A 57,671-nucleotide genomic window follows, 5' to 3' on the forward strand; every position below is an offset into this window, starting at 1 on the left:
TGGATGCGGTCGGAGACGTCCAGCCCCAGCGACTTCCGGGTCTCCTGGAGTTCCCGGACGAGGTCGCGGGCCCAGCCCTCGGCCTCCAGTTCCTCGGTGACCACCGAGTCCAGCACGACCAGGCCCGCATTGCCGGGCAGGGCCGCGGTGGACTCCGGCTCGGCCGCGACCAGGCGCTGGGTGTACTCCTCGGGCAGCAGCGTGATCCCGGCGGCGCTGACCACGCCGTCGGCGCTCTCGGTCCAGTCACCGGCCTTGACCGCCTTGATGACCCGCTGCACGTCCTTGCCCAGGCGCGGGCCCGCCGCCCGCGCGTTGACGGCCAGCTCGAACCGGCCGTGCACGGCCACGTCGGTGGTCAGATCGACCTTCTTGACGTTCACCTCGTCGGCCACGATGTCGGCGTAGGGCGCCAGCCGCTCGGCATCGGGGGCGGCGATGGTGACCTCGGCCAGCGGCAGCCGCACCCGCAGGTTCTTCGCCTTGCGCAGGCTCAGCACCGTCGAGCACACCGTGCGCACCTCGTCCATGGTCGACACCAGCTCCGGGTCGGCGGGCAGGTCGGCGGCGGCGGGCCAGTCGGCCAGGTGCACCGAGCGCCCACCGGTCAACCCGCGCCAGATCACCTCGCTGATCAACGGCAGCAACGGTGCGGCCAGCCGGGTCGCGACCTCGAGGACGGTGTGCAGAGTGTCCACCGCGTCGCGGTCCTCGCTCCAGAACCGGCTGCGCGAGCGCCGCACATACCAGTTGGTCAGCGCGTCGGCGAACGTGCGCAATTCCTCACACGCCCCGGCGATGTCGTAGACCTCGAGCGCCTCGGTCATCCCGTCGCGCGTTTGCGCCAGCTTCGCCAGGATGTAGCGGTCGAGCACGTGCGTGGAATCCGTGCGCCATTCGCCCGGCTTCGAGGCGTACAGCTGCAGGAAGGTCCACGCGTTCCACAACGGCCGCAGCGCGTGGCTGACGCCTTCCCGGATTCCGCGTTCGGTGACGATGAGATTTCCACCGCGCAGGATCGGCGAACTCATCAGGAACCACCGCATGGCATCGGAGCCGTCGCGGTCGAACACCTCGTTGACGTCCGGGTAGTTGCCCTTGGACTTGCTCATCTTCAGCCCGTCGTCACCGAGCACGATGCCGTGCGCGGCAACGGTTTTGAACGCCGGGCTGTCGAACAACGCGGTGGCGAGCACGTGCAGGGTGTAGAACCAGCCGCGGGTCTGCCCGTTGTATTCGACGATGAAATCGCCCGGGAAATGGGAGTCGAACCACTCCTTGTTCTCGAACGGGTAATGCACCTGGGCGTAGGGCATCGAACCCGATTCGAACCAGCAGTCCAGCACCTCCGGCACCCGGCGCATCATCGACCGTCCGGTCGGATCGTCCGGGTTCGGCCGGGTCAGCTGATCGATGGCCGGACGGTGCAGGTCGGTCGGGCGCACGCCGAAATCGCGCTCGAGCTCGTCCAGCGAGCCGTACACGTCCACCCGCGGGTAGGCCGGATCGTCGGAGACCCAGACCGGGATCGGGCTGCCCCAGTAGCGGTTACGGCTGATGTTCCAGTCGCGCGCGCCCTCGAGCCACTTGCCGAACTGGCCGTCGCGGATGTGCTCGGGCACCCAGGTGATCTGCTTGTTCAGCTCCACCATCCGGTCGCGGAACTTGGTGACCGCGACGAACCAGGAGGGCACCGCCATGTAGATCAGCGGCTGGCCCGAGCGCCAGCTGTGCGGGTAGGAGTGCTCGATGGTCTCGTGCCGCAACAGCTTTCCGGCGGCCTTGAGATCCTTGATGATCACCGGGTTGGCGTCGAAGACCATCAGGCCCTCGTACGGCGGCACCATCGAGGTGAACCGGCCACCCGGGTCCAGCGGCTGCACCAGCTCGATGTCGTTGGCCGAGCAGACCTCCATGTCCTCCTCACCGAAGGCGGGGGCCATGTGCACGACGCCGGTGCCGGAGTCGGTGGTGACGTAGTCGGCGGCGAGCACCCGGTGCGCGTTCGGATGGCCGAGGAAGAAGTCGAACGGCGGGCGGTAGGACAACCCGACCAGCGCCGCGCCCTCGAACTCGGCGAGCACGGTGGCGTCCTCGCCGAACTCCCGGCTGTAGTGCGAAACCCGTTCGGCCGCCAGCACATACCGCGTGCCGTCGGCGGCGCGCAGGTGCACGTAGCGCACGTCGGGGTGCACCGCGATCGCCAGGTTGGACGGCAGCGTCCACGGCGTGGTGGTCCAGATCAGCGCGTTCGCGCCGTCCAGCTCGCGCAGCGGATGCTCGCCGGGCACGCTCAGCACCATGTCCACCGTGACGGCGGGGTCCTGGCGCATCTTGTACGCGTCGTCGAGGCGGGTCTCCTGGTTCGACAGCGGCGTCTGCTCGTACCAGCTGTAGGGCAGCACCCGGAAACCCTGGTAGATCAGGCCCTTGTCGTAGAGCGACTTGAACGCCCACATCACCGACTCCATGAAGTCGAGATCGAGCGTCTTGTAATCGTTGTCGAAATCGACCCAGCGGGCCTGCCGGGTGACGTAGTCGCGCCATTCCCCGGTGTAGCGCAGCACCGACGACTTACAGGCGGCGTTGAATTCGGCCAGCCCCATCGCGTCGATCTGTGATTTGTCCGTGATACCGAGCTGCTTTTCCGCTTCGATTTCCGCGGGCAGGCCGTGACAATCCCAGCCGAAGCGCCGGTCGACGCGCTTGCCGCGCATCGTCTGGAAACGCGGGATCACATCCTTGACGTATCCGGTGAGCAAATGCCCGTAATGCGGCAGCCCGTTGGCGAACGGCGGGCCGTCGTAGAAGACGAACTCCGCTGCGCCGGAACGGTTCTCGATGCTGGCACGGAAGGTGTCGTCGGCCGCCCATGCCTCGAGCACGCGGCGCTCCAGATCGGGGAACGCCGCCCCGGAACCCGCGCCGTAGTCGACGCGGGGGTATGCGCTGTTGCTGTCGTCCGCCATCGCGGATGCGTCTCCTCGTGCCACCGCGCCGCAGGGCGCGTGTCTGTGTGGGCACGGGGACGACCTCGGCGCCCGGTGCGCCGAAACCGCGGTACCACCCCGTTTGTCCGGCGTCGGACGCACCGGACCTCTCGTTGCGAGCTGTGACGGGCTCACCCGTTCGGTTCTACTGAGCGCCGCCGCGGGCGGTGGCGCCGTTCTTCCGAAGGCTCCCCGGTGATGGCCGGATCGTCGCCGTCTCTCTCGATTCTAGCCAGCGCGGTCAACTCGATATCGCGCCGGTCCGCCTAGCGTCTGGCGTGCCGCCCCGGCGGCGGTGGCGACTCGCTTTCGGGTCTTCGCAGCGCGCTCACCAGCAGCAGCACCGCCCCGATGACGCAGACCACGATGCAGCCCCACGCCCAGATCACCGACCCGGTGGTCAGCGCGGTCACCAGCAGTGCGAAGCCGATCGCGGCGAGGACGAGCGTCACGACGAGCATGCGGACCCCTCAGGTATCCCAGGCGCGTGCCTGCGCCGACCGCCACCCCCGTACCGAGGGCGCTACTTGCCGCCCTTGGCGAAGGAGGCGGGGGCCAGGTTGGTGCCGGTGCCGCTGTCGGCGAAGGCGTCGCCGCCGTCCACCGGAACCGCCGAACCGCGGTTCTCCAGCTCCTCGAGCTGGGACTCCAGGTAGGACTTCAGCCGCACGCGGTACTCGCGCTCGAAGGTCTTGAGCTGCTCGATCCGGCTCTCCAGCACGCTGCGCTGCTGGGTGATGGTCGCCATGATCTCGGTGTGCTTGCGCTCGGCGTCGGCCTGCAGCGCCTCGGCCTTCTCCTTGGCCTGGCGCAGCTGGTTGTCCGAGCGGGTCTGCGCGTCCGACAGCATCGCGTCGGCCTTCTGGCGGGCGTCGGCGATCATCGCCTCCGAGCGGGTCCTGGCGTCGGTGACGAGTCGCTCGGAGTTCGCTCGCGCGTTGGAGAGCAGGTTCTCGGCCTCGGACTTGGCGTCGCTGGTGAGGCGGTCGGCCATCTCCTGGGCCAGGCTCAGCACCTTGGCGGCCTGCAGGTTGGCGTCGGCCGAGGTGTCCTTGGCCGGGGCGGCGGCGACGGGCGCGGGCGGCGCGGCGGGCACCGGCGGCTTGATGGGCTCCGGCTGCGGCTGGGGCTGCGGGACCGGGGCCTTCACCGTCGCGGGACCGGCCGGGCGGTTCTTCTTGGCGTCCGCCAGCTCGGCGTCCAGCTCGGCGACCCGCTGCCGCAGATCGGCGTTCTCCTCGATCAGACGCGAGAGCTCCTGTTCGACCAGGTCGAGGAAGGCGTCGACCTCGTCCTCGTTGTAGCCGCGCTTCCCGATCGGCGGTTTGCTGAACGCGACGTTGTGCACATCGGCTGGGGTCAGCGGCATGGAAGGATCCCTTCACGCGTCTTTTGGAGATCTAGCAGATCTAGCAAGGTATCTTGGCCCATTCTGTCACACCGGAGCTACCGGTTGGCCGAGCCTGCTGACGATCGACATCAGGATGAAGACGATGAATAGCAGGACCATTATCGACAGATCCAGGCGAATTCCTCCCAGAGACACCGGTGGTATCAAGCGCCTCAGGAGTTTCACCGGAGGGTCGGTGATCGTGAAGATCACCTCGAGGACGACGACGACGACGCCGGTCGGCCGCCAGTCCCTGGCGAAGCTACGGATGAACTCGACGATCACCCGGCTGATCAGCAACAGCCAGAAGATGAACAGTACGAAGTACAGCACCGCGAACAAGGCCACCATGCCACTCTGCCCGAAAATCGGCGTCGCGCAAAATGACCACACCGCCGGAGACCGGACACGCTCACCACTCCCCCCGGATCACAGGACTATTTCTGGTTGTAGAAGCCCGTTTCGGCGATCCTGCGGCGCTCCTCGGCCGAGACGTCCACATCGGCCGGTGAGAGCAGGAACACCTTGGTGGCCACCTTGTCGAACGAGCCACGCAGCGCGAACGCCAGGCCCGCGGCGAAGTCGACCAGCCGCTTGGCGTCGGCGTTGCTCAGCTCGACCAGGTCCATGATCACCGGGTTGCCCTCGCGGAACCGCTCGCCGATGATCCTGGCCTCGCTGTAGTCCCGCGGGCGCAACGTCGTGATCTTGGACAACGGACCTCCGTCCTCGAAGATCCCCGGCCTGCGAGCCACCACCGGCTCGGGGCGCATCCGCTCCTCGAGCCTGCGCTCCTCGGCCTCGGGATCGACGGCGAGCGCACCCCTGGTGGCTCCCCGCAACATCGGCGCGCCACCACCGGCACGGAACCGGCCCGAGGAGGGCGCGGCATCGATGCGGGTGGGGCGCCGCGGCGCCTCGTAGCGGTCCTCGCCGTAGGCGTCCTCCGGGTAGTCGTCGCGGCGGGCGACGGGGTAGCCGGACTTGTAGGACTTGTAGGCGGGCTCCGGGTAGTCGGCGTCCTCGTCGAACCGGTCGGCACCGAACCGGTCGGGGCCGAAGCGCTCGGCGCCGAACCGCTCGGGTCCGAAACGGTCGGCGCTGTAACGATCTTCGCCGTAGCGATCGGCGCCGTAGCCGGCGCGCTCGGAGTACGGACGGGGTCCGCGCGCGCCACCGCGCTCGCTCGCGCGGGGTGCGCGGTCGTCGACGTAGTCGTCTTCGTAATCCTCGAGCGGAACCATGCCGAAGTACGCCTTGAACTTGTGCAGCGTGCTCATCTGGTCGACCTTCCTTCGGCCCCGGTGGCGGCCGGGTGTTGAAGTCTTGCTCAGCCCCTCGTCCGTCCCAATCTTATGTGTCATATGTGACTGATGAGGTTTCTTTGCTAGCCCGAGGTTATCGGTCGCGCACCCATCAAGGCGGTACCGACACGCACACACGTGGAACCGTGTGCGATCGCGGATTCCAGATCCCCGGACATTCCTGCGGAAAGCTCCCGCGCACCGGGGTGGCGCGCCAGGATCCGCGTGTGCAAGGTCTCGAGAAGGGCGAACGCGCTATCGGGCTCGGCGTCCAGCGGCGGAATGGCCATCAGGCCCGCGAGCTGCAGTCCTTCCGCGGCGGCGATCCGGTCGGCCAGCGCGTCCAGCTCGGCGGGCACGACGCCGCCCCGGGCCGGATCGGCGTCCAGGCTCACCTGCACCAGCACCCGCACCGGTTCGGCGCGCTCGCCCGCGGCCAGCGCGGCGCACGCACCCCTGTCAAGAGCCGTTGCCAGACGTTCGCTGTCCACCGAATGCACGGTGTGCGCCCACCGGGCGACCACCTTCGCCTTGTTGCGCTGCAACCGGCCGATCATGTGCCAGGCGATACCGTCGAGTCCGCTCAGTTCGGCCACCTTCGCCGAGGCCTCCTGCTCGCGTGACTCGCCGAACTCGCGCAGTCCGAGGTCGTAGAGGATCGCCACGTCACGGGCCGGGAAGAACTTCGTCACCGGCAGCATCCGGACCGAGTCCGGCGCGCGACCGCTCGCTCGGCAGGCCGCCTCGATGCGCGCCAGCAGCGCGTCCAGATTCGCCGACAGCTCCGCGGCGCGCGCGGCGACCGCGTCGGCGACCGGCGTCCCCGCCGCTCCACTCACACCCTGCACCTTTCCCCAACCTCCCGGCTCGACGTCGTGGATACCCCGGCCGCCGCGGTTCACACGCCCGCGCGGGTGTCCATCCAGATGACCCCGGCCAGCCTGCCCGTGGGAGCGCCGCGTCGGTGACTGAACAACGTCTTGTCCTCGATGGTGCAGCGCGGATCGACCGCGACCGCGCCGACGCCCGCCTCGGTGAGCTGCCTGCGGATGCCCGCGCGCAGGTCGAGGCCGGGGGTGCCGCGCACGGTGGTGGTGGCGCTGCCGGGCAGATGGGCCTCGACGTCGTCGCGCATGGCGGCGGGCACCTCGTAGTGGCGGCCGGAGGCGGCCGGGCCGAGGAAGGCGCCGATCCGCTCGGGCCGGGCGCCCTGGGCGATCATCACCTCGAGCACCCGCGGGACGATGCCGATGCGGGCGCCGATGCGGCCCGCGTGCACGGCCGCGATGACGCCTGCCTCGTCGTCGGAGAGCAGGATCGGCACACAGTCGGCGCTCAGCACCACCAGCGCCAGATCGGGCACGGTGGTCACCAGCGCGTCGGTGGCGGGCACCGGCTCGTCGCGCGGACCGTCGACCACCTCGACGTTGCGGCCGTGGATCTGCTCCATCCACACCAGTCGCTCGGGGGCCAGGCCGATCCCCTCGGCCAGCCGGACGCGGTTGCGCCGGACGGCGGCCGGATCGTCGCCCACGTGGTCGCCGAGATTGAACGAGTCGTAGGGCGGCGCCGAGAAGCCGCCCGCCCGCGTGGTGGTGACCCGGCGGACGGTGAGCGTGGAGGCAACTGTCATGCGTCCGAGCGTAATAGCACCGCGCGAGTGCGGCGGCGCGCTGCCGCGGCACCCGATGAATCATGCTGGTCGGTCGCATGATTCGGCCGCGGGCACGCCACCGGCGCCGGTGCCCGCACCGCGGCCGCGGCGTCAGCGACGCATGAAATCGGGCACGTCGACGTCGTCGTCGGGATCGGGGTCCTGGATATGGGAGCGGCTGTTGTGCGCGACGGTCGGCTCGGCCAGGCGGGCCCGCTCGCTGTCGCGATAGTTCGGCACCGCGCCCCGGGTGGAGCCGGTCGAGGCGTTCGCCGACGACGCGCTCTCGGTGGCCCGCGACGGGGGCAGCTCGCTGCCGCGGTTGCTGATCTCCCCCGCACGTCCCGCGCCGATGGTGCCACCCCGGGTGTGCGACGGCGTGTCGAAGGTGCGCCGGGCCGGCCCGCCCCCGTCGAAGCCGGCCGCGATGACGGTCACCCGCACCTCGTCACCGAGCGAATCGTCGATGACGGTGCCGAAGATGATGTTCGCCTCGATGTGCGCGGCCTCCTGCACCAGCGAGGCCGCCTCGTTGATCTCGAACAGGCCCAGATCCGAACCGCCCGCGATCGACAGCAGCACGCCATGCGCGCCGTCCATCGACGCCTCGAGCAGCGGCGAGTTGATCGCCGCCTCGGCGGCCTTGACCGAACGCCCCTCCCCGCGCGCCGAGCCGATGCCCATCAGGGCGCTGCCCGCGCCCGACATCACGCTCTTGACGTCGGCGAAGTCGACGTTGATCAGGCCGGGCGTGGTGATCAGGTCGGTGATGCCCTGCACACCGTTGAGCAGCACCTCGTCGGCGGAACGGAAGGCGTCCATCAGGCTCACCGCGGCGTCGCCGAGCTGGAGCAGGCGGTCGTTGGGGATGACGATGAGCGTGTCGCAGGACTCGCGCAGCATGTTGATGCCGACCTCGGCCTGGTTGCCGCGGCGCTTGCCCTCGAACGAGAACGGCCGGGTGACCACGCCGATGGTCAGCGCGCCGAGCTTGCGCGCGATGCTGGCGACCACCGGCGCACCGCCGGTGCCCGTGCCGCCGCCCTCGCCCGCGGTGACGAAGACCATGTCGGCGCCCTTGAGCACCTCTTCGATCTCGTCCTTGTGGTCCTCGGCCGCCTTGCGGCCGACCTCGGGATCGGCGCCGGCGCCGAGACCGCGGGTGAGCTCACGGCCGACGTCGAGCTTGACGTCGGCATCGCTCATCAGCAGCGCCTGCGCGTCGGTGTTGACCGCGATGAACTCGACTCCCTTGAGTCCCTGTTCGATCATCCGGTTGACGGCATTCACGCCGCCGCCGCCGATACCGACGACCTTGATCACTGCAAGGTAGTTGTGCGGGGGCGTCATGGGCTCTCGCCTTCCTTCGATCCAAGCCTGTCATTTCGGAAAACCCTGAACCTCAACCATAGGGTTAGCGTTATGTCAAGTATCCGACTGCTGCGGAACGCTATTCGCCGCCGCCGCGATCCCGGCGCAGGCGCGCCGAAACGAGGAACAGAATCTTGCACGATCCCACTCACCGCGGGCGGGGCACCCCGTAGGGTTGGACGGTTGCTCACCGCGGGACGATCCGGCCGCAGCAACCGGACCGGTGGCACACCACCCCCGAAAACCGGCCGGGCGCACGAGGTGTCGATCACTTCACCGTGACCAGATTCGGACTCGAAACGTCGAACACCGTGCCCTCTCGCGTCAACAGCGGCAACACCACCGCCGCCTTGCGTTCGGCATCGTCCGCTCCGCCCCACACTACCGTGCGGCCGTCCTTCAGTTTCAAGGAGATGTCCGAAATCGACCGCGCGACAACCTCGCCCACCTGGATCTTCAACGCGGGCGGCACGGCGTTCACGACGGTGACCGCGGCCCTGGTCAGCGGATCGGCGCTGCCTGGGTGGTCGGCGACGAGCTTGGGCAGGCCGGGCGGAGGCGGCTCGATCGCGAATTCGACGGCCTCGCCGTCGAGCAGATGCGAACCCTGCGGGGTGTCGAAGTACAGCACCGCCTCCCGCTCGACCACCGTGACCCGCAACGTCTGCGGATACACGCGCTTGATCCGCACCGAGGCCACCTTGGGAAGCGCGGCCACCCGCCGGGCCATCGCGTCGGTGTCGACCCGCAGCAGGGACCGGCCCTCGGGGACCTGCAACTGGGCCATGACCTCGTCCTCGGGCACCGCGCGCAGTCCTTCCACGTCCACCGTGCGCACCGAGAGCACCGGGCTGAACCACGCCACCGCGAGCAGCACGGTCAACAGGCTCACCGCGAGCAGGGCCCACAGCCGTACCCGGCGCAGCCCGCCCGGGCCGAGCAGTTCCCCCGCCGCGCGCACGCTCACCGCCCGTGCTGGGGCCGCGCCCGTAGGCCGTCGAGGATCTGGCTGCCGAGCATCGTGACGTCGCCCGCGCCCATGGTGATGACCACGTCGCCCGGCAGCGCGAGCCCGGCCACCTGACGGCCGACCCGCGACATGTCGGGCTGGTAGTGCACCGGCGCGGTGACCGCCTGGGCCACCAGCGCGCCGTTCACCCCGGGCATCGCCTTCTCCCGTGCGCCGTACACGTCGAGCACCACGACCTCGTCGGCCAGGCTCAGCGCGGCGCCGAATTCGGCGGCGAAGGTGGCGGTGCGGCTGTAGAGGTGCGGCTGGAAGACCACGATCACCCGGCCCTGCCGGGAGCGGGCCCCGTCGCGAGCCTCCTGCTCGACCAGCGCGGCGGCGGCGCCGAGCACCGCCCGCACCTCGGTGGGATGGTGGGCGTAGTCGTCGAAGACCCGCACGCCGTTCTCCCGGCCGACGAACTGGAACCGGCGATGCACGCCGCCGAAGCCCTCCAGCCCCTGGATGATCTCGTCCAGGTCGGCGCCCGCGGCGCGGGCGGCCAGCAGCGCGGCCAGCGCGTTGAGCGCCATGTGCCTGCCCGGCACCGACAACCGCAGCGTGCGCGGGGCGGGTTCGTCGCCGAGCTGGAACTGGGCGACCCCACCCACGTCGCGCGGCTCCCAGCTGTGCAGGCGCACCCCGACCGGGACCGGCGCGTCGGCGAGTTCGCCGGAGCCGTAACCGAGTACCCGCACACCGCGCTCGGCCAGCCGCGCGCCGACCCGTTCGGCCAGCGCCCGCGAACCCGGATCGTCCAGGCACACCACCAGCAGTCCGCCCGCGGCGAGCCGGTCGGCGAAATCGTCGAACACCTGGGTGTAGGCGGCGTCGGAGCCGAAGAAGTCCAGGTGGTCGGACTCGATGTTGGTGACCACGGCGACGTCCGGGTCGTACTGCAGCAGCGAGCCGTCGCTCTCGTCGGCCTCGGCCACGAAGATCTCGCCGGTGCCGTGGTGGGCGTTGGTGCCCGCCTCGTTCAGCTCACCGCCGACCGCGAAGGACGGGTCGAAACCGCAGTGCTGCAAGGCCACGATGAGCATCGAGGTGGTGGAGGTCTTGCCGTGCGTGCCCGACACCAGCAGGGTGCGGTGCCCGCGCATCAGCGAGGCCAGCACCGCCGGACGCAGCAGCACCGGGATGTCGCGGCGCTGCGCCTCCACCAGTTCCGGATTCGTCTTGGGGATCGCCGCGTAGGTGGTGACCACCGCGGTCGGACCGCCGGGCAGCAGGTCGAGCGCGCCCGCGTCGTGGCCGATGCGGACCTGCGCGCCGCGGGCCCGCAGCGCCAGCACGCCGCGGCTCTCCTTCGCGTCGGAGCCGGAGACCTCGCCGCCGCGCGACAACAGGATCCGCGCGATGCCGGACATACCGGCACCGCCGATGCCGACCATGTGCACGCGCCGCAGCTCCGGCGGCAGCGCCGACCGCTGCTCGGTGCCCGCGGCGATGTCGTTCATCGCGCCACCCGCACGGCGATGCGCGCCACCTCGTCGGCGGCGTCGCGGTGTCCCGCACCGGCGGCGGCGCGGCCCATCTCGGTCAGCCGGGTTCGGTCCAGCAGCAGCGGTATCACCTCGTCGATCACGTATTTCGGGGTCAGTTCCGAGTCGGGGACAATTCTGCCACCGCCCTGCGCGACGATCGGACGGGCGTTGAACTCCTGCTCGCCGTTGCCGTGCGGCAGCGGCACGTAGAACGCGGGCAGGCCGACCGCCGAGACCTCGGCCACCGTCATCGCTCCCGAGCGGCACACCACCGCGTCGGCGGCGGCGTAGGCCAGATCCATCCGCGACAGGTACGGCACCGCGACATAGCGTGCCGTACCACCGGTTTCGGGCACGTCCAGGGTGTTCTTCGGGCCGTGCGCGTGCAGCACCGAGATCCCCGCCGCCGCCAGCTGCGGCGCGGCTCCCGCGATCGCCTCGTTCAGGCTGCGCGCGCCCTGCGAGCCGCCGAACACCAGCAGCACCGGGCCCGCATCGGGCAGCCCGAAGTGCGCACGGGCCTCGGCGCGCAGCGCGGTCCGGTCCAGCGCGGTGATGGATTCGCGCACCGGGATGCCCACCACCTCGGCACCGGGCAACCCCGAATCCGGCACCGCGGCCAGCACCGCGCGCGCCACCCTGGCGCCGATCTTGTTGGCGATGCCCGCCTTCGCGTTGGCCTCGTGCACGATCACCGGCACCGCGCGGCGACGGCGCAGCACACCGCGGCCCGCCGCCAGGTAGGCCGGCAGCGCGACGTAGCCGCCGAAACCGATGATCACGTCGGCCTGCACGGCGTCGATCACCGCGCGGGTGCGCCGCACCGAGGCGCGCACCCGGGCGGGCAGCCGCAGCAGGTCGGCGGTCGGCTTGCGCGGCAACGGCACCGGCGGGATCAGCTCGAGCGGATACCCGCGCTCGGGCACGAGCCGGGTCTCCAGCCCCCGTTCGGTGCCCAGTGCCGTCACCCGGATGGCGGGGTCGAGCCGCCGCAGCGCGTCGGCGACCGCGAGTGCCGGTTCGATGTGCCCTGCCGTGCCACCGCCCGCGACGATCACCGAGAGCCCGGAACCGGAATCCTTCGTGGTCACCTCGTACTCCTCCACCGGGCCCGTCGTGCGCGTCGCCCGTCACTCACCTGTATCTTCCCCGTTCTCTCGCGTGTGGCATCGGATAGGTCGGCTCCCAGGCTCTGGTCGCGCGCGCCGAGCTGGTGCCGCGGCTCTCCCCCGCGCGGCGCCGCCGCGGCGCGGGCTGGCGGGAGCGCTCGCCCGGCCGGGGCCGCGCACCCTCGCCGCGACCACGCTCACCACGCCGGGCGGCCGAGCGGGCGCGCGCGGCCTCGGCCTTGGCCGGCGAATACGGCTCGGGCTTGGGCAGGCGCAGCAACCGGCTGAACCGCCCGTCCTGCCCGGCCTGCAAGGCCGCCACCGCCTCGGGTTCGTGTCGGGCGGCGTTGGCAATGATGCCGAACATGAACAGCGTGATCGCCAGCGACGAGCCGCCCGCCGAGACCAGCGGCAGCTGCAGGCCGGTCACCGGCAGCAGGCCGACGACGTATCCGACGTTGATCAGCGCCTGCGCGGTGATCCAGGTGGTGGCCGTGGCGACCAGCAGCCGCAGGAACGGGTCCACCGAGCGGGCCGCGATGCGCAGGCCGGTGTAGACGAACAGCGCGAACAGGCCGAGCACCAGCGCACAGCCGAGGAACCCGAGTTCCTCGCCGATGATGGCGAAGATGAAGTCGTTGTGCGAGTTGGGCAGGTAGCTCCATTTGGCGCGGCTCTGGCCGAGCCCGCGACCCCAGATCCCGCCGTCGGCCAGCGAGTACAGCGCCTGGCGGGCCTGGTAGCCGATGCCCTGCGGATCCTCGCCGGGATTGAAGAAGGCGCGCATGCGGTCGGAGCGGTACCCCGCCGACAGGGCCAGCACGGCCGCGGCGACGATGCCGGAGATGGCGATGGTGACGAACAACCGCACCGGCAGCCCACCGAACCACAGCAGCGCGGCGAGCACGATGCCGAGGGCGATCGTGGTCGACAGGTTGGGCTCGAGCACCACGAGCAGGCAGACCAGCATGCCCGCGGGCACCAGCGGCACCAGGATGTCCTTGAGCGGCGCCTGTTCGCTGCGCCGGGAGGCCAGCAGGTGCGCGCCCCACACCACCAGCGTCACCTTCACGATCTCCGAGGGCTGCACCGAGACCGGGCCCAGATCGATCCAGCGCCGCGAACCCTGCACCTCGGTGCCGATCCCCGGGATCAGCACCAGGAACAGCGCGAGCACCGACAGCGCGAACAGCGGGAACGACCACTGCCGCAACCGCCGGATCGGGATGCGCAGCGCCAGATAGAACAGCACGCAGCCGATCGCGGCGAACATGGTCTGCTGCACGAACAGCGAATAGGCCGAGCCGCCCTCGGCGTAGGCCTCCACGCTGGAGGCCGAGAGCACCATCACCAGACCGAGCACCGTGAGCAACGTGGCGATGGTGACGATCAGGTGGAACGAGGCCAGCGGACGCGCCATCCAGGTGAGGAACCGGGTCACCGCGGGAGCACGGGCGCCCGCCGGCCGGGCCGCGCGCGCCTGCTTGCCGGTGTCGGACTTGCCGCGGCGCAGCGCCCGCCGGGCGGGCGCGGTCACGGCTGCCGCCCGATGTCACCGTCTTCCAGCGCGTGCACCGCGTCGGCGAAGCTGCGTCCACGGTGGGTGTAATCGGCGAACATGTCCAGCGAGGCGGCCGCGGGCGCGAGCAGCACGGTGTCGCCCGCGCGGGCGTACCCGGCGGCCGTGCGCACGGCCGCCGCCATCACGGCGTCGGCCTCGTCGGGGCGGAGCGGGTCGTCGGCCATCACTGCATCGTCACCCGCGCGCACCTCGACCACGGGGACCTCGGGCGCGTGTCGCGCCAACGCGGCCGCGATCACCGGCGCGTCGACGCCGATCAGCACGGCGGCGACCAGCCGGTCGGCGACCTCCTCCACCAGGTCCTCCACGGCCGCGCCCTTGAGCCGGCCGCCCGCGATCCAGACCACGTGCGGGTGGGCCAGGATCGAGGAGCGGGCCGCGTGCGGGTTGGTGGCCTTGGAGTCGTCGATGAACTCGACACCGGCCACCTCCCGCACGAACGCCGCCCGGTGCGGGCCCACCTTGTGCTCCTGCAGGCCCTCCTTGACGAACTGCGGCGCGACGTCGATGGCCCTGGTCAGCGCGGCGGCGGCCAGCGCGTCGGCGACACCGGCGGGCCCGGGCGGGCTGATGTCGCCCACCTCGGCCAGGATCGCGGCCTTGGTGAACGCGCGGTCGAGCAGTTTGCCGTCCACCACGCCCAGCTCGCCGTCGGCGGGCACACCGACCCGGAAGCCGACCGTGCGCCGGGCCTTGGAGCGCCGGGCCAGCGCCGCGGCCACCGGATCGTCCAGGCCGACCACGCCGATCCGTCCGACCAGCGCCCTGGCCTTGGCCGCGGCGTAGGCGTCCAGCCCACCGTGCCAGTCCAGATGGTCCTCGGCGACGTTGAGCACCACGCCCGCCTCCGGGCGCACCGAGGGAGCCCAGTGCAGCTGGAAGCTCGACAGTTCCACCGCCAGCACCTGCGGACCGGGGTTGCGGCGCAGCGCGTCCAGGATCGGCAACCCGATGTTGCCGCAGGCGACGCTCGCGATCCCCGCCGCGCGCAGGATGGCGTGCGTCATCTGGGTGGTGGTGGTCTTGCCGTTGGTGCCGGTGACGACCAGCCACTTGCGCACCGGCCCGTAGATGCGGGCCTGGTCCACCCACCAGGCGAACTCGACATCGCCCCAGACCGGGATGCCCTCGGTGACCGCCGAGACCAACACCGGCGAGTCCGGCCGCCAGCCCGGGCTGGTGATGACCAGCGCGAACCGGCTCAGGTCGGCGCTCTCGAGCTCGACCGAGGTGGCCACCTCCAGGCCGAGTTCGGCGGCCTCGGCCAGCGCCTTCGCGCCGCTGTCGGTGACGACGGGATGCGCGCCGATGTCGCGCAACGGCTCGACCAGCGAGCGCCCGGAGATGCCCCAGCCGGCGACGAGCACGTCACGCCCGCGCAGGAATTCGAGCATGGGCCCCGGTGATCGCAGGGCCCGCGGAGAATGTTCGACCATCCTGATCACCCGACCGCGGAGAGATATTCGCTGTAGAACAGGCCGAGACCGAAGGCCGAGGCCATCGCGGCCAACAACCAGAACCGGATGATGACGGTCGTCTCCGCCCATTTGCTGAGTTCGAAGTGATGATGGAACGGCGCCATCTTGAACAACCGGTTGCGCGTGGTGCGGAACACCGCCACCTGCAACACCACCGAGGCGGCCTCGGCGACGAACAGCGCGCCGATCACCACCATCAGCAGCTCGGTGCGGGTGGTGATGGACAACCCGGCCAGCAGGCCGCCCAGCGCCAGCGACCCGGTATCGCCCATGAAGATCTTCGCCGGCGCCGCGTTCCACCACAGGAAGCCGATGCAGGCCGCGGTGCCCGCCGCGCACACCAGCGCCAGGTCCAGCGGGTCACGCACGTTGTAGCAGCCGGTCTCCGGCTTGGTGGCGCACGCGTGGTAGTACTGCCAGAAGGTGATGATGACGTAGCCGCCCAGCACCAGGCTCATCGAGCCGGCGGCCAGGCCGTCCAGCCCGTCGGTGAGGTTCACCGCGTTCGACCAGGCGACCACCACCAGGCTGACGAAGGCCAGGAAGACGATCACCCCCATCGAGACCGTGGTGATGTCGCGGACGTAGGACAGGTGCCTGCTGGCCGGGGTGAGCCCGTTCTCGCCGCGGAACTGCAGCGCCAGCACGCCGAAGACGATGGCGGCGGTCAGCTGCCCGAGGTACTTGCCCGCGGCGGTCAGGCCGAGGTTGCGGCCCTTGCGGATCTTGATGAAGTCGTCGATGAAGCCGACCGCGCCCAACGCGGTCGCCAGACCGAGCACCAGCAGCGCCGACGCCGAGGGCCCCTCGGCGTCGTAGGCGATGCCGATCAGGTGCGAGCCCAGGTAACCGGCCCACATGCCGATGAGGATGGCCACGCCGCCCATGGTCGGCGTGCCGCGCTTGGACTGGTGGCTGGCCGGCCCGTCGACCCGGATCTCCTGCCCGAAGCCCTGTTTGGCGAAGAACTTGATCAGCGCCGGGGTCAACAGGATCGACACCGTCAGCGCGATCGCCGCCGCGAATAGGATCTGTCTCACTGCGCCGCCTCCGTGTCGCTGCCCGCCCGGCGGGTCAGATGCTCGGCGACCTCCCACAGGCCCACCGACTTCGATGCCTTCACCAACACCACGTCACCCGGCTCGACCTCCCGGTCGAGCAACGCGACGGCGGCGTCGATGTCGGGCACCAGCACCGACTCCTCGCCCCACGAGCCTTCCATGACCGCGCCCTGGTGCATCGCCCGGGAGGGGCGGCCGGTGCCGACGACGACCAGCCGGTCGACGTCCAGACGCACCGCGAGCCTGCCGATCCCGTCGTGTTCGAGCACCGACTCCTCGCCCAGCTCGGCCATCTCGCCGAGCACCGCCCAGCTGCGCCGCGGCCGCTCGCCCGCCCGGGACATGGTGACCAGCGCCTTGAGCGCGGCCCGCACCGAGTCGGGGTTGGCGTTGTAGGAGTCGTTGACCACGGTGACGCCGTCGGCGGTGGTCCGCACGTCCATCCGGCGTTCGGACACCGCGCGGGCGCCGGACAACGCCGCGGCGACGGTGGCGAGATCGGCGCCGCATTCGCTCGCCACCGCGGCGGCGGCGAGCGCGTTGCCGACCTGGTGTTCGCCGTGCACGCCGAGCCGGATCTCGGTGCTGCCCGCGGGGGTGTGCAGGGTGAAGGTGGCACGTGCCTGCTCGTCGAGGCGGACCTCGCTCGCGCGGTAGTCGGCGTCGCCGGACAGACCGACGCGGACCACCCGCGCGGCCGTGCGCGCGGCCATGGCCGCCACGTTCGGGTCGTCGGCGTTGAGGATCGCGAGCCCGTCGGCGGGCAGCGCTTCGACCAGTTCGCCCTTGGCGCGGGCGATGGCCTCGCGGCTGCCGAACTCGCCGAGGTGGGCGGTGCCGACGTTGAGCACCACGCCGATGCGCGGTGGCGCGACCTCGGCCAGCGCGGCGATGTGCCCGACACCGCGGGCGGACATCTCCAGCACCAGGAAGCGGGTGTCGGCGGTGGCGCGCAGCGCCGTCCAGGGGTGGCCGAGCTCGTTGTTGAACGAGCCGGGCGGTGCGACGACCGGGCCGAGCGGCGCGAGCACGGCGGCGAGCAGATCCTTGGTGGAGGTCTTGCCGGACGAGCCGGTCACCCCGACGACGGTGAGACCACCGGCGGCGCTGAGCCTTTCGACGCTGGCGCGGGCCAACGCGGCCAGCGCGGCGAGCACCGCGGCGCCGGAGCCGTCGGCGTCGTGCGCCAGCGCCATCGACGTGGCCGGCACACTGCCCCGCCGTGGTTCGACCACCACCGCGGGCACGCCCACCGGTCGCGCCGCCAGCACCGCGGCCGCACCGGCGGCCACCGCCGCGGCGGCGTAGTCGTGCCCGTCGGCCCGTTCACCGGGCAGGGCGAGGAACAGATCCCCCGAACCGATGCGGCGCGAATCGAATTCGGCCGTACCGGTCACTCGCACCTCCGGGTCGGGAGCGTCGTGCAGCGTGCCGCCGACGACGTCCGCGATCTCCCGCAGTGTCATCTCGATCATGAAACCGTCAAGTCCTCCGCGTCCGTCCGCGACGGACGGTCGTCTCCGGGGCATCGTCCGTGCCCGCTTCTTCCGTGCCCGTTCGTTCGGTGCCCGTTCTTTCGGTGCCCGTTCGTTCGGCACCCACTGTGAACAGGTTGTGCCACACGTTCGTTCATGTGCGCGCCTCCGCGCCCGCCTTGCCGGCCAGCGCCGCGGCGAGAACCTCCCGGTCGTCGAACGGGTGCTTGACCCCCGCGATCTCCTGGCCGGTCTCGTGGCCCTTGCCCGCCACCAGCACCGCGTCGCCGCGGCGCGCCCACGCCACCGCGGCCTCGATCGCGGCGGCGCGGTCGCCGATCTCGCGCACCTCGCCGCGCACCTCCGCGGGCACCTCGAGTGCCCCGGCGCGCAGCGCGGCGCGGATCGTCGCCGGATCCTCGGTGCGCGGGTTGTCGTCGGTGATGACGAGCAGGTCCGCACCGCGGGCACCGGCCGCGCCCATCAGCGCGCGCTTGCCCGCGTCGCGGTCACCGCCCGCGCCGACCACCACGGCCAGCCTGCCCGGATGTTCGGGATCGGCGGCGGCCAGGTGCTCGCGCAGCGTGGCGATGACCGATTCCAGCGCGGCGGGTTTGTGGGCGTAGTCCACCACCGCCAGGAAGTCCTGCCCGCGCTCCACCCGCTGCATCCGCCCCGGCACGTCCACGGTGGCCAGCGCGGGCGCGGCGACGGCCGGATCGGCGCCCGCGGCCGCGCAGACCGCGACGGCCAGCAGCGCGTTGGCGACGTTGTAGCGGCCGGGCAGCCGCAACCGCACGCCCAGCTCGCCGGCGGGCCCCGCGGCGGTGAATTCCTGTTCGGCCCCCACCGTGGCGACCCCGCCCGCGACCCGCCAGTCGGCCTCACCGGTGGTGGACACGGTGATCGGCGCGGCCAGCCCCTCGGCCAGCCGCCTGCCCCACGCGTCGTCCACGCAGACCACCGCGGTGCGCGCGGCGACCGGCGACTGCGGCTCGAAGAGCCTGCGCTTGGCGGCGAAGTAGTCCTCGAGATCGGCGTGGAAATCCAGGTGATCCTGGGAGAGGTTGGTGAAGGCACCCACGTCGAAGCGCACGCCGTCGACGCGGCCGAGCGCGAGCGCGTGGCTGGAGACCTCCATCACCACCGCCTGCACGCCCTGCTCGACCATCAGCGCGAACATCGCGTGCAGCTGCGGCGCCTCGGGGGTGGTCAGGGCGCTGGGCACCCGCCTGCCGCCGATCCTGGTCTCGATGGTGCCGATCAGCGCGGTCGACAGGCCCGCGGCGGCCAGCCCGGCCTCCACCAGATAAGAGGTGGTGGTCTTGCCGGAGGTGCCGGTGATCCCGATCAGGCGCAGGCGCTGGGAGGGCTGGCCGTACACAGCGGCCGACAGCTCGCCGAGCACCTCGCGCGGGCGTTCGCGCACCAGCACCGGGACCGTGAGCCCGTCGAGCACGCGCGCGCCCTCGGCATCGGTGAACACCGCGACCGCGCCGCGCGCGACCGCGTCGTGGGCGAAGCGGGCGCCGTGCGCGTGCGCGCCGGGCAGGGCCGCGAACAGGTCGCCGGGCTGCACCGCGCCGGAACGCTGTTCGATGCCGGTGACCACGACGTCGGCGGGCACCGGCGCGGCCGCGTGGGCGCCGGTCAGCTCCAGCACGGTGGTCAGCGGCGTCGACGGCGGGTCGACCGGCCGCAGCACGGGCTGGCTGGACTGCTGGGGCACCTTGCTCCTCTCTGGTGGGGCGAATTCTGCGGACACGCGAGGGTGGCGACGAGTCAGGTTACCGACGCGCGCGCACGCCCGGGCAACGCGCCTCGGCCAAGCACTCCCGCGCGCCCGCGCGAGCCCTGCTGAGCACCCCTGTTCGAACGTCCGAAACTACGCACCGGCCTGCAACACGAACTTTCTGGCCGGCTCGGTCGAGGGCGGGATGCGGTCGCGCTGCAGCGCCCAGGAGGCGATGTTGTGGAACAGCGGCGCCGCCGACTGGCCGCCGGAACCGTCGGAGCTGCGCACCGGGTTGTCCAGCATCAAGCCGATGACGTAGCGGGGGTCGTCGGCCGGCGCCATACCCGCGAAGGTGATCCAGTAGCTCGACGACGAATAGCACTTGCAGCGCGGGTCGATCTTCTGGGCGGTGCCGGTCTTGCCGGCGATCTGGTAGCCCTCCACGGCGGCGGGCGCACCGGTGCCGTTCTGGTCGGCGTCCATCGGGTCGCGCTGTACCACCGACTGGAACATGGTGCGCAGCGTCCGCGCGGTCTGCTCGCTCACCACCCGCACGCCCTCGGGCTGCGGTTCCTCGGTGCGGGTGCCGTCCGGGGCGACGGTGGCCTTGACGATGCGCGGCGGGATGCGCACGCCGTCGTTGGCGATGGCCTGGTACATGCCGGTCATCTGCAACGTCGACATCGAAAGGCCCTGCCCGATGGGCAGGTTGGCGAAGGTGCCGCCGGACCACTGGTCGCGCGCGGGCACCTGTCCGGCGGTCTCGCCGGGCAGGCCGACCCCGGTGCGCTGGCCGAGGCCGAAACGGTGCAGCATGTCCGCGAAGCGGTCCTCGCCGATGCGTTGGGCCAGCATCAGTGTGCCGACGTTGGACGATTTACCGAAGATGCCGGTGGTGGTGTAGGGCGCGACGTCGTGTCCCCAGGCGTCGCTGACCGTGACGCCGGCCATCCGGATCGAGCCCGGCACCTGGTGCACCTCGTCGGGGTTGGTCAGGCCGTACTCGATGGCGGCGGCCGCGGTGACGATCTTGTTCACCGAGCCCGGCTCGAACGGATCGCTCACCGAAGGGTTGTTCGTGTTGGCCGAGCCCCAGCTCTGCGGGCCGAGCGCGGGGTTGAAGGTGTTGTCGTTGGCCATCGCGAGCACCTGGCCGGTCTTGGCGTCGAGCACCACCGCCGAGGCGCCCTCGGCGCCGGACAGCTCGCGGGCCTGTTGCACCTGTTGCTGCACGTAGTACTGCAGATCCGAGTCCAGGGTCAGCTCCACCCCGTTGCCGTCCACCGCGGGCTGCTTGTCGCGCCAGCTGCCGGGGATGACGGCGCCGTCGGAGCCGCGGTCGTAGGTGTGCGAGCCGTCGGTGCCCGCGAGCACCGAGTCCAACGAGGACTCCAGCCCGATCAGGCCGTGCCCGTCCCAGCCGGTGGCGCCGATGATGTTGGCGGCCAGCGACCCGCCCGGGTACTCCCGCATGTCCTGGCGCTCGGCGCCGACCTCGGGGAACTGCACGGTGATCTCGGTGGCGATCCGGGGATCGACGCTGCGGGCCAGGTAGACGAACGGTTCGTCGCTGGTCAGCTTGTCCAGCAGTTCGGACTCCTTCGGCGCCTGCGCGCCGAGCTTGTCGTGGATGGTCGCGGCGATGTCGCGCAGCCGCTGCTCGGGATCGGGCGCCTTGTCGTTCTTCTCCCGCGCCTCGGCCAGGTTCTTGCGCACCTGCACCGGCTGGAACGTGAGTGCCTTGGCCGAGACGGTGAACGCCAGCGACTTGCCGTTGCGGTCGGTGATCGGGCCGCGGGTGGCCTCGTCGACGAGCCGGGTGGTGCGCTGGCTGGCCGCCTGCGCGGACAGGCCGGGCGCGGAAATGCTCTGCACCCACAGCAATTGGAGCGCGACCACGGCGAGCGCGACCAGCATGACGATGCGGCCCACGCCGAGGCGCAGCCGCAACGGCTGATCGGCCGCGGCGGCCCGCGCCCCGGCGGGGCCGGGGGCGGACGGCCCGCGCCGCCGGGGCGGTGCGGGCCTGGCCTGCGTCATCGGATGCCTCCCTCCGGCACGGGCGGCGCCTGCGCGGGATCGATCGCCGCGGGGGCGGGGGCCGCGGCGATGCCGCCGGGCGGCACCGGGGCGGCGGCGTTCGTCGGGGTGGGCGCGGGCACCGCGTCCGGCGCGGGCGCCGCGAGCCCTTCCGGTCCGGAGCCCGCGATACCCGCCGGGGCGGGCGGAGTCACCTCGGGCGCGGGTGCCGGTACCGCTTCCGGCGCGGGCGGTGCGATCTGCTGCGGAGCCTGATCGGCGGGGTCGAGCGGCACGGCACCCTCCGGCAGCGGTTCGCCCTGCGGCGCCGGGGCGCCGGGCACCGGGGACGGCGGCGCGGCGACCGGCGGCAACGGCGCGGGCGCCGGGGCGGGGACCGCGGGCTGCGAAGGGGTGCCCGGCGCGGCCGGATGCTGCGGGGTGGCGACGGCCGTCACCGGCACCACCCGCTCACCCTGCGGCGCACCCGGGCGGGACGGGTCGGCGGGCGTGGTGTTCAGCGGCGGCGCCGGGGCGCCCTGCGCGGGCGTCGGGTCGCCGATCACGGTCACCGTGCCGTCGGGCGCGATCACCAGCCGGGCCGGATCCTTGGCCGGAATCATGCCGAGTTCCCGTGCGCGCGCGGCGAGTTCGGGCGCCGAGTCGGCGGCTTCGACCTCGCGCTGCAACGCGGCCCGCTCCTCGGTGAGCTTGCGATTGAGCTGCCTGGCGTCGCTGAGCTGGTAGCTGTCCTCGGCGGCGCGGGTGGTCAGCAGCAGCGTCAGCGCCAGACCGCAGCCGAGCAACGCGATGATCGCGGCGACGAACGGGATCCGCCCGGCCATCGCCGAGGAGGTCTTCGGCAGCTTCGGCGTGTCGGCCAGCTGCTCGGCCCGCATCCGCCGCTTGGCGTACGCGCGCTGTGCCGCACCGGACTTCACCCGTTCGGCGGCCTGCACCCGGCGGGCGACGCGACCTGGCGAAGGGACCGTACGCGTCCGAATACTCATGGTGTCGTCGCCTCCTCTGCTCCGAATGAACATCCCCACCCCGTCGACGTGCCGGGCTCCCCGTTCACGAGGCCGCCTCGATCCGTTCGGCCGCGCGCATCCGCACCGGCGCCGCGCGCGGGTTCTCCGCGATCTCCCGCTCGCCGGCCTTTTCGGCGCCGCGGGTGAGCAACCGGAATTCCGGTCCCATGCCGGGCAATTCGACCGGCAGGTCCACCGGTGTGCGCGAGGTCGTGCGGGCCGCGAGTTCCTGCTTGACGACCCGGTCCTCGAGCGACTGGTACGACATGACCACGATCCGGCCGCCCACCCGCAGCGCGTCCAGCGCGGCGGGCAGCGCGGCTCGCAGCGAGTCGAGCTCGCCGTTCACCTCCACCCGCAACGCCTGGAAGGTGCGCTTGGCCGGGTGGCCGCCGGTGCGCCGCGCCGCGGCCGGGATGGTCGCGTACAGCAGCTCGACGAGCTCGCCGCTGGTCTCGAACGGTTTGTGCGCACGGCGGCGGATCACCTCGGAGGCGATCTTGCCCGCGAAGCGTTCCTCGCCGTAGTTCTTCAGCACCCGCGCGAGATCGCCGTGGCTGTAGGTGTTGAGGACGTCGGCGGCGGTGATGCCCGAGGTCGGGTCCATCCGCATGTCCAGCGGCGCGTCCACCGAGTAGGCGAAACCGCGCTCGGCCTCGTCCAGTTGCATCGAGGACACCCCGAGATCCATCAGGATCGCGCTCACCGAGCCGGTGGGCGGCAGGCCCGCCTGCCCGAGGGCATCGGCGATGCCGTCGTATCGGGTGTGCACCAAGGTGATTCGCTCGGCGAAGGGCGCCAGCCGCTCCCCGGCCAGCCGCAGCGCCTCGGTGTCGCGGTCGAGGCCGACCAGCCGTAGTCCGGGGTACCGGGTCAGGAAGTGCTCGGCGTGTCCGCCCAGGCCCAGCGTGGCGTCGACGTAGACCGCGCCCGGTTCGGTGAGCGCCGGGCCGAGCAGTTCGTCGGCCCGCTCGAGCAGGACCGGGACATGGCGGGCGCCGTGCTGTTCACGGTTCACCTCGACCTCCCGGATCCTGCCTCGCGTCGTCTGTACGGGTACGGGCGCCCGGTGGTGCGGCCGCGGGCCGGCGTACACGGGTCGCCTTGTTCCACTCGGGTTTTCGGATGCCGGGGAATGATCTGTCGTTCGCACCGGAGGCGAATGCCCCGTGGTCCCTGTCCGAACCGGCACCTGGCGTCGGGGAAGTACGCCAGGGTCCGCGTCCGGGCAGAGACCGCGCGGCACTCGCTCGCCCGGTCTAGAAGATCCCGCCCAGCGACTCGTCTCTCGCTTGCGCGTAATCCTCCTCGTGCTCGGCGAGGTAGGACTCCCACGCCTGCTTGTCCCAGATCTCGAGGAAGTCGACCGAGCCGATCACCACGCAATCCCGTGACAGGTTGGCGTAGCGACGGTGGTCCGCCGACAACGTGATCCGCCCTTGCGCGTCCGGCCGCTGCTCGTCGGTGCCGGCCGCCAGCGCTCGGACGAACGCCCGAGCCTGCGGATTGCTGCGAGACGCGGCCGCGGCTCGCCGGGCGAGCGCGGTGAACTCCTCCTTGGGGTACACGGCAAGGCTGTGGTCCTGACCCTTCGTGACCATCAACCCTCCCGCCAGATCGTCTCGAAACTTCGCAGGCAACGTGAGTCGCCCCTTGTCATCCAGCCGCGGTGTGTAGGTACCGAGAAACACCTCGCTACCTCCCTACCGGATCACCGCGCCTGCATGGCCTCTCCTGTAGTGCGGGCTCCACATTACCCCACTTTCCCCCACTTTCAATCGAAACAACGGGTGATCTGGCTCCCCGCGGCGACGATTCCGCAGGTCATCCCAGCTATCACCGGGGTGGGGAACTTTGTGCATGTCCCGCCTACACGCGGCGGGTCTCCGGAAACTGCCAGCAAACTCCCCAGCTAGCCCGGGGTGCGGCCCGTGCCGGGGGGCGAAGTGGGGCGAACGCGTGGGGCGTTGTGGGGGGATCGGGCGCGACGGCCCGCGGGGACTACCGGACGGTAAGAAGTGCCCACGTTCTCGGCGTGTCGCGCACGCTTCCGGCGCGCCGAGGCAGACACCGTCCAGACACTCTCCAGACGCGCGAGAAGGCGACGCCACACCCGTGCGGGTGGACGCCGCCTGTCGTTGTCACGATGTACCGGGGGCGCGGGGCCCGAGCGCGTGGTCGGGGCCGCTACTCCTGTTCGAAGCGCCGGCGGAACCTGTCCTCCATGCGTTCGGAGAAGCCGCCCGACTTGCGCGGACGACCGCCGCCGCGACCACCGGACGCACCGGGGCCGGTGGGCAGGTCCGCGTGCCCACCGCGGGCGGCGCCGCCCTTCGACCCGCCGGTCAGCAGCAGCACGCCGGCGCCGAACATCACGATGAACCCGATCAGACTGATGATGGGGAACCCGCCGGGCTTGGGACCGGCGATGCCCGCGACCAGCAGAAACAGACCGAGGACGAATAGAGCGGCGGCCTGGAGTCTGCGGCGACTCGAGGTCGAGCGGAGACGTCCGCCACGGACGGACGAGGCGAACTTCGGATCCTCAGCATAGAGCGCGCTCTCGATCTGTTCGAGCATGCGCTGCTCGTGCTCGGAGAGTGGCACGGTACCTCCCCCGGCACTAGGCGTGGCTGTCGCCTCCGGGTAGGCGACAGATAGCCGACCTTGGCGGCTATCTGCCCCCAATGATACGAGTTCGATCAGGGCCGTACCACCTAATGGGGGCAGCGGAACGAAACTGTCGCCGAGCCGCTACGCACTCCTGCCCGGCGCGGGCCGCAGCCGGGCCGCCGAGCGCAGCAGATCCTCCACGTCGTGCAGGAATGCGCCCACCCGCGAAGCGAACTCGTCGGCCTCGGTGTCGTCCACATCACGGTCGAGTCCGGCCTCGAGCGCGGCGCGCAGTTCCGAGCGCGCGGAGAAATAGTCGGCCCACATCACGAACTCCGGCGCGGCGCGCTGCAACAGCACCCACGCGTTGCGGGAGCGCGCCCGCGGCGCCGCGTCGGCGCCGGTGTGCGCGAGCACCGCGCCCGCGCCGCGCAGGGCGGCCAGATACGCGGTGCGGAACCGCTCGCGTGGATCGCGCTCCCCCGCCGCCGCCATGAGCAGGCCGTCGGCCTTCTCGAGCAGCATGCCCGCCTTGCCGGGCCCGCCCGGTGCTGCGTAGCGACTCGGCGATGCGTACCAACTCATGAGCCGTCCCCTTCCGTACCGTGGCGGCAACTGCGCTTGAATATAGAGACGACCACCGACAACTTTCCGCGCTCGCGCGGCACCGACGAGAGCCATGACCGCCGTCACGCCACATCACACCCCCGCCCCCGCCGTCGTCGACCTCTCGGTCGCCGAGCTGCGCTACCGGCTGCACGACGCGCTGTCGGTGTACGTGGCCGCCATGGAGTATCCGCGCGGCACCGAGAACCACCGCGCGCCCATGTGGACCGAGCACACCACCCGCGCGGGCTGGCAGGCGGTCGCGGCGATGCTGCCCGACGACGGCCACGTCGATGTCCGCACCGCGCCGCTGCTGGCCATCGCCTACGGCTACCGCGGCGCCCCGCACCAGTGGTGGCACCAGCAGGTGCACGCGGGCATGCGCCGCTGCGGCTGGCCGGAGCATTCGGCCCGCGAACTGCTCGCCGACTACTTCGAACTCACCGAGTTGCACGTGCATCCCAGCGCACAGGGGCTCGGCATCGGGGGCACGCTGCTGCACCGGCTGCTCGAACACCGCGACGAGCGGGCGGTGCTGCTGTCGACCCCCGAGGTGGCGCGGGAGGAGAACCGGGCCTGGCGGCTGTACCGCCGGGCCGGCTTCACCGATGTGATCCGTGACTTCGTCTTCGCCGGGGACACCCGGCCCTTCGCGATCCTGGGACGGCGGTTGCCGCTGTGACGGTGGTGGTGGTCGGCTCCGGCCACAACGCGTTGATCGCCGCCTGCTATCTGGCCAGGGCCGGGCATCCGGTGCACGTGCTCGAACGCGACGAGGTGCTCGGCGGCGCGGTGTCCACGGTGGCGCGGTTCCCGGGGCACCGGGTCGATCGCGGTTCCTCGGCGCACCTGATGATCCGGCACACCGGCATCGTCGAGGAGCTCGAGCTCGAACGCTTCGGCCTGCGCTACCTCGACTGTGACCCGTGGGGTTTCGCGCCCGGCGCGCCACCGCTGGTCTTCCACCGCGACCTCGACGCCACCTGCGCCTCGATCGAGCGGGCCTGCGGGTCCGCCGACGCCGACGCCTACCGCCGCTTCGTCGGCGTGTGGGGGCCGCGCAGCGCCCGGGTCATGCGCGCGTTCGGCGCACCGCCCCGCCCGCCGCACCTGCTGCGCTCGTTCTGGGGGCTGGACACCGGGGCCGGTGGCAGCGCGCTCTCGCGCGAGTTCCTGCAATCCGGTGATGCCTTGCTGGACAGCTGGTTCCGGGACGAGCGGCTGAAGGCGGCACTGGCCTGGTTCGGCGCGCAGTCGGGACCGCCGATGTCGGAGCCGGGTACCGCGCCGATGGTGGGGTTCGCCGCGCTCATGCACACGCTGCCGCCCGGGCGGGCGGTCGGCGGCAGCGGCGCGCTCACCGAGGCGTTGGTCGCCCGGTTGCGCGCGGACGGCGCGACGGTCAGCACGGGCGAGGCGGTGACCGCGCTGCGCCGGGTCGGCGAGCGCTGGCGGGTGCGCACCGCGGCGGGCCGGGAACTCGACGCCACGGCGGTGATCGCGGGCGCGCACGTGCTGACCACACTGGACCTGCTGGAAGCGGGTGGTTTCGATCGGGCGGTGCTGGCCGAGTGGCGCGCCCGCATCCGGGTCGGCCCCGGCATCGGAATGGTGGTCCGGGTGGCCACCGACGCACTGCCCTCCTATCCCGGGGCGAGCGCGGCCGAGTCGGCGCGCGGATTGCAGCTGCTGGTCACCGAGCGCGCGCAGCTGTACCGCGCGCACGGCGCGGCGCTGGCCGGTGAGTTGCCGCCGCGGCCGGTGGTGCTGGCGATGAGTTTCAGCGCGCTGGATCCCGGCATCGCCCCGGCCGGGGAACATCAGCTCTCGCTGTGGGCGCAGTGGCATCCCTACCGGCTGGCCGACGGCAGCGACTGGGCCGGGCACGCCGAGCGGGAGGCGGACCGGATCATCGCCGAGGTGGAGGCGGTGGCCCCCGGTTTCGCGGGCTCGGTGCGGCGGCGGTTCGTGCAGACGCCGGTCGATCTGGAGCGGGAACTCGGCTTGCGGGGCGGGAATGTGATGCACGTGGAGATGGCACTGGATCAGATGATGATGTGGCGGCCGCTGCCGGAACTGTCCGGTCAGCGGGTGCCCGGCGCGCCCGGGCTGTATCTCACCGGCGCGTCCACGCACCCGGGCGGCGGGGTCAGCGGGGCGAGCGGACGCAGCGCCGCGCGGTTGGTGCTGGCCGACCGCCGCCGGTCCCGGATTCCCTTCCTGCGCCGATGAGCGACCGAAACCGGTCGGCGGCGCGCGCCCGGTTCCTGCCGCTGGTGCTCGCGGTGGCGCTCGTGCTCGCCCAGATCGCCTACCCGCTCACCGCGGGCCCCGCCCGTGACCGGGTGACGGTCCTGGTGGTGCTGTTGGCCGCGGGCACCGCGCTCGCCCACGCCGCGGTGACCCGCGGATTCCGGTACGCCGCCGGGTTTCTGGTGATCGTGTCCGGGCTCGGGCTGCTGTCGGAGGTCGTCGGTGTGGCGCTCGGTGTGCCCTACGGCTGTTACGAGTACGCCGTGGACCGGATCGGTCCCGGCCTGGCGGGTGTGCCCGTGCTGGTGCCGCTGGCCTGGACGGGCGGGGTGTACCCGGTCTGGATCGTGGCGGGCCTGCTGACCGCGCGCGCCGGGCGGCTGCGCACACCGGCGCGGATCGCGCTGACGGCGATCGGCGCGGTGGGCTGGGATCTGTTCCTGGACCCGCAGATGGTGGCCGACGGTCAATGGACGTGGTGCGACACCGATTCCGGCCTGCCCGGCGTCCCCGAGATCCCGCTCACCAACTACCTGGGTTGGCTCGTGGTCGCCACGGTGATGGCCGCGTTGCTGGCCGTCTGGGAGCACGCGGCGCCGGCACCCTCGCAGCCGCGCGACGAACCGGCCACCGTGGTCGTGCCGGTCGCGGTGTTCTGCTGGACCTGGCTCGGCTCGACGCTGGCGCACGCCGCCTTCCTCGGCCTGCCCGCCTCGGCGGGGTACGGCTTCCTGGGGATGGGCGTGCTCGGTGTTCCGTTGCTCGTCCTGCTCGTCCGGGACCGTCGCACCGCCACGGCGGACCGCCCGCGTCGGTAGCCGCGCGGCGAACCGCCGTGTCGGCGCCTGCCCTTTGGCGCCGGAGGGCGCGCGCCTGGCACGATGTGTGCCGTGCGATCGAGTGCAGCCACTACGCCCGGTGCCGGGGCACCCAGGCGTACCCGGGTCCGAGTAGCGTCGGCCGTCCTGCTGGCGGCGTTGTTGGTGCCGATGCTGGCCGGGTGCCTGCGGGTGCAGGTGTCGATGGGTGTGTCGTCGAACGACCGGGTGTCCGGGCGGATCGTGGCGGCCGTCGTGCCCGCCTCCCCCGACGACAAGGGCCCGCAGCTGAAGGCGCCGGACTCGCTGGCGGCCAAGGTGCGGGTGGAGCCGTACAACCAGGACGGCTATGTGGGCAGCAAGGTCTTCTTCGAGGATCTGTCCTTCGGTGACGTGCAGCAGTTGAGCCAGCTCAACGAGCAGGCCCAGGGGATGCTGCAGTTGCAGTTCCAGCGCACCGGCGACCTGGTGAGCCTCAACGGCCGCGTCGATCTCAAGTCGGTGCCGCCGCACGGCTCGGACGTGCAGTTCACCATCGCGTTCCCCTCCCGGGTGGCCAAGACCAACGGCACCCGCGAGGGCGACAACACGGTGTCGTGGAAGCTGCCGCCCGGTGAGGTGTCCACCTTGCGGGCCGAGGTGGGCTACGCGGACCCGAACACCCGCTCGTTCGCGGGCTGGGCGGGCATCGTCGGCGGTATCACGCTCGCGGTGGCGGCGATCGTCGCGGCGATGGCGTACATGAACCGCAACCCCACCCCGCCCGTGCCCGAGCACCAGTTCTCCTGGCGTCGCTGGTGGCAGTCGGTCAAGCAGTTCCGCTGACCCGGCGGCGCGCGGTGGCCGTGGTCCGGCTGGGCACCGGCCTCGCGCTGGCCGGTGCGGCGGTGGCGACGGTCAACCGCGTGACCATGCCGCGGTTGTCCCCCGGGGTGCCGGTGCTGGAACCGGTCACGGTCTGCGTGCCCGCCCGCGACGAGGCGGACCGGCTGCCCGCGTTGATCGCGGACCTGCGCGCCCAGGTGGGCGTGCCGCGCCTGCGGGTGCTGATCCTCGACGACGCCTCCACCGACGACACCGCCGCCGTCGCCCGCGCCGCGGCCGGCGGCGACCCCCGCATCACGGTGCTGCGGTCGACGACCCCGCCCCCGCCGGGCTGGACCGGCAAGGCCGCGGCCTGCGCGGCGCTGGCGCGCGCCGTCGCGGCACAGGACCGGGCGGGGCGGGACCCGGTCGACGATTCCGACGAGGACACCGGCGGGGGCGCGGCGACGCTGATCTTCCTCGACGCCGACGTACGGCTGGCGCCCGAGGCCGTGGCGGCCGCGGTGGCGCAGGTGCGGCGCGGCGGCGCGGCATTGGTCTCACCGTGGCCGTGGCAGCGGGCCGGGACTCCGGCGGAGGCGCTGGTGCAGCCGCTGCTGTGCTGGTCGTGGGCGGCGACCCTGCCGGTGGTGCTGGGCAACCGGTCACGCAGGCCGAGCACCGCGGTGGCGTGCGGTCAGTTCCTCGCGTTCGACGCCGCCGCGTACGGCGCGATCGGCGGGCACGCGGCGGTGGCGGGCAGTGCCACCGAGGACCTCGACCTCGCCAGAACGCTGCGCCGGGCGGGGTACCGCACCCGCGTGGTGGCCGCGGGCGCGCTGGCGAGCACACGGATGTACCGGGGCGGCGCGGAACTGGCGGCCGGATACACCCGCTGGCTCTGGTCGGCCTACGGCGGGTCGCCGGCGGCCGCCGCGGCCGTGGGAATCGCTGCGGCCCTGGCGTTCTGGGTCCCCCCGGCGGCCGCGCTGCTGGGCCGGGGCGGGGTGCGCCGGGTCGGGGCGGTGGGGTACGCGGCGGCGGTGGTGAGCCGTCTGCTGGCCCGCCGCGTGGAGACCGGGGCCGCGCCGCGGGCCGCCGACCTGCTCGCCGCGGCCGCGCATCCGGTGGCCGTCGCCGCCTACCAGGTGCTGGTCGTGCGGTCGCACCGGGCGCGGCGACGGGGCAGGCTGCGCTGGAAGGGGCGGGCGCTGACGGGCGTTCGCGGCTGAGCCCGCGCGCCGCTATCCGACCGTGGTGAGGCCGACGGTCGGCAGGAAGAAGCAGTCCCGGTCGCCGTTGCGCACGCTGCCGAACACCGCGGCCAGCACGGTGCCCTTGCCGGTGTCGACGGGCACGGCCCGGATACCGCCGACGGGCAGCGCGGCCGCGAACAGGTTGCGCAGGGCCTGCTCGGCGATCGGGCGCCACTGCGCGGGCACCTCCGGCGGGATCATCGCGCCGATCACGTCGGCCAGCGGCCCCATCGCGGCCATGCCCGCACGCCCGGTGCTGACGTTCAACCAGGCCACCTGCAGGCCCGCGGTCGCACCGCTGTCGGGGCCCATGCCGTAGGGCACGAAGGCGAACAGGGTCTGACCGGATTTCACCGCGCTCAGGTCGAGCCCCGGCAGATTCAGGCCGGTCTTCGGCCAGGGCCCCGGCACCGCGCCCGCGGCGGCGGGCAGCAGCCCGAGCGGGCCGTCACCGCAGAACGCGGCCGCGGTCGGGTAGAAGAACGGGTCGATGCCGAGGCCGCGCAGCACCTCCACCGCGGACTGGTAGGCGCCGAGCAGGTCACCCGGCGCGGCGGCCCCGCGCAGCAGCGGGTTCTCGACCGCCGCCGGGGCGGCCGGTGCGGCGTGGGCAGGCACGCCGGACGACAACGCCACCGCGGCGATCGCGGCGGCACAGCAGGTGGACAGACGACGCGACAGGGACACCACAGACCTCCTCGACGGCACGAGCTGAGCTGACGGTACCCCGGCAACCGCCCGCACCAGCGGTTTCCCGGCCGGGCGAACGCTCGGCGCGTCGCGGTGGAGTGGCTCGACCGGGCCATCATGCGCGCCCGGCCGCCGTGCGGCCAGGGCTGTGCTCAGCCTGATTCCTACCCTTGTCGGCCCGCCCGCGCCGTTCGCATGCTGTGACGTCCCTTGAATTCGAAGCAGATCCGAAGCACTGGAGTAGCACCGTGATCCGTCGCCGTCACCGAATCCTCGCCCTCGCGGGAGCGCTCGCCGCCGCCGTCGGCGTGACCGGGTGTGGCGGTGGCACGGCCGCACCGGGCGCGGACGCGGGCCCGCCGCAGCCGGGCGGCACCCTGCGCTACGGGCTGTCCCAGGCGCCCACCTGCGCGGACCCGGCGCAGTCGGGTACCAACCAGACGTTGTATGTGACCCGCCAGGTGGTCGATTCGCTCACCGATCAGGATCCGCGCACCGGCGAGCTGCGGCCGTGGCTGGCCCGCAGCTGGGAGGTGAGCCCGGACGCCACCACCTTCACCTTCCACCTCGCCGACGGCGTCACCTTCAGTGACGGCACGCCGCTGACCGCCGAGTCGGTGCGCAACACCTTCGACGCGGTCGCCCGGCTCGGCACGGTCAAGTCCCCGCTGGGCGCGAGCTACCTCAGCGAGTACACCGGCACCACCGTGGTGGACCGGCTGACCGCGCGGGTGACCTTCCAGCGGCCGAATGCCCAGTTCCTGCAGGCGTCCTCGACCACCCAGCTGGGCATCCTGGCCGATGCGAGCACCGCCGCGACCGCCGAGCAACGCTGCGCGGGCGTGGTGGGCAGCGGCCCGTTCACCTATGCCGAGTGGCGGCAGGACCAGTCGGCCACCCTGGTCAAACGCGCCGGGTACCACTGGGGTTCGGCGGTGTTCGGGCACAGCGGCGAGGCCTACCTGGATCGCCTCGAGTTCACCGTGGTGCCCGAATCGGGCGTGCGCACCGGCAGTCTGGCCTCCGGACAGCTGGACGCGGTGAGCGACGCCCTGCCCCAGGACCTGCCCCAGATCGAAGCGGCGGGCGGGCAGGTGCTCACCGCGTCCAATCCCGGCGTGCCGTTCGGGTTGCAGCCCAACGTGTCCCGCGGCCCGCTGCGCGATCCCGCGGTGCGCCGAGCCCTGCTGACGGCGCTGGACCGCCGCGAACTGGTCGACACCGTGCTCGGCCCGCAGTTCCACGCCGCCACCGGCCCGCTGGCCGCGTCCACCCCCGGGTACCGCGACCTGTCGGCGCGGCTGACGCACGATCCGGCGAGGTCGGGCGAGATCCTGGACCGGGCGGGCTGGGTGCCCGGTGGCGACGGTATCCGGGCCAAGGACGGGCAGCGGCTGTCGTTCGCGGTGCTGTTCAGCGGCGCGTTCGCCGGGAACCAGGCGGTGCTGGAGTTGAGCCAGCAGCAACTGCGCCGGGTGGGTGTGGAGTTGCGTCTCGAACCCGCCGCCACGCCGGAGTACACGGCCAGGCAGAACGCCAAGGACTACGACGCGCTGTACTACAACACCACCCGCGCCGACGGCGACATCCTGCGCAACGTCTTCGGAATCACCGGGCGCAACCTCAATCTGCGCGCGGCGATCCCGGCACTCGACGAGGCCTTGGACGGGCAGCTGCGCACCGCCGACCCGGCCGCGCGGGCGGCGCTGATCGGCACCGCCCAGGAGCAGGTGCTCGACGCGGGCCTGTGGATTCCCACCATCGAGCTGTCCCAGGCGATCGGCGTCGGTCCGGCGACGCACGGGGTGGCCTTCGACGCCTCGGCGCGGTTGCAGTTCTTCGACGCCTGGCTGGGCGGGCGGTGACGATGGCGCGCTATCTGATCTCGCGGGTGCTGCAAGCGTTGTGGGTGCTGTGGGCGGCGTTCACGCTGTCGTTCGTGGTGCTCTACCTGCTGCCCGCCGATCCGGTCGCGATCGCCGCGGACGCGGGCGGGACCGGCACGCCGGTCGACCAGGCCGCCATCGCCGAACTCCAGGCACGCTACGGGCTGGACCGGCCGCTGTGGGAGCAGTACGGCACCGCGCTGACCCACGCCGTGCGGGGCGATCTCGGCTACTCCATCGCCTCCGGCCGCCCGGTGACGACGGCGATCGGCGCGGTGCTGCCCGCCACGCTGGCGCTGGCGTCGCTGGCGCTGGCGCTGGCCGTGGCGGGCGGGGTGATCGTGGCGTTCGCGGCGACCTATACCCGCAGGCCGTGGCTGCGCGGTGTGCTCACCGCGCTGCCGCCGATGGGTGTGTCGGTTCCGACGTTCTGGACGGGCCTGATCCTGTTGCAGCTGTTCTCCTTCCACTGGCGGCTGGCGCCGGCGTTCGGCGGTGACGGGCTGCGCGGCACCCTGCTGCCCGCGATCACGCTGGCGGTGCCGATCGGCGCCGTGCTCGCCCAGGTGCTCACCGCGGGCCTGGAATCGACCTGGCGGCAACCGTTCACGGAGGTGGCGCTGGCCAAGGGCGCGTCCCGGTGGTGGGTGCAGCGCAGGCATGTGGCCCGGCCGGCCGCGATACCGACGCTGACCATCGGTGGCGTGCTGGTGGGCAACCTGCTGGCCGGGTCGGTGGTGGTGGAGACGGTGTTCGCCCGCGAGGGGCTTGGCCGCCTCACCCAGACTTCGGTGCTGGCCCAGGACATTCCGGTGGTACAGGGCATCGTGATGGTCACCGCGCTGGTGTTCGTCAGCGTCAACCTCGTCGTCGATCTGGTGTATCCGCTGCTGGATCCGCGCATCACCACGACGGGCGTGGGGCGCGTGCCGAGCGCCGCCGGGCGGGAGGAGGTGCCTGCCGGTGTCTGACCGCAGGATCGTCTCGGGCGCGGGACCGGCGGCGGCGCTGGGCGCGGTGGCCGCGTGGTGGCGCGGCGCGCGCCCGGCCCCGCAGTCGGTGCGGGCCAATGCCGGGCTGGTGGTGTCGGCGGCGGTGACGGTGCTGGTGCTCGGATGGGCGCTGTTCCCGTCGGTGTTCGCCGGTGGTGACCCGTTGACCGGGGTACCCGCCGAGAAGCTGCGCCCGCCGAGTCCGGACCACTGGTTCGGCACCGACAACCTCGGCCGCGACCTCTACACCCGGGTGGTGCACGGCGCGGGGCTCTCGCTCACCGCCACGGTCTCGGCGGTGGCGATCGCCCTGGTGGCCGGTGCGCTGCTCGGTCTGCTGGCCGGCGCGCTGGGTGGCGTGGTGGACGCGGTGACGATGCGCGTGGTCGACGTGCTGCTGTCCATTCCGGCGCTGCTGCTCTCGCTCGCCCTGGTGACCGCGCTCGGCTTCGGCACCGCGAATGTGGCGATCGCCGTGGGCGTCTCGCTGGTGGCGAACTTCGCCCGGGTGATGCGCTCGGAGGTGCTGCGGGTGCGCACCGCGACCTACGTGGAAGCGGCGCGCGCGAGCGGGGTGCGCTGGTATGTCGTGCTCGCCCGCCACATCCTGCCCAACGCCTACCGTCCGGTGCTCGCGCTGGCGGCGGTGGAGTTCGGCATGGCGGTCCTGGCGGTCTCGGCGCTGAGCTTCCTCGGCTACGGCGCGAAACCGCCGACCCCGGAGTGGGGTTCGTTGATCTCGGAGGGCCGCAACTACCTGGCCGGTGCCTGGTGGCTGACCACCCTGCCCGGTCTGGTGATCGTCGTGGTCGTGCTCGCGGCCCAGCACCTGGGCCGCGCCGTGGAGCGGAGCCGGACCGCATGAGTGGGTCAGCGGCCGGAGGCGGCAGCGCAGCATCACCACGCAGGCCGCCCCACTCAGGCGGAATCGGGCACAGTATGAGCGAACTGCTGCGGATCGACCAGCTGCGGGTGACCTATCGCAGCGGCGGCGGCGCGGTGACCGCGCTGGCCGGCGCCTCGCTGACGGTCGCTCCCGGCGAGGTGGTGGCGTTGGTCGGCGAATCCGGTTCGGGCAAATCGACGCTCGCGCACGCGGTGATCGGCCTGCTGCCGCGGGCCGCGCGAGTCGGCGGCGGCCACATCGAGTTCGCCGGGCTGCGCGTCGACACCGCCGACGAGCGCACGCTGCGGCGGCTGCGGGGGGCCAGGATCGGCTTCGTCCCCCAGGATCCCGGGCTGTCGCTGAACCCGGTGCGGCGGGTGGGCGATCAGATCGCCGAAGCGCTGCGCGTGCACGGCCTGGCCGATCCGCGCACCGCCCGCGCCCGCGTCCTCGACCTGCTCGACGAGGTGGGCTTGGAGCGGTCGCAGCGCTGGGAGCGGCGCTATCCGCACGAGCTGTCCGGGGGGCAACGCCAGCGGGTGCTCATCGCCATCGCGCTGGCCTGCGGACCGGAGCTGATCATCGCCGACGAACCCACCAGTGCCCTGGACGCGACGGTGGCACGCCGGGTGCTCGACCGGCTGGCCGAGCGGATCGGCGCGCGCGGCACCGCCGTGCTGCTGATCACCCACGACCTGGCGATGGCCGCCGAGCGGGCCGACCGGCTCGTAGTGCTGGCCGACGGGGAGATCGTGGAGTCCGGCCGTCCCGCCGACCTGCTCACCGCGCCACGGCATCCCTACACCGCGCGGTTGCTGGCCGCCTCGCCGAGCCTGCGCCCCGCGCCCGCGCGCCCGGCCCGCCCGGCGACCGGTGCGCCGCTGCTGGTGCTGCGCGAGGTGCACAAGCGCTACCGCACGCCCGCGGGCACGGTCACCGCGGTGGACGGGGTCGGCTTCGAACTGCGCCGTGGGGAAACGCTGGCGCTGGTCGGCGAATCCGGGTCGGGCAAGTCCACCACGGCGCGGATCGCGTTGCGGCTGACCGGCGCCGACCGTGGCAGCGTGACCTTCGACGGGCACGACATCACCGCCGTGCGCGGCGCACGGTTGCGTGCGCTGCGCAGGCGCTTCCAGGTGGTGTACCAGAATCCCTACGGCTCGCTGGATCCACGCCAGTCGCTGGCCACGATCATCGCCGAGCCGTTGCGCGCCTTCGGCATCGGCGACCGGGCCGCCCGCCGGGCCCGGGTGCGGGAACTGCTCGGACAGGTCGCGTTGCCCGAGCACTACGCCGTCCGCCGCCCGGCCGAACTCTCCGGCGGCCAACGTCAACGCGTCGCGATCGCCCGCGCGCTGGCGCTGCACCCCGACCTGCTGGTCCTCGACGAACCGGTCTCGGCGTTGGACGCCTCGGTGCAGGCCCAGATCCTCGACCTGCTCGAACGCCTGCAATCCGAGCTGGATGTGAGCTACCTGTTCATCTCCCACGACCTCGCGGTGGTCCGGCGCATCAGCGACCACGTGGCGGTGATGCGGCACGGGAAGGTCGTCGAATCCGGGCCGACGGCGGCGATATTCGACGCGCCGCGCCACGAGTACACCGCCGAGCTGCTCGCGGCGATCCCCCACCCCCAGCTGTCCCGGAAAGGACCGTCCTGATGGCGCAACCGCAGCACCGCCCCGCGTTCTTCCACGGGATCGAACTCGTCGGCACCGGCGCCCACCCCGCCTCCTGGCGACGGGCCGACTCACGCGCCGAGGACCTGTTCGGCGCGCCGTACTGGGTGTCGGCGATCACCGCGGCCGAACGCGCCGGGCTCGACGCGGTCTTCCTGCCCGATTCCTTCGGCCTGCAACCCGGCGGCCCCGCGGTGGTGCGGGGCAGGCTGGACGCGGTCGCCGTCGCCGCGCGCGCCGCGGCCGCCACCGGCCGCATCGGTCTGGTGCCGCAGGTCACCGTCACCCACACCGAGCCCTTCCACGTGTCCAAAGCCGTTGCCGCACTGGATTTCGCGACGCGGGGCCGCGCGGGCTGGGAGGTCGCCGTCTCGCCCGGCGCCGCGCAGGCCAAGGCGTTCGGGCGCAAGGGGCCGCAGCAGGCGGCGCAGCTGTGGCGCGAGGCCGACGACGCGATCGAGGTGGTCACCCGGCTGTGGGATTCCTGGGAGGACGACGCCGAGATCCGCGACGTCGCGACCGGGCGCTTCATCGACCGCGCCAAACTGCACTACATCGACTTCGTCGGCGAGTACTTCTCGGTGAAGGGGCCCTCGATCACCCCGCGTTCGCCGCAGGGGCAACCGGTCGTGGCCGTCCGCGCCGACGACGGCGCCGCCATCGGCGTGGCGGTGCGCCGCGCCGACCTGCTCCGCATCGCCCCACCGGATCTGGACGCCGCGCACGCCCGCCGGACCGCGCTGCGCCAGGCCGCGCTCGGCGCGGGCCGCGACCCCGACACCCTCACCGTGCTCCTGGACCTCGACGTGCACTTGGCCGAGCGCGCCGAGGACGCGCACGCCGACCTCGAGCAGCTCGACCGCTGGGCCGCGCCGTCGATTCGTCCCGCCGCCACCGGCCTGCGCCACATCGGCACCCCCGGCTCGCTGCGGCAGCTGCTGGCCGACCTGGCCGGGTCCGGCGCCGCCGACGGCGTGGTGCTGCGCCCGCTGGCGGTGCCCGCGGCACTGCGCCTGCTCGCCTCGGACCCGCCGGACCCCACCGGCGCGGCGGGTTCGCTGCGCGAGCGGATCGGCCTGCCCCGCCCACCCAGCCGCTACGCCGCGGCACGCACGGAAGGAACGCCGTCATGACCCGGCCCCGTAAACAGGTGCACCTGGCCGCGCACTTCCCCGGCGTCAACAACACCACCGTCTGGAGCGACCCGGACTCGGGCAGCCAGATCGATTTCGCCTCCTTCGAGCATCTCGCCCGCACCGCCGAACGCGGCCTGTTCGACTTCTTCTTCCTCGCCGAGGGACTGCGGCTGCGCGAGCACCGCGGCCGCATCCACGACCTGGACGTCGTCGGCAGGCCGGACACCTTCACCGTGCTCAACGCCCTGGCCGGGGTCACCGAGCGGCTCGGCCTGGCGGGAACCATCAACTCCACCTACAACGAGCCCTTCGAGCTGGCCAAACAGTTCGCCTCGCTGGACCACCTCTCCGGCGGCCGGGCGGCCTGGAACGTTGTCACCTCCTCCGACGCGTTCACCGGCGAGAACTTCCGCCGCGGCGGATATCTCGAGCACGCCGACCGCTACCGGCGCGCCGCCGAGGTCGTCGAACTCAGCCGGGCGCTGTGGGACAGCTGGCCCGCCGACGCGCTGGTGGTCGATCGCGCGGCGGGCGTGTTCGCGCACGCGATCCCCGAAACCCGGTACCGGGGCAGCCAGTTCGACATCGCGGCGCCGTTCGTGGTGCCGCCGAGCCCGCAAGGGCATCCCGTGCTGTTGCAGGCGGGCGACTCCGACGAGGGCCGCGAATTCGGTGCGGCCGCCGCCGATGCCATCTTCACCGCGCACGGCACGCCGGCCGCGGGCCGCGCCTTCTACGCCGACGTCAAGGGCAGGCTGGCCAAGTACGGCCGCAGGCCCGAACACCTGAAGATCTTCCCGGCCGCCACCTTCGTCCTCGGCGACACCGCCGAGGAGGCCCAGGAGCGTGCCCGCCACATCCGGCTCCAGCAGGTGGGGCCGCAGACCGCGCTGGCGTTCCTGGAACAGGTGTGGGGCCGGGACCTGTCCGGCTACGACCCGGACGGTCCGCTGCCCGACCTGGAACCCACCGGCGACGTGGAGATCACCCGCGGCCGGGTGCGGCACGCCAAGGACCCGCGCGCCGTCGCGGCGGCCTGGCGGGAGAAGGCCGCGGCCGAGGGGCTGAGCATCCGCGAACTCGTCATCGAGGTCACCGCCCGCCAGCAGTTCGTCGGCACCCCCGCCCAGGTGGCCGCCGAGATCGACGAATACGTGCAGACCGACGCCGCCGACGGGTTCATCCTCGTCCCCCACCTCACGCCCGCGGGCCTCGACGAGTTCGTCGACCGGGTCGTCCCGGAACTGCAGGACCGCGGCAGTTTCCGCACCGAGTACCGCGGCGCCACGCTGCGCGACCACCTCGGTCTGCCCCACCCCCACCGTCACCGCACCGCACCCGAAGGAGCCCGAGCGTCATGACCACAAGCACCGCGACCGGTTTCGAGACCGACTGGGCGCACTGGCACCGTGCCCGCGAAGACCAGCTGCGCGACCCGCTCGGCTTCCTGAGCCTGACCGCCCTGCACTGGCTGTCCGATCGCCCCGAGCACTTCGACGGTCTGCCCGGCACCTGGTGGGTCACCGACGACAAGGTGTTCATCACCGCGCAACCGGGCGACCGGCTGATCGCCGAGGGCAGCGACATCGCGGGAGTGCGGATCCTGACGCCCGTCGAGGGCGGACCCGGCGTACCGGTGCGCCACGAGCGCCGCATCCTCGAGGTCATCCGCCGCACCGGCCGCCACGCCGTGCGGGTGCACGATCCGGCCGCGCCCGCGCTGGCGCGGTTCACCGGCGTCCCGGCCTATGCGCCCGACCCGCGCTGGGTGCTGCCCGGACGCTTCACCGCCTTCGCCGCGCCACGGACGGTCACCACCGGCGCGGTCATCGACGGGCTCGAACACCAGCACCAGGCCGTCGGCGTGGTGGAGTTCGCCGTGGGCGCGGTGACCGAACAGGTCGTCGTCTTCCGCACCGGCGCCGATCTGCGCATCCTGTTCACCGACGCGACCAGCGGCGTGACCACCTATCCGGCGGCGCGGTCGCTGACGCTGCCCGCCCCCGACGCCGAGGGCGCGGTCGTGCTCGACTTCAACCGGGCGGTGAACCTGCCGTGCGCCTTCACCGATTTCGCGACCTGCCCGGTGGCGCCGGAACAGAACCGGCTGCGGGTGGCGATCGAAGCGGGCGAACAGGATCCGCGGCTGGGCGGGGCGCCGCGATGACCGTGCCGCTGTCGGTTCTCGACCTCGCTCCGGTGAGCGCGGGCTCCTCCCCGCGTCAGGCGTTGCGCAACACCGTCGAGTTGGCGCGCAAGGCCGAGGAGTGGGGTTATCACCGGTACTGGCTGGCCGAACACCATTTCGTCGCCGTGGCCAGCGCCAGCCCGATCACGCTGATCGCGCTGGTGGCCGCGGCCACCTCCCGCATCCGGGTGGGATCGGGAGCGGTGCAGCTGGGACACCACACCTCGGCGTCGATCGTGGAGGGCTTCGGCACCGTCGACGCGCTGCACCCGGGGCGGCTGGACCTGGGCATCGGCCGGTCCGGGCACCGGCGCGCCCAATTCGGCGCGGAGGCGGGCGCGCCCGAGGGCGCGCACCCGGTCGACGACGCCGCCACCGGCCGCACCACGGTCCGCGACGGCGTGGTGGTGCCGCCGGCCTTCGATCCACGCGGGCTCGGCGACCGCCGCCGCTACCTGGCCGGGCTGGCCGCCCTGCACCTGCCCGGCGCCGAACCGCTCGATTTCGCCGCGCAGATCGCCGAGATCCGGGCGTTGCTGGACGGCACCTACGTCAGCGCCGACGGTGTGCCGCTGCACGCGGTGCCCGGCGAGGGCGCGCGGGTGCAACTGTGGCTGTTCGGCAGCAGCGGTGGCGAGAGCGCGGAACTCGCGGGCAGGCTCGGCCTGCCGTTCGCGGCGGCCTACCACACCGCACCCGGCACGGCGCTGGAGGCGGTGGCCGCCTATCGGGCCGCCTTCCGCCCGTCGGTGCAGCTGGCCGAGCCGTACGTGGTGGTCTCGGCCGATGTCGTGGTCGCCGAGGACGACGCCACCGCCCGGCATCTGGCCTCGACGTACGGCCACTGGGTGCACAGCATCCGCGCGGGCGGCGGCGCGGCCGAGATCCTCGATCCCGACACCGCCGCGCCGCTCACGCCCGATCAGCGCAGGCTGGTCGAGGACCGGCTGGCCACCCAGTTCGTCGGCAGCCCGGCCACGGTGGTGGAACGGCTCGGCGCGTTGCAGCGGGCCACCGGCGCGAACGAACTGCTCGTCACCAGCGTCACCCACGACCACGCCGCCCGCCTGGCCTCGCACCGGCTGCTCGCCGAGGCGTGGGGACTACCACCCGCCGCCCGCGACGGTCACGCCCGGACGGGGGCGGCGGTGACTCCGTAGCCGAGGTTGGTGAGGACCTCGCTGGTCGCCTTGGCGAAGTTCAGGGTGATGAAGTGCAGGCAGGGCGCGCCCTCGTCGATGAGCCGCTGCGCCATCTCGGTGGCGATCTCGATGCCGACCTCACGCACCGCGGCGCGATCCTCCTCCGGGCCGTCGCCCGCGGCGCGCCGCAGCCGGTCCAGCACGGCGGCGGGCAGCGGGCGCCCGCACAGCTCCTCGGCGCGGGTGACGGTGCGCAGCGAGGTGATCGGCATCAGCTCGGGGATGATCGGTTTGGCGCCCTCGGCCGGGTCGAGCGCCGCCAACCGGTCGCGCAGCCGCAGGTAGTGCTCGACCTCGAAGAACATCTGGGTGATCGAATATTCCGCGCCCGCACGCAGTTTCGCGGCCAGGAAAGCGGTGTCGGTGGCCAGGTCCGGCGATCGGTGGTGCCCCTGGGGGAACGAGGCGACGCCGACGTGGAAATCGCCGAGGTCACGCACGATCCGCACCAGTTCCTCGGCGTACTCCACGCCCTCGGGGTGCTTGTGCCATTCGCCCAGCGGGTCGCCCGGCGGGTCGCCGCGCAGCACCAGGATGTTGCGGATCCCGGAGTCGGCGTAGGCGCCGACCAGCGAGCGCAGCTCGGCCACGCTGTGCCCGACGGCGGTCAGGTGGGCCACCGGCAGCAGGGTGGTCTCCTGCGCCAGCTGGCCGGTGACCCGCACGGTGCGATCCTTGGTGGAGCCGCCCGCGCCGTAGGTCATCGAGACGAACGCCGGGTGCATCCGCTCGAACTCGCGCACCGCGCGCCAGAGCCTGGCCTCGCCTGCCGCGTCGCGCGGGGGGTTGAACTCGACGGAGAACGGCACCGACCGGCCGGCGTGGGCGCGCAAGCTCTGCACCACCGAGGGGGTGCCTGCGGCGTGCGGCGGCGCGGGATCGAAAGTCACCGGTCCAGTGTAGTGGGGGCGGCCCGCGGGTCCGTCCGCTCATACGTTCGGACGCGGAATGCCTGGTAGCGCGCCTTTCCTGAGAGTAGGGAGGTTGACATCCGCACCCCGCGCGCGGGCGCGTATTCTTCGTTACGGCGGCACTCTCACCCGGCCCCGCACAGCGCTCCCACACCCGTGACCCTGGAGGTTCCCCTGTCCGCCGGACCCGGTACTCCGACACGAACCCCGGTCGCCGGGGCGCCCGCGCCGACCCTGGGGTCCGCGGAATTCGTCGCCTCCGTGCAGGCGGTGCTGAGCGACTTCTTCACCAGCCGCCGTCCCGCGGTCCGCGCACTCGGCCCGGTGTTCGAGGAGGCCGCCGACGCGCTGGAGGCGTTCGTGCTGCGCGGCGGCAAGCGCACCCGGCCCGCGTTCGCGTGGACGGGGTGGCTCGGTGCGGGTGGCAGCCCGACGGCTCCCGAGGCGGACGCGGTGCTCACCGCCTGTGCCGCGCTCGAACTCGTGCAGGCCTGCGCGCTGGTGCACGACGACATCATCGATTCCTCGCGCACCCGCCGCCGCTTCCCGACCGTGCACGTCGACTTCGAGCAGCGCCACCGCGAGCGCGGCTGGACCGGCGACCCCGCGCACTTCGGCGTCAGCGTCGCCATCCTGATCGGCGATCTCGCGTTGGCCTGGGCCGACGACATGGTGCACGCCTCGGGCCTCGACGCGGCCGCGATCGGCCGCTTCGCCCCGGTCTGGGCGCTGATGCGCACCGAGGTGCTCGGCGGGCAGCTGCTCGACATCAACGGCGAGGCGGGCCGCGACGATTCGGTGGAGGCCGCGCTGCGGATCAACCGCTACAAGACCGCCGCCTACACCGTCGAACGGCCGCTGCACCTGGGTGCCGCGATCGCCGACGCCGACACCGAGCTGGTCGCGGCCTACCGGACCTTCGGCACCGACATCGGCGTCGCCTTCCAGCTGCGCGACGACCTGCTCGGGGTGTTCGGGGATCCCGAGGTCACCGGCAAGCCCTCCGGTGACGACCTGCGCGAGGGCAAGCGCACCGTGTTGCTCGCCGAGGCGCTGCGCCGCGCCGACGCCACCGATCCCGCCGCGGCATCCTTGCTGCGGACCAGCATCGGCACCGATCTGGCTGCCGAGGAAGTGGAACGCTTACGCGCCGTGCTCATCGATCTCGGCGCCGTCGACGATGTGGAACGCCGCATCGCCGATCTCACCGACCGCGGCCTTGCCGCATTGGAAACCAGTTCGGCCGCGCCCGCCGCGAAGCAGACCCTGCGCGGGATGGCGTTGGCCGCTACCAGGAGGACCGCATGAAAGCCGTTGTGGCGCCCGCCCATCGGGTGATAGCTGTCGGCGCCGGGCCCGCCCCGCGCAGCACCGCCAAGCGCCGCGGCAAGGCCGTGGCCGCCATCACCGAACGCCGGGTGATCCTCGGCGCCTCGCTGCCGACGCGGCGGGGTATCCGGGTGCCCCGGTCCTGCTCCGCGCTGCCGGAGGACGAGTCCGCCGAGGACTGACCCGCGGCGCACCCGTGTCCGGGGTCACCCGGGCATCGCGGGTACCGTCGCGCGAGTGGACCGCCGACCGACCGGCAGGCACGGGACGGCGGACCGAGCGCGCCGGTGCGGGCGCGCGGGGCAGGTATCCGCGGGGTGTAGGAAGCGAGGACGTCGACAGATGAAAACCGTTGCGGGGCCGACCGATCGAGTCGTCGTGATCGGCGCGGGCCTGGCCGGTCTCGCCGCGGCGCTGTATCTGACCGGGGCGGGCAGGCAGGTGACGCTGCTGGAGCGCGCCGATCACCCCGGCGGGCGGGTCGGCCGCTACCGCGGGCCGGATTACGAGATCGATTCCGGCGCCACCGTGCTGACGCTGCCCGAGGTGGTGGCCGACGCGCTCGCCGCGGTCGGCCACACCGTCGACTCCGCTCCGGTGCCGCTCGACATCCTGGCGATGGCGCCGAGCTACCACGCCCGCTTCGCCGACGGCTCCGACATCCGCGTCTTCGCCGACCCCGACCGGATGGCCGCGGAGGTGGCGCGCACCTGCGGTCCCGCCGAGGCCAGCCGCTACCGGGAGCTGCGCCGCTGGCTGGCCCGCATCTACCGGGCCGAGTTCGGCGAGTTCATGGACACCAACTTCGATTCCCCGCTGGACATGGTGCGACTCCCCGCCAAACGCGCGGCGCTGCTGGACCTGATCCGCCTCGGCGGCTTCGGCAAGCTCGGGCCGAAGGTCGGCACGCTGCTCACCGACGCGCGCCTGGCCCGGCTGTTCACCTTCCAGGCCCTCTACGCGGGCATGTCGCCCGCCGACGCGCTCGCGGTCTACGGCGCCATCCCGCACATGGACACCGCGCTCGGCGTGTACTTCCCGCGCGGCGGAATGCGGGCCATCGCCGAGACGATGGCCTCGGCGTTCACCGCCGCGGGCGGCACGCTGCGGTTGGGCACCGAGGCGGACGGCATCGACTACCGCGGCAGGCGGGCCCAGCGGGTGCGGTTGGCCGACGGCGGCTCGGTGCCGTGCGACGCGGTGGTGCTCACCGCCGATCTCGGCTCGCTCGAGCGCTTCGGCGGCAGGCGCAGGCGGGGACTGCGCGCCTCGCCGTCGGCGGTGGTCGCGCACGGCACCGTGCCCGCCGCGGTCGCCGCGCGCTGGCCGGTGCAGGCGCACCACACCATCGAGTTCGGCGCGGCCTGGGAGCAGACCTTCCGCGAGATCGCCGCGCGCCGCGGCGGACGGCTGATGAGCGACCCCTCGCTGCTGCTGACGCGGCCCGCGCTCACCGACCCCGCGCTGATCGTCGACCGCGCCGACGGCAGGCACGAGCCGTTCTCGCTGCTGGCGCCCTGCCCGAATCTGGCCGCCGCGCCGCTGGACTGGGACCGGCTGGGCCGCCCCTATCTGCGCGAACTGCTGACGGTGCTGGAGGGACGCGGCTACCGCGGGATCGCCGAGCACTTCACCGTCGACCACCTCGACACCCCGGCCACCTGGCGCGATCAGGGGATGCTGGACGGGAGCCCGTTCTCCGCGGCGCACCTGTTCCGCCAGACCGGGCCGTTCCGCACCCGCAACTTCCCGGCCTTCGCCGACAACGTGGTGCTGGCCGGTTGCGGCACCACGCCGGGGGTGGGCGTGCCGACCGTCGTGCTGTCGGGGAAACTCGCGGCAAACCGGATCACCGGCGCCCGCGGGCACCTCGTCGGCGAAACGGCCCGTACCAGCCCGCTGACGTCCACAGCCACCCATTAAACTGTCTGCCGACCTATTCGCTCGCGGTTGCGGCCGCCGACCTTGCCGGGGGGACCGACACGACATGCATCCCCCCGAGACGAGCGCAGCGACCTCCGCCGAGACCGTGACCAGCGGTTCCACCGGGACCTCCCGTCCCGGGCCCGGCGGTCTCGACGCCCGGCCCGGCCTGCGCTCGCGGATGCAGACCTACGCCGACTTCGCGCGCAGCCCCGAAGGCCACGCGGCCCTGCTCGGCTTCCTCGGCGCGCTGATGATCACCTTCGGCGGCTTCGGCGCGGGCAGCGTCCGCAAACGCGATCCGCTACTCGAGGCGCTGCACCTGTCGTGGTTGCGGTTCGGGCACGGGTACGCGCTGTCGACGATCGTGATCTGGATCGGCGTGTTGCTGATGATCACCGCCTGGGTGCGACTGGGCCGCACCACGATCGGCTTCGGCGAGCGGCCCGGCCACGTGACGCTCAACGAGTTGCGCGCGATCGTCGGCATCTGGATCTTCCCGCTGCTGTTCGCGGTGCCGATGTTCAGCCGCGACGCCTACTCCTACCTGGCGCAGGGCGCGCTGCTGCGCGACGGATTCGACCCCTACCAGGTGGGCCCGGTCGCCAATCCCGGTGTGCTGCTGGACAACGTGAGCCCGGTGTGGACCACCACCACCGCGCCCTACGGTCCGGTCTTCCTGCTGCTCGGCCGCGCGATCACCGCGATCACCGGCGACAACGTGGTCGCGGGCACCATCGCGCTGCGGCTGGTGATGCTGCCCGGCCTGGCGCTGATGATGTGGGCGGTGCCGTACCTGACCAAACATCTCGGCGGCAAGCCGACGGTGGCGCTGTGGCTGGCGGTGCTCAACCCGCTGGTGCTGATCCACCTGATCGGCGGCGTGCACAACGAGATGCTGATGGTGGGGCTGATGTGCGCGGGCATCGCGCTGGTGCTCGAACGCCACCACGTCGCGGGCATCGTCGTGGTCGCGATCGGCGTCGCCATCAAGGCCACCGCGGGCGTCGCGCTGCCGTTCCTGGTGTGGATCTGGATGCTGCACGAACGGGAGCGCCGCGCCGCCGAACGCGCGGGCCGGGACCTCGACGCGACCGCGGGCACCGCCGACGACGCCGCCAAGGCCACCCCGGACATGCCGCATCCCGTGCTGACCTTCGCCAAGATCGCCGGGCTCGGCTTGAGCGTGTTCGCGTTGGTGTTCGTGGCGGCCTCGGCCATCGCCGGTGTCGGCATCGGCTGGCTGACCGCGCTGTCGGGGTCGAAGAAGATCATCAACTGGCTCTCGCTGCCCACCGTGATGGCGCACGCGACCACGTGGATCACCCCGTTGCGGCTGGAGTCGGTACTCACCGTGACCCGGGCGCTGTGCGCGCTGGCGCTGGTGGTGGTGCTGGTGGCGACCTGGTGGCGGTTCCGGCACAGCGAGCGCGAGGCCGTGTTCGGCATCCTCATCGCGTTCGTGGCGATCGTGATCCTCTCCCCCGCCGCGCTGCCCTGGTACTACTCGTGGCCGCTGGCGCTGGCCGCCGGTTTCGCGCTGTCGACGACGACATTGATGGCGTTGGTGGGCGTGTGTACCTGGCTGATGCTGGTGTTCCAGCCGGACGGCTCGATCGGCCTGTACAACTTCTGGCATGTCGCGGCGGCGACCTTCGTCGCGGTGGTGGCCGCGCTCTCGCTGCGCCAGGTCGACCCGCTGCGACTGCGCGCCAACCCGCCGCCCGCGCCGGCGGCGGCCCGCGTCTCCCGAGCGTGAGCGGCACCCGCCCGGTCGACCCGGCACCGGCGGACCTCGCGCCCGCCTATCGCACCTGCCGCCGGATCGCCGCCGACCACGGCCGCACCTACTTCCTGGCCACCCGCCTGCTGACCCCGGCGCAGCGGCCCGCCGTGCACGCGCTGTACGCCTTCGCCCGCCTGGTGGACGACATCGTCGACGTGCCGGGTCCGGCGGGCGGCGGTGACCCGGTCGCCGCGCTGGACGTCGTCGAGGACCGGCTCCGCGCCGCCCTCGCCGCGCCCGCCCGCCCGGACGTACCCCGCGCCACGGCAGCACCCGGCGCGCCCGCCGCACCGATCACCTCCGCCGACGCGCCCGGCCGGCGGTCCTCGAACGCCGCCGGACGCGCGGGGGCGGCACCCCTCGCCCCGGCCGGCACCGATGTGCCACGGCCGGCCGACGGCTCCACGACGCCGGGCGCACCGTGCCCGGCAGCAGCCGAGCACGGCCGCACGCAGGCCGATCGGCCGGCGCGCGCGGCGCTCGACCCGCGGTTGCCCGCCGAGTGGCCGCACGTCCTGGCCGCGCTCGCCGACACCGTCGCGCGCTACGAGATTGCCCCGCAGCACTTCTGGACGTTTCTCGACTCGATGCGGATGGACGTGCCCGGCTCGTCCACGTTCCGGGCGCGCTACGCCGACATGGCCGAGCTGCGCGAGTACATGCGTGGTTCGGCGGCGGCGATCGGCTTGCAGATGGTGCCGGTGCTGGGCACGGTGGGGCCGCGCGCCGCGGCCGAGCCCGCGGCCGCCGCGCTGGGCGAAGCCTTCCAGCTCACCAACTTCCTGCGCGATGTCGCCGAGGATCTCGATCGCGGCCGCGTCTACCTGCCCGCCGCGGAGCTGGCCGCGTTCGGTGTCACCGACGAACTGCTCGGGCACTGCCGCGCCACCGGCCACACCGACCCGCGGGTCCGTCGCGCGCTGGCGCATCTGATCGCGGTGAATCGCGACCTCTACCGTCGCGCGGCCCCGGGCGTCGACCTGCTCACGCCGCGCGTGCGCCCCGCCATCCGCACCGCCAGTGCCCTCTACGCCGCGATCCTCGACCGCATCGAGGACTCCGGCTACGCGGTGTTCACCGCCCGCGCCGTGGTGCCGCGCCGCCGACGCGCGGCGGTCGCGGCGCGCGAACTCGCGGCGGGAATACTCGGTCTCGGCCGCTGACCGGCCGCTCAGCCACCTCGGATAGGGGCTGTGCGGAGCAGGCCACCCGCCCATCGGTGAGCGGGGCACCTCAGCCGGACATCGCGGATCGGCGCCGACGCTCAGAACGGTTCGGCGGCGGCGCGGCGCAGCACCTCGCGCGCCAGCGGCCCGTGCAACGCCTCGACGGGCTTACCGGGCAGCGTCTCGTCGTCGGTGAAGATCCACTCCAGGATCTCCTCGTCGGTGTACTTGGCGTCCTTCATGACCGTGATCAGGCCGGGCAGCGACTTGACCACCGCGCCGCTGTCGTCGAAGAAGACCTCCGGCACACCGGCCACGCCGTCACGGCGCACCGCGATCAGCTGATGATCGCGCAGCATCTGATGCACCCGGGTCACCACGATCCCGAGCCGATCGGCCACCTCGGGCAGTGGCAACAAGGTCACCGACGCCGGAAGCACGTCTTCGCTGCAAGGGAATGCACTCACTCCCCCAACGGTAGCCGGTGCGCCGCGTCGCCCGTCACCCGGGAACCCGCAGGCACACGCCCTGCGCGACGACGGACCGGGCGCCGCCGGGGCGGATGGTTACGATCAGGGGGTCGCAGAGCGCGGCCGAGGAATGCGGAGGACCATCACGTGATCGGGCAGATGCTGGACGGGCGCTACCGGATTGACGCGCCGATCGCGCGGGGCGGCATGTCCATGGTCTTCCGCGGCGTCGACACCCGACTCGACCGCCCCGTCGCCATCAAGGTGATGGACCCCAAGTTCGCGGGCGACCCGCAGTTCCTCACCCGCTTCGAGCTGGAGGCGCGCACCGTCGCCCGGCTCAAGCACCCCTCGCTGGTGGCCGTCTACGACCAGGGCGTGGACGGCGAACATCCGTTCCTCATCATGGAATTGGTGGAGGGCGGCACACTGCGCGAGCTGCTGCGCGAACGCGGCCCGATGCCGCCGCACGCGGTGCGCGCGGTGGCCGAACCGGTGCTGGCCGCGATCGGCGTCGCCCACGCCGACGGCCTGGTGCACCGCGACATCAAGCCGGAGAACGTGCTCATCTCCGATTCCGGCGAGGTGAAGATCGCCGACTTCGGCCTGGTCCGCGCGGTCGCCGCCGCCAACACCACCTCCGCCAGCGTCATCCTGGGCACCGCCGCCTACCTCTCCCCCGAACAGGTCACCGCGGGCAGCGCCGATGCGCGCAGCGACGTCTACGCCTTCGGCATCCTGATCTTCGAGCTGCTCACCGGCCGGGTGCCGTTCACCGGCGACAACTCCCTCTCGGTGGCCTACCAGCGGGTGGAGAAGGACGTGCCGAGCCCGGGACAGTTCATCGCCGGTGTGCCACCGGAATTCGACGAGCTGGTCGCCCGCGCCACCGCGCGCGAACCCGCGCACCGGTTCGCCGACGCCAACGAGATGGTCGCCGAGCTCCGCCGGATCGCGGCCGTGCTGAACCTGCCGCCGTATCGCGTCCCCGCCCCGCAGGACTCCGCCGAACATCTCAGCGCCCGCTACCGCGCCGTGCCGAGCCCGGACGGGCCGCGCACACCGGCCCCGGTCGCGGTCGCCCCGGCTCCGGCGCCGCCGCACACCCAGCACACCAAGGTGGTCACGAGCCCGCATCCGCGGCGCGACGATCCGGCGCCGTATCCGGGCCCGGCCGACCCGCGCCCGGTGGCCCACCGCCAGCCCCCGCCGTATCCGCCCTACACCCCCGACCGGCAGCGGTCCCGGCGCACCACCCTGATCTGGGTCGCGATCGTCGCGGTGCTCACCCTGCTGGTCGGCCTCGGCGGCTGGTGGCTCGGCGTCGGCCGCTACGCCGCCGTGCCGCCGGTGGCCGGGCTCACCACCGACGAGGCCACCCAGGCCATGGCCGCCGCCGGGTTCGACGCCGAGACCAGGCCCAAGGCCTCCGACACCGTTCCGGTGGGCGGGGTGGTCGGCAGCGATCCGCCCGCCGGATCCAAGGTCACCAAGGGCTCCACGGTCGCGGTGCTGGTGTCCAACGGCAAACCCCGGGTGCCGCAGGTGCAGCCGGGCGATGCGATCGACACGGTCGTCGACCTGATCCGCGAAGCAGGACTCACCCCGGTGCAGGCCGGGGAGGCGGGCAGCAGTGCACCGGAGGGCACCCTGGCGAAGGTCGACCCGGCGCCCGGCACCGTGCTGCCGATGAACGCGCAGGTCAAGATCTTCCGCAGCAACGGCGCCCAACCGGTGCCGGTGCCGGACGTGCGCGGCAAGACCACCGAGGAGGCCATCGCCGCGCTCACCGCGGCCGGGCTCGGTGTGGGTGAGACCGTCACCCGCTACGACCGCGCGATCGAATCCGGCAGCGTGATCGGCACCGAGCCGGCCATCGGCACCACGGTCGATTCCGGCCAGGCGATCACACTGTTGGTGTCCAACGCGGTGAAGATCCCCGGCGTGCTCGGGCAGAACGTGGCCGAGGCGCGGGCGAAGCTGGAGGGACTCGGCCTGCACGTGCAGGTCCGCCAGCTCACCCCGCGTGACAGTTCGGTGGTCATCTCACAGAGTCCGTCGGCGTCGAGCAAGGTCGAGCCGGGCACCACCGTCACCCTGGTCGCCCTGCCCTGATCCCCGAGCGCGGGCCGGCGCTCCGCGGCCCGCGGCCCGCGCGGGGGCGTCTCAGCGCAGCATCTCCGCGACCAGGAACGCCAGCTCCAGCGACTGCTGGGTGTTCAGGCGCGGGTCGCAGGCGGTCTCGTAGCGGCCGCTCAGATCCAGATCGGAGATGTCCTGGGCGCCACCGAGGCATTCGGTGACGTCCTCGCCGGTCAGCTCGATGTGCAGGCCGCCCGGATGGGTGCCCAGCGCGTGGTGCACCTCGAAGAAGCCCTGCACCTCGTCGACGATCCGGTCGAAGTGGCGGGTCTTGAACCCGGTGGAGGCCTCGTGGGTGTTGCCGTGCATCGGGTCGCACTGCCAGATCACCTGGTGGCCGGTGGCCTGCACCTTCTCGATGATCGGCGGCAGCGCGTCGCGCACCTTGGTGTTGCCCATGCGCGAGACGATCGTCAGCCGGCCCGGTTCGTTCTTCGGGTCCAGCCGCTCGACGTACTCGACCGCCTGCTCCGGGGTGGTGCTCGGGCCGATCTTGAGACCGATCGGGTTGGCCAGCAGCTCGGCGAACGCGATGTGCGCGCCGTCGAGCTGGCGGGTGCGCTCGCCGATCCACAGGAAGTGCGCGGACAGGTCGTAGAGCAGCGGCTCACCGGTCACCGGGTGGTCGCTCAGCCGCAGCATGGCGCGCTCGTAGTCGAGCACCAGTGCCTCGTGGCTGGCGTAGATCCGGGCCGACTGCAGGCTCGGGTCGTTCACCCGGCAGGCGGTCATGAAGGCCAGGCCGCGATCGATCTCCTCGGCCAGCGCCTCGTAGCGCGCGCCCGCGGGCGACTGCGCCACGAAATCGCGGTTCCAGTCGTGCACCTTGTGCAGGTCGGCCATGCCCGCGTTGGTCAGCGCCCGCACCAGGTTCATCGCGGCGCTGGCGTTGGCGTAGGCGCGGACCAGCCGCGACGGGTCGTGCTCGCGCAGCGCGGCGTCGGCGACCAGCGAGTTCACCATGTCGCCGCGGTAGGACTTCAGGCCGAGCGCGTCGGTGTCGGACGAGCGCGGCTTGGCGTACTGGCCCGCGATACGGGCCACCTTCACCACCGGCAGGCTCGCCCCGTAGGTGAGCACCACCGCCATCTGCAACAGCGTGCGGATGTTGCCGCGGATGTGCGGCTCGGTGTTGTCGGCGAACGTCTCGGCGCAATCGCCGCCCTGCATCAGGAACGCCTCGCCCCTGGCGACCTCGGCCAGCCGCTCGCGCAGCTCCTCGACCTCGGCGGGCACGCAGATCGGCGGCACACTCTCCAGCACGGTGCGCATCTTCGCCGCCTGTTCCGGGTCCCACGACGGCTGCTGCAGCGCGGGACGCGCCAGCGCGTCGTCCAGGCGCCTGCGCAGCTCGGCCGGCAGCGGCGGCAGCTCCGGCAAGCGATCGATGGGTACGTCGACGGTCCAGTTCACCAGTTCAGAATACGTACCGCCGCCTCGGCCGACACCCCTCGGGAGGGGTGAGATACCTCCACCGAGGGTGCATCCCCACCCACCCGTGGAGGCCCTTGCGCGGGCGGGGGCAACCGGTGCGCATAGGGTGACCGTCCGGGGGAACCGTCCCCGCACCGGACAACCCGGACCCGACGACGAGGAGAGGTCGATCTCGCTGCGCTACTTCTACGACTGCGAATTCATCGAGGACGGCCGGGTCATCGACCTGGTCTCCATCGGGGTCGTCTGCGAGGACGGACGCGAATACTACGCGGTGTCCACCGAATTCGATCCCGAGCGGGCCGGGCCGTGGGTGCGCAAGCACGTGCTGCCGCAGCTGCCGCCGCCCGCCTCACCGCGCTGGCGCAGTCGGGCGCAGATCCGCGACGAGCTCTACAAATTCCTCATCCCGCGTTCCTCGGTGCAGCCGGAACTGTGGGCCTGGGTGGGCGCCTACGACCACGTGGCGCTGTGCCAGCTGTGGGGCTCGATGACCGACCTGCCCAGCCTGCTGCCGCGCTACACCAACGAGCTGCGCCAGCACTGGGAGGCCCACGGCCGCCCGGAACTGCCGCCGGTCCCACCGGACGCCCACGACGCGCTCGCCGACGCCCGCCACAACCTCGCCAAGTTCGAGGCCATCGAGGCGGCGCGCCGGCGCTGACCCGACGCACGCGGCGGCCCCGGATCGGGATGCGATCCGGGGCCGACGGCGGGTGCGCTACGGCTGCTGATTCGGCCGGTCGAGGTAGTCCTTGGCCTTCTGCTGGCCCTTGTCCACGTGGTCGGCGTACTTGCCGCCGGTGCGCTGGTCGAACATGTCGCCGGCCTTGTCGATGCCGCCCTTGACGCGGTCGGGGTTCTTGCCGACCAACTCCTTGAGCTTATCGATAATCGACATCCGCTCCTCCTGGTGTTCTCGGCTCGCGCGGTGCACCGCGCCCTTCGGGGTGAACCCTACGCGGGCCGGCGCCCGGACATGCGGTTTCGCTATCACATCGCGATATCGCCCCCGGAACACGGGAAGGCCCCGAGCCGGAATCCGACTCGGGGCCTTCGAGGCCGGTGCGGTGGGCGATCAGTGCCCGCCGCTGCCGCCCCTGACCTCCTGCGCGGCCTTCTCCTGCGCCTTGGCCAGCGCCTCGAGCTGCTTCTGCTCGGCGGCGTGCTCGAGTTCGAAGTTGCGCTCCGACTCCTGCGGCGGGTCGGGGAACAGGAACGAACCGGTGCCGGGCTTGCCCGCCGAACCGAGCTTGTTCATCTTCTTGGGCACCGGGGCGCCCTGGTACTCCAGCGGGATCGGGTGGCCGTGGTCGTCGACCGGGCCCAGCGGCTGGTGCACCTCGATGTACTCGCCGTGCGGCAGGCGCTTGATCACACCGGTCTCGATGCCGTGCTCGAGCACCTGCCGGTCGCTGCGCTGCAGACCGATGCAGAACCGGTAGGTGAAGAAGTACGCCAGCGGCGGGGCGACCAGCATGCCGATGCGGCCGATCCAGGTGGTCGCGTTCAGCGAGATGTCGAACTTCAACGCGATGATGTCGTTGACGCACGACAGGGTGAGCACCACGTAGAAGGCGATCGCCATGGCGCCGATCGCGGTGCGGACCGGAGCGTCACGCGGACGCTGCAGCAGGTTGTGGTGCACGTCGTCGCCGGTGAGCCGCTTCTCGATCCACGGGTAGGCGATCAGCACGGTGAACACCAGGCCCATCACCAGCGCGACCCAGAACACGGCCGGGATGGTGTAGCGGCCCAGGTACAGCTCCCACGGCGGCATCAGGCGCGCCATGCCGTCGGTCCACATCATGTAGAAGTCGGGCTGCGAGCCGGCCGAGACCTGCGACGGGTTGTACGGACCGAGGTTCCAGATCGGGTTGATCTGGAACAGGCCGCCCATCAGACCCACGATGCCGAGGGTGAAGGCGAAGAACGCACCCTGGTCGGCGGCGAACACCGGCACGATGCGCGCGCCGACCACGTTGTTCTCGGTGCGGCCGGGGCCGGGGAACTGGGTGTGCTTCTGGTACCAGACCAGCGCGATGTGCGCGGCGATCAGCGCGAGCATGATGCCGGGGAACAGCAGCACGTGCGCGATGTACAGGCGCGGGATGATGATCTCGCCCGGGAAGTCGCCGCCGAAGATCAGCCAGTGGATCCAGGTGCCGATCACCGGGATGCCGATGGTGATGCCGGAGAACGCGGCGCGCAGACCGGTACCGGAGAGCAGATCGTCGGGCAGCGAGTAGCCGAAGAAGCCCTCGAACATCGCCAGGATCAGCAGCAGCGAGCCGATGACCCAGTTCGCCTCACGCGGCTTGCGGAACGCGCCGGTGAAGAAGATGCGGAACAGGTGGACGATGATCGACGCCGCGAACAGCAGCGCGGCCCAGTGGTGGACCTGGCGCACGAACAGGCCACCGCGGACCTCGAAGGAGATCTGCAGCGCCGTCTCGTAGGCACGCGACATGCCGACGCCGCGCAGCGGCTGGTAGGCGCCGTCGTAGACGACGTGCGCCATCGACGGGTCGAAGTACAGCGTGAGGTACACACCCGACAGCAGCAGGATGATGAAGCTGTAGAGCGCGATCTCACCGAGCAGGAACGACCAGTGGGTCGGGAAGACCTTGTTGATCGACCGTTTGACGAACGCGGCGGCGCGATACCGCTCGTCCATCTCGTTGGCTTGGGCTGCGACTGAAGGGCTCATGAACGACGCTCCCAGAAGGCCGGTCCGAGCGGCTCGATGAAGTCGCCGTTGGCGACCAGGAAGCCCTCGGAGTTGACGGTGATCGGCAGCTGCGGCAGCGCGCGAGCGGCGGGACCGAAGATCGGCTTACCCCATTCGGTCGCCGAGAACTGCGACTGGTGGCAGGGGCACAGGATCCGGTTGGTCTGCTGCTCGTACAGCGAGGTCGGGCAACCGAGGTGGGTGCAGATCTTCGAGTAGGCGAAGTAGTCGCCGAAGTTGAAGCTCTCCTGGCCCTTGCGCTTGATCGCCTTCTCGGCGTCCTCGGTGCGCAGCCGGATGAGCATCACGGCGTTGCGGATACCGCGCAGCGACTGCAGGGTCGCGTGCGAGTCCCCGCGCCACTTCTCCTTCCACGGGAAGACGGTCTCCATGGCGCCGGCGTCCAGGTCCTCGGGGCGCACCAGCACGATGTCCTCGGGGCGACCGGTGTCGCGGCGCAGGTAGACGGTCTCGCCTTCGAAGTCGGGGGTCCAGCCCGAGACCCACAGCGGCGACTTCTCGCGCTTGGCCCACGGGTTCTTGACCATGCCGCCGACGAAGACCAGCAGCGCGCCGATGCCGAGCACGCCGACACCGGCGCCCGCGGTGCGGGTGATCATCTTGCGACGACCCAGCGTGGAGGTGTCCAACGCGTCCTGCAGCTCGGCGGCCAGGGTGCGCCGCTCCACCTCGGGCGAGGGTCCGTCGTGCCGTTCCTGGATGGAGATCTCGGCCGGGATGAACTTCTTGCGGATCAGCACCACCGCGATGCCGATGACCAGCACCGAGATGCCGAAGGTCAGGCCGACCAGCGGGGTGAACAGGGAGTAGGCGGCGTGGCCGTCCTCCTTGTTGCCCTTGAACTCCCACGGCCAGAACAGGAACACGCCGATCAGCGCGGCGGCCGCCAGACCGGACACCGCGAACCAGAAGGTGACCTGGCGTTCGGCCCGCTTCTCGGCCCGGGTGCCCGGGACCGGGAAGCGCTCACCGCGGTAGACGACCTCGACGCCGTCGCGGGCGGTACCGAGCTCGACGAGCTCGTCGCGCGTCATCGCGTCCAGTTCGTCCTCGGTCGGATCCACCGGCGGGTTCACCGGCTTCTTCGACAATTCTGGCCCCTCGTCCGGCCGACTCACGTCTCGCTCCTGTTCGCTCATGATCGGGATCCGATCCACATCGCCGCACCGACGGTCAGCACGATGCCGACGACCCAGATGGCCAGGCCCTCGGTGGCGGGACCGAAGCCGCCGAGCCCGTACCCACCGGGGGTGTTCTCCTCGGCGGCGTTCTTGATGTAGGCGATGATGTCGCGCTTCTCTTCGGGGGTCAGCTGGCGGTCGGAGAACTTGGGCATGTTCTCCGGGCCGGTCAGCATGGCCGTGTAGATCTGCTGCTCACTCGCCGGATCCAGCGGCGGGGCGTACTTGCCCGACGACAGTGCGCCGCCCCGGCCGGTGAAGTTGTGGCACGACGCGCAGTTCATCCGGAACAGTTCCGAACCGCGGCCGATGTCGTCGCCGCGCAGGGACTCCTGGGCGATCGAACCGTCGGGGTTGCGGACGACCGTGGGGCCGCCGCCGTTGGCCGCGATGTAGGCGCCGAGCGCGTCGATCTGCTGGGCGTCGAACTTCGGCGGCTTGCGGGTGGCCTGCGCCTGGTTGGCGGCCAGCGGCATGCGGCCGGAGGACACCTGGAAGTAGACCGCGGCCTCACCGACGCCGATGAGGCTGGGGCCGCGGTCCGGCACACCCTGCAGGTTGGCACCGTGGCAGGTGATGCAGGAGGTCTCGTAGAGCTGCTTACCCTCGCGGATCAGCGCCGACTGGTCCTGGTTGGCTGTGGCGACCTGGGGTTCGGGGGTCAACGCGGTGGCGAGGAAGCCGGCTCCGACCAGGCCCACCAGGAGCGCGAGCCCGCCCGCGACGCGACGGCGAGCGCGGCGCTGCTTGCGGGTCTTGCTGGCCTGGCCGTTCCCGGGGCTGGCGGGCTCTGGCGCTGACGGGGGAGATGAACTCATCTGTGTCCCTTTGGAGTAGACGGAACCGACTTGTGCGAAAGAGTTGGAGCTGACC

At 72.2% G+C, this 57,671-nt stretch carries 50 protein-coding genes (1 of these 50 cut by a window edge); 20 read left to right on the forward strand and 30 right to left on the reverse strand.

Annotation, left to right across the window (positions count from 1 at the left end; genetic code table 11):
* The 22 genes from ileS to AMO33_RS11540 form a co-directional block, all read right to left on the reverse strand.
* Positions 1-2,969, reverse strand: the 5' portion of a protein-coding gene (gene ileS / locus AMO33_RS11435) for an isoleucine--tRNA ligase (protein WP_060592524.1). It extends 160 nt beyond the left edge of the window; the window shows 2,969 of its 3,129 coding nt (coding positions 1-2,969); it begins with the start codon at positions 2,967-2,969; its stop codon lies off the left edge, out of view.
* A gap of 287 nt (positions 2,970-3,256) precedes the next feature.
* A complete protein-coding gene (locus AMO33_RS11440) occupies positions 3,257-3,451 on the reverse strand; it encodes a hypothetical protein (RefSeq protein WP_011208306.1) in 195 nt (64 codons plus the stop codon).
* Between the two features lie 62 nt (positions 3,452-3,513).
* Entirely contained in the window at positions 3,514-4,359 is an 846-nt protein-coding gene (gene wag31 / locus AMO33_RS11445) for a DivIVA-like cell division protein Wag31 (RefSeq protein WP_011208305.1), read from the reverse strand.
* Between the two features lie 66 nt (positions 4,360-4,425).
* Complete coding sequence (locus tag AMO33_RS11450) at positions 4,426-4,728, reverse strand: YggT family protein (protein WP_041560822.1); 303 nt, start codon at positions 4,726-4,728, stop codon at positions 4,426-4,428.
* A gap of 89 nt (positions 4,729-4,817) precedes the next feature.
* Positions 4,818-5,660, reverse strand: coding sequence for a cell division protein SepF (locus AMO33_RS11455; protein ID WP_041560009.1), 843 nt, complete (start codon positions 5,658-5,660; stop codon positions 4,818-4,820).
* Positions 5,661-5,767: 107 nt separating this feature from the next.
* A complete protein-coding gene (locus AMO33_RS11460) occupies positions 5,768-6,523 on the reverse strand; it encodes a YggS family pyridoxal phosphate-dependent enzyme (protein WP_060593436.1) in 756 nt (251 codons plus the stop codon).
* A 59-nt stretch (positions 6,524-6,582) separates the two neighbouring features.
* Positions 6,583-7,317: a peptidoglycan editing factor PgeF gene (pgeF, locus tag AMO33_RS11465; RefSeq protein WP_060592526.1), complete on the reverse strand. Its 735-nt coding sequence runs from the start codon at positions 7,315-7,317 to the stop codon at positions 6,583-6,585.
* Positions 7,318-7,449: 132 nt separating this feature from the next.
* Positions 7,450-8,688: a cell division protein FtsZ gene (gene ftsZ / locus AMO33_RS11470; RefSeq protein WP_060592528.1), complete on the reverse strand. Its 1,239-nt coding sequence runs from the start codon at positions 8,686-8,688 to the stop codon at positions 7,450-7,452.
* Positions 8,689-8,977: 289 nt separating this feature from the next.
* Positions 8,978-9,676 (reverse strand): cell division protein FtsQ/DivIB, encoded by a 699-nt coding sequence (locus AMO33_RS11475; protein ID WP_011208299.1) that lies wholly within the window; start codon positions 9,674-9,676, stop codon positions 8,978-8,980.
* Positions 9,673-11,178, reverse strand: a complete 1,506-nt coding sequence (gene murC / locus AMO33_RS11480; protein WP_060592530.1) for a UDP-N-acetylmuramate--L-alanine ligase — start codon at positions 11,176-11,178, stop codon at positions 9,673-9,675. Before murC ends, AMO33_RS11475 begins: the two co-directional genes overlap by 4 nt.
* Positions 11,175-12,311: an undecaprenyldiphospho-muramoylpentapeptide beta-N-acetylglucosaminyltransferase gene (gene murG / locus AMO33_RS11485; protein ID WP_170916193.1), complete on the reverse strand. Its 1,137-nt coding sequence runs from the start codon at positions 12,309-12,311 to the stop codon at positions 11,175-11,177. The genes murC and murG overlap by 4 nt, the downstream gene beginning before the upstream one ends.
* Before the next feature lie 28 nt (positions 12,312-12,339).
* Positions 12,340-13,734, reverse strand: coding sequence for a putative lipid II flippase FtsW (ftsW, locus tag AMO33_RS11490; protein ID WP_050768252.1), 1,395 nt, complete (start codon positions 13,732-13,734; stop codon positions 12,340-12,342).
* Between the two features lie 113 nt (positions 13,735-13,847).
* A complete protein-coding gene (gene murD, locus AMO33_RS11495) occupies positions 13,848-15,290 on the reverse strand; it encodes a UDP-N-acetylmuramoyl-L-alanine--D-glutamate ligase (RefSeq protein ID WP_041560008.1) in 1,443 nt (480 codons plus the stop codon).
* Between the two features lie 47 nt (positions 15,291-15,337).
* Positions 15,338-16,414, reverse strand: a complete 1,077-nt coding sequence (gene mraY, locus AMO33_RS11500) for a phospho-N-acetylmuramoyl-pentapeptide-transferase (protein WP_011208294.1) — start codon at positions 16,412-16,414, stop codon at positions 15,338-15,340.
* Entirely contained in the window at positions 16,411-17,910 is a 1,500-nt protein-coding gene (locus tag AMO33_RS11505) for a UDP-N-acetylmuramoyl-tripeptide--D-alanyl-D-alanine ligase (protein ID WP_060592532.1), read from the reverse strand. The genes mraY and AMO33_RS11505 overlap by 4 nt, the downstream gene beginning before the upstream one ends.
* A 154-nt stretch (positions 17,911-18,064) precedes the next feature.
* Complete coding sequence (locus tag AMO33_RS11510) at positions 18,065-19,639, reverse strand: UDP-N-acetylmuramoyl-L-alanyl-D-glutamate--2,6-diaminopimelate ligase (RefSeq protein ID WP_060592535.1); 1,575 nt, start codon at positions 19,637-19,639, stop codon at positions 18,065-18,067.
* Between the two features lie 156 nt (positions 19,640-19,795).
* Entirely contained in the window at positions 19,796-21,685 is a 1,890-nt protein-coding gene (locus tag AMO33_RS11515; protein WP_082668644.1) for a peptidoglycan D,D-transpeptidase FtsI family protein, read from the reverse strand.
* The gene (locus AMO33_RS11520) at positions 21,682-22,674 is read right to left on the reverse strand and encodes a hypothetical protein (RefSeq protein WP_174520484.1); all 993 of its coding nucleotides are present in this window, start codon (positions 22,672-22,674) and stop codon (positions 21,682-21,684) included. The genes AMO33_RS11515 and AMO33_RS11520 overlap by 4 nt, the downstream gene beginning before the upstream one ends.
* Positions 22,675-22,738: 64 nt before the next feature.
* Positions 22,739-23,713, reverse strand: a complete 975-nt coding sequence (rsmH, locus tag AMO33_RS11525) for a 16S rRNA (cytosine(1402)-N(4))-methyltransferase RsmH (protein WP_060593439.1) — start codon at positions 23,711-23,713, stop codon at positions 22,739-22,741.
* Between the two features lie 241 nt (positions 23,714-23,954).
* Positions 23,955-24,386, reverse strand: a complete 432-nt coding sequence (gene mraZ / locus AMO33_RS11530) for a division/cell wall cluster transcriptional repressor MraZ (RefSeq protein ID WP_011208288.1) — start codon at positions 24,384-24,386, stop codon at positions 23,955-23,957.
* Positions 24,387-24,882: 496 nt separating this feature from the next.
* Positions 24,883-25,302 carry a DUF3040 domain-containing protein gene (locus tag AMO33_RS11535; protein WP_011208287.1) on the reverse strand — a complete coding sequence of 140 codons (420 nt, stop codon included), beginning with the start codon at positions 25,300-25,302 and terminating at the stop codon, positions 24,883-24,885.
* A gap of 147 nt (positions 25,303-25,449) precedes the next feature.
* Entirely contained in the window at positions 25,450-25,833 is a 384-nt protein-coding gene (locus AMO33_RS11540) for an SAV_6107 family HEPN domain-containing protein (protein ID WP_060592536.1), read from the reverse strand.
* A gap of 154 nt (positions 25,834-25,987) precedes the next feature.
* On the opposite strand from AMO33_RS11540, the gene AMO33_RS11545 reads away from it, so the two are divergent.
* The 5 genes from AMO33_RS11545 (at position 25,988) to AMO33_RS11565 (ending at position 31,021) form a co-directional block, all read left to right on the forward strand.
* On the forward strand, positions 25,988-26,596 hold the full coding sequence (locus tag AMO33_RS11545; protein ID WP_060592538.1) for a GNAT family N-acetyltransferase: 609 nt from the start codon (positions 25,988-25,990) through the stop codon (positions 26,594-26,596).
* Positions 26,593-28,146 carry a phytoene desaturase family protein gene (locus tag AMO33_RS11550; RefSeq protein WP_060592539.1) on the forward strand — a complete coding sequence of 518 codons (1,554 nt, stop codon included), beginning with the start codon at positions 26,593-26,595 and terminating at the stop codon, positions 28,144-28,146. The genes AMO33_RS11545 and AMO33_RS11550 overlap by 4 nt, the downstream gene beginning before the upstream one ends.
* Positions 28,143-28,985: a carotenoid biosynthesis protein gene (locus AMO33_RS11555; RefSeq protein ID WP_060592541.1), complete on the forward strand. Its 843-nt coding sequence runs from the start codon at positions 28,143-28,145 to the stop codon at positions 28,983-28,985. Before AMO33_RS11550 ends, AMO33_RS11555 begins: the two co-directional genes overlap by 4 nt.
* Positions 28,986-29,048: 63 nt before the next feature.
* Positions 29,049-29,810, forward strand: coding sequence for an LppM family (lipo)protein (locus AMO33_RS11560; RefSeq protein ID WP_011208282.1), 762 nt, complete (start codon positions 29,049-29,051; stop codon positions 29,808-29,810).
* Complete coding sequence (locus tag AMO33_RS11565; RefSeq protein ID WP_060593440.1) at positions 29,807-31,021, forward strand: glycosyltransferase; 1,215 nt, start codon at positions 29,807-29,809, stop codon at positions 31,019-31,021. Before AMO33_RS11560 ends, AMO33_RS11565 begins: the two co-directional genes overlap by 4 nt.
* A 12-nt stretch (positions 31,022-31,033) precedes the next feature.
* On the opposite strand, the gene AMO33_RS11570 is transcribed toward AMO33_RS11565, so the two are convergent.
* Positions 31,034-31,732, reverse strand: a complete 699-nt coding sequence (locus AMO33_RS11570) for a hypothetical protein (protein ID WP_041560814.1) — start codon at positions 31,730-31,732, stop codon at positions 31,034-31,036.
* A 251-nt stretch (positions 31,733-31,983) separates the two neighbouring features.
* Here AMO33_RS11570 and AMO33_RS11575 point away from each other — a divergent pair, with 251 nt between their 5' ends.
* The 8 genes from AMO33_RS11575 to AMO33_RS11610 all read left to right on the forward strand — a co-directional run bounded on the left by AMO33_RS11575 (position 31,984) and on the right by AMO33_RS11610 (position 41,662).
* Positions 31,984-33,600, forward strand: a complete 1,617-nt coding sequence (locus AMO33_RS11575; RefSeq protein WP_060592544.1) for an ABC transporter substrate-binding protein — start codon at positions 31,984-31,986, stop codon at positions 33,598-33,600.
* A gap of 2 nt (positions 33,601-33,602) precedes the next feature.
* Complete coding sequence (locus tag AMO33_RS11580) at positions 33,603-34,592, forward strand: ABC transporter permease (RefSeq protein ID WP_060592546.1); 990 nt, start codon at positions 33,603-33,605, stop codon at positions 34,590-34,592.
* A 37-nt stretch (positions 34,593-34,629) separates the two neighbouring features.
* Positions 34,630-35,478 (forward strand): ABC transporter permease, encoded by an 849-nt coding sequence (locus AMO33_RS11585; protein WP_170916197.1) that lies wholly within the window; start codon positions 34,630-34,632, stop codon positions 35,476-35,478.
* A gap of 74 nt (positions 35,479-35,552) precedes the next feature.
* Positions 35,553-37,160, forward strand: coding sequence for a dipeptide ABC transporter ATP-binding protein (locus AMO33_RS11590; RefSeq protein ID WP_060592547.1), 1,608 nt, complete (start codon positions 35,553-35,555; stop codon positions 37,158-37,160).
* Positions 37,160-38,311 carry an LLM class flavin-dependent oxidoreductase gene (locus AMO33_RS11595; RefSeq protein ID WP_060592549.1) on the forward strand — a complete coding sequence of 384 codons (1,152 nt, stop codon included), beginning with the start codon at positions 37,160-37,162 and terminating at the stop codon, positions 38,309-38,311. The genes AMO33_RS11590 and AMO33_RS11595 overlap by 1 nt, the downstream gene beginning before the upstream one ends.
* Positions 38,308-39,675: an NtaA/DmoA family FMN-dependent monooxygenase gene (locus AMO33_RS11600; protein WP_060592551.1), complete on the forward strand. Its 1,368-nt coding sequence runs from the start codon at positions 38,308-38,310 to the stop codon at positions 39,673-39,675. The genes AMO33_RS11595 and AMO33_RS11600 overlap by 4 nt, the downstream gene beginning before the upstream one ends.
* Positions 39,672-40,481 carry a DUF1684 domain-containing protein gene (locus AMO33_RS11605; RefSeq protein WP_011208273.1) on the forward strand — a complete coding sequence of 270 codons (810 nt, stop codon included), beginning with the start codon at positions 39,672-39,674 and terminating at the stop codon, positions 40,479-40,481. Before AMO33_RS11600 ends, AMO33_RS11605 begins: the two co-directional genes overlap by 4 nt.
* On the forward strand, positions 40,478-41,662 hold the full coding sequence (locus AMO33_RS11610; protein ID WP_060592552.1) for an LLM class flavin-dependent oxidoreductase: 1,185 nt from the start codon (positions 40,478-40,480) through the stop codon (positions 41,660-41,662). The genes AMO33_RS11605 and AMO33_RS11610 overlap by 4 nt, the downstream gene beginning before the upstream one ends.
* On the opposite strand, the gene AMO33_RS11615 is transcribed toward AMO33_RS11610, so the two are convergent.
* Positions 41,629-42,594: a methylenetetrahydrofolate reductase gene (locus AMO33_RS11615; protein ID WP_076574024.1), complete on the reverse strand. Its 966-nt coding sequence runs from the start codon at positions 42,592-42,594 to the stop codon at positions 41,629-41,631. The two genes, AMO33_RS11610 and AMO33_RS11615, sit on opposite strands and share 34 nt — an antisense overlap.
* A gap of 183 nt (positions 42,595-42,777) precedes the next feature.
* Here AMO33_RS11615 and AMO33_RS11620 point away from each other — a divergent pair, with 183 nt between their 5' ends.
* From AMO33_RS11620 to AMO33_RS11640, 5 genes are all read left to right on the forward strand, one after another.
* A complete protein-coding gene (locus AMO33_RS11620) occupies positions 42,778-43,923 on the forward strand; it encodes a polyprenyl synthetase family protein (RefSeq protein WP_170916199.1) in 1,146 nt (381 codons plus the stop codon).
* On the forward strand, positions 43,920-44,126 hold the full coding sequence (locus AMO33_RS11625; protein ID WP_011208269.1) for a hypothetical protein: 207 nt from the start codon (positions 43,920-43,922) through the stop codon (positions 44,124-44,126). The genes AMO33_RS11620 and AMO33_RS11625 overlap by 4 nt, the downstream gene beginning before the upstream one ends.
* Positions 44,127-44,286: 160 nt before the next feature.
* Positions 44,287-45,867 carry a phytoene desaturase family protein gene (gene crtI, locus AMO33_RS11630; protein ID WP_060592554.1) on the forward strand — a complete coding sequence of 527 codons (1,581 nt, stop codon included), beginning with the start codon at positions 44,287-44,289 and terminating at the stop codon, positions 45,865-45,867.
* A 64-nt stretch (positions 45,868-45,931) separates the two neighbouring features.
* Complete coding sequence (locus AMO33_RS11635; protein ID WP_107103098.1) at positions 45,932-47,626, forward strand: alpha-(1->6)-mannopyranosyltransferase A; 1,695 nt, start codon at positions 45,932-45,934, stop codon at positions 47,624-47,626.
* Complete coding sequence (locus tag AMO33_RS11640; protein WP_060592556.1) at positions 47,623-48,816, forward strand: phytoene/squalene synthase family protein; 1,194 nt, start codon at positions 47,623-47,625, stop codon at positions 48,814-48,816. Before AMO33_RS11635 ends, AMO33_RS11640 begins: the two co-directional genes overlap by 4 nt.
* Positions 48,817-48,917: 101 nt before the next feature.
* Here the strand turns inward: AMO33_RS11640 and AMO33_RS11645 are convergent, their stop codons facing one another.
* The gene (locus AMO33_RS11645) at positions 48,918-49,286 is read right to left on the reverse strand and encodes an Rv2175c family DNA-binding protein (RefSeq protein ID WP_011208265.1); all 369 of its coding nucleotides are present in this window, start codon (positions 49,284-49,286) and stop codon (positions 48,918-48,920) included.
* 150 nt (positions 49,287-49,436) lie between these two features.
* Here AMO33_RS11645 and pknB point away from each other — a divergent pair, with 150 nt between their 5' ends.
* Positions 49,437-51,404: a Stk1 family PASTA domain-containing Ser/Thr kinase gene (pknB, locus tag AMO33_RS11650; protein ID WP_197657699.1), complete on the forward strand. Its 1,968-nt coding sequence runs from the start codon at positions 49,437-49,439 to the stop codon at positions 51,402-51,404.
* A gap of 51 nt (positions 51,405-51,455) precedes the next feature.
* Here the strand turns inward: pknB and AMO33_RS11655 are convergent, their stop codons facing one another.
* A complete protein-coding gene (locus AMO33_RS11655) occupies positions 51,456-52,844 on the reverse strand; it encodes a class II 3-deoxy-7-phosphoheptulonate synthase (RefSeq protein ID WP_011208263.1) in 1,389 nt (462 codons plus the stop codon).
* Positions 52,845-53,040: 196 nt separating this feature from the next.
* On the opposite strand from AMO33_RS11655, the gene AMO33_RS11660 reads away from it, so the two are divergent.
* Entirely contained in the window at positions 53,041-53,529 is a 489-nt protein-coding gene (locus AMO33_RS11660; protein WP_041560810.1) for a polyadenylate-specific 3'-exoribonuclease AS, read from the forward strand.
* Positions 53,530-53,586: 57 nt separating this feature from the next.
* Here the strand turns inward: AMO33_RS11660 and AMO33_RS11665 are convergent, their stop codons facing one another.
* The 4 genes from AMO33_RS11665 to qcrC form a co-directional block, all read right to left on the reverse strand.
* The gene (locus AMO33_RS11665; RefSeq protein ID WP_041559999.1) at positions 53,587-53,766 is read right to left on the reverse strand and encodes an antitoxin; all 180 of its coding nucleotides are present in this window, start codon (positions 53,764-53,766) and stop codon (positions 53,587-53,589) included.
* A gap of 177 nt (positions 53,767-53,943) precedes the next feature.
* Positions 53,944-55,575: a cytochrome bc1 complex cytochrome b subunit gene (gene qcrB, locus AMO33_RS11670; protein ID WP_011208260.1), complete on the reverse strand. Its 1,632-nt coding sequence runs from the start codon at positions 55,573-55,575 to the stop codon at positions 53,944-53,946.
* Positions 55,572-56,651 carry a cytochrome bc1 complex Rieske iron-sulfur subunit gene (gene qcrA / locus AMO33_RS11675; protein WP_162492696.1) on the reverse strand — a complete coding sequence of 360 codons (1,080 nt, stop codon included), beginning with the start codon at positions 56,649-56,651 and terminating at the stop codon, positions 55,572-55,574. The genes qcrB and qcrA overlap by 4 nt, the downstream gene beginning before the upstream one ends.
* Before the next feature lie 101 nt (positions 56,652-56,752).
* Entirely contained in the window at positions 56,753-57,616 is an 864-nt protein-coding gene (gene qcrC, locus AMO33_RS11680; protein ID WP_076574026.1) for a cytochrome bc1 complex diheme cytochrome c subunit, read from the reverse strand.
* Between the last annotated feature and the right edge of the window lie 55 nt (positions 57,617-57,671).

This window comes from Nocardia farcinica (assembly GCF_001182745.1).
GTDB classification, from domain to species: Bacteria; Actinomycetota; Actinomycetes; order Mycobacteriales; family Mycobacteriaceae; genus Nocardia; species Nocardia farcinica.

Coding starts and splice junctions, on each gene's coding strand:
- AMO33_RS11440 (WP_011208306.1), bottom strand. CDS start 3,451: ATGCTCGTCGTGACGCTCGTCCTCGCCGCGATCGGCTTCGCACTGCTG.
- wag31 (WP_011208305.1), bottom strand. CDS start 4,359: ATGCCGCTGACCCCAGCCGATGTGCACAACGTCGCGTTCAGCAAACCG.
- AMO33_RS11455 (WP_041560009.1), bottom strand. CDS start 5,660: ATGAGCACGCTGCACAAGTTCAAGGCGTACTTCGGCATGGTTCCGCTC.
- pgeF (WP_060592526.1), bottom strand. CDS start 7,317: ATGACAGTTGCCTCCACGCTCACCGTCCGCCGGGTCACCACCACGCGG.
- ftsZ (WP_060592528.1), bottom strand. CDS start 8,688: ATGACGCCCCCGCACAACTACCTTGCAGTGATCAAGGTCGTCGGTATC.
- murC (WP_060592530.1), bottom strand. CDS start 11,178: ATGAACGACATCGCCGCGGGCACCGAGCAGCGGTCGGCGCTGCCGCCG.
- ftsW (WP_050768252.1), bottom strand. CDS start 13,734: ATGGCGCGTCCGCTGGCCTCGTTCCACCTGATCGTCACCATCGCCACG.
- murD (WP_041560008.1), bottom strand. CDS start 15,290: ATGCTCGAATTCCTGCGCGGGCGTGACGTGCTCGTCGCCGGCTGGGGC.
- AMO33_RS11505 (WP_060592532.1), bottom strand. CDS start 17,910: ATGATCGAGATGACACTGCGGGAGATCGCGGACGTCGTCGGCGGCACG.
- AMO33_RS11515 (WP_082668644.1), bottom strand. CDS start 21,685: ATGACGCAGGCCAGGCCCGCACCGCCCCGGCGGCGCGGGCCGTCCGCC.
- AMO33_RS11520 (WP_174520484.1), bottom strand. CDS start 22,674: ATGAGTATTCGGACGCGTACGGTCCCTTCGCCAGGTCGCGTCGCCCGC.
- AMO33_RS11540 (WP_060592536.1), bottom strand. CDS start 25,833: ATGCTGCTCGAGAAGGCCGACGGCCTGCTCATGGCGGCGGCGGGGGAG.
- AMO33_RS11545 (WP_060592538.1), top strand. CDS start 25,988: ATGACCGCCGTCACGCCACATCACACCCCCGCCCCCGCCGTCGTCGAC.
- AMO33_RS11555 (WP_060592541.1), top strand. CDS start 28,143: ATGAGCGACCGAAACCGGTCGGCGGCGCGCGCCCGGTTCCTGCCGCTG.
- AMO33_RS11560 (WP_011208282.1), top strand. CDS start 29,049: ATGTGTGCCGTGCGATCGAGTGCAGCCACTACGCCCGGTGCCGGGGCA.
- AMO33_RS11580 (WP_060592546.1), top strand. CDS start 33,603: ATGGCGCGCTATCTGATCTCGCGGGTGCTGCAAGCGTTGTGGGTGCTG.
- AMO33_RS11590 (WP_060592547.1), top strand. CDS start 35,553: ATGAGCGAACTGCTGCGGATCGACCAGCTGCGGGTGACCTATCGCAGC.
- AMO33_RS11595 (WP_060592549.1), top strand. CDS start 37,160: ATGGCGCAACCGCAGCACCGCCCCGCGTTCTTCCACGGGATCGAACTC.
- AMO33_RS11600 (WP_060592551.1), top strand. CDS start 38,308: ATGACCCGGCCCCGTAAACAGGTGCACCTGGCCGCGCACTTCCCCGGC.
- AMO33_RS11605 (WP_011208273.1), top strand. CDS start 39,672: ATGACCACAAGCACCGCGACCGGTTTCGAGACCGACTGGGCGCACTGG.
- AMO33_RS11610 (WP_060592552.1), top strand. CDS start 40,478: ATGACCGTGCCGCTGTCGGTTCTCGACCTCGCTCCGGTGAGCGCGGGC.
- AMO33_RS11625 (WP_011208269.1), top strand. CDS start 43,920: ATGAAAGCCGTTGTGGCGCCCGCCCATCGGGTGATAGCTGTCGGCGCC.
- crtI (WP_060592554.1), top strand. CDS start 44,287: ATGAAAACCGTTGCGGGGCCGACCGATCGAGTCGTCGTGATCGGCGCG.
- AMO33_RS11635 (WP_107103098.1), top strand. CDS start 45,932: ATGCATCCCCCCGAGACGAGCGCAGCGACCTCCGCCGAGACCGTGACC.
- AMO33_RS11665 (WP_041559999.1), bottom strand. CDS start 53,766: ATGTCGATTATCGATAAGCTCAAGGAGTTGGTCGGCAAGAACCCCGAC.
- qcrB (WP_011208260.1), bottom strand. CDS start 55,575: ATGAGCCCTTCAGTCGCAGCCCAAGCCAACGAGATGGACGAGCGGTAT.
- qcrA (WP_162492696.1), bottom strand. CDS start 56,651: ATGACGCGCGACGAGCTCGTCGAGCTCGGTACCGCCCGCGACGGCGTC.
- qcrC (WP_076574026.1), bottom strand. CDS start 57,616: ATGAGTTCATCTCCCCCGTCAGCGCCAGAGCCCGCCAGCCCCGGGAAC.